Raw genomic sequence first — 56,388 nt, 5'->3', positions numbered from 1 at the left:
CGACGCCGACGTGGCACGGCTGCGGGAGCGGGGCGTGGTCTTCGCCGACGACGGCATCCAGACCGCCCCCTGGGGCCGGTACGTCACCTTCGACGACCCGGACGGCAACGGCATCGTGCTCCAGGCCACCCGTGTCTGAGGGGGACGTCTTCGCGGCGCTGGCCAACCCCACCCGGCGGGAGGTGCTCCGGCTGCTGCTCGAACGGGGCGAACAGCCGGTGCAGCGGCTCGCCGACCATTTCGAGATGCGCCGGCCAAGCCTCTCCGAGCACCTGCGGGTGCTCAAGGACGCCGGGCTGGTGACCGAACAGCCGGTCGGCCGGCAGCGGTTTTATTCACTGCGCCCCGAGCCGTTGCGCCAGGTGGCCGACTGGCTCGGCCCGTACGAGCAGTTCTGGCGGGCCCGCCTGGCCGACCTGCGCGAGGTGCTGGACGGGCTGCCCGATGACTGAGTCGACGGCGATCGCCCTCGACCAGTTCCTGCCCCACCCGCCGGCCAAGGTCTGGCGGGCGCTGACCGATTCTGATCTGCTGGCCCGCTGGCTCATGCCGAACAACTTCCGGCCCGTGCTCGGGCACCGGTTCAGCTTCCGCACCACCCCGCGACCCGGTCAGGGCTTCGACGGACTGGTCCACTGCGAGGTGCTGGAGTTGGACGAGCCGCGCCGGTTGCGGTGGGCCTGGCGGGGCGGCCGGCTGGACACCGTGGTCAGCTGGACGCTGGTGCCCGAGGGACGGGGCACCCGGCTGTTCCTGGAGCACTCCGGCTTCGACCCGGACGACCCGGTGCAGCGGGGCACCTTCACGCTCCTCGACGGCGGCTGGCGCAGTCACGTCTGGCGCCGCCTCGAGCAGACCCTCACCGCCCTGCCCTGACCCCGCGCCTTCCCGCCCGTCGAGGCTTATCGTCCATTGAGCCTTCCGGGCCTTCCCGCGCTCCAGGCCTCCACGCGCCGAGGGCGGTGATGGCAGGTCCAGAACTGACTGCGGTTATGGTCCGCCGTCGGCGCGGGGCGCGGAGGTCAGGCGGTCGTCGAAACCAGGAGGGCGTGCAGGGCTGCCGGGTCGGTGACCTCGGGCAGGTCGCGGGCGGCGAGCCAGGCGGCCGCCGCGGCCCCGTCGCCGGCCGTGTGCAGCGGCGCGTCCGGCCACCGGCGGGCCAGCTCGGCGTGGACCGCGGCGCCGAGCGGGGTGTCCCCGGTGAGCAGCCCGCCGCCGAGCACCACCGGGTCGGCCGCGCCGGGCCGCCGGATCCGGGTCACGTTCTCCGCGAGCAGCACGGCGGCCTCGCCGATCAGCGCCCGGGCGGTCGGCTCGCCCGCCCGGGCCGCGGTCACCACCAGCGGCGCGAGCCGGGCCAGCTCCACCGGCGGTCGCCGGGTCACCGCCTGCACGACCGCCTCGGCGGTCGCCCGCGGCCGGGCCGCCACCTCGGCCGAGCCGGTCAGCTCGGCGAGCACCCGGCCGGCCAGCACGCCCGGCGGGTCGGCGCGGTCCAGGTCGGACAGCAGCCGGCGGACCGCCTCCCTGCCGAGCCAGAACCCCGAGCCGGTGTCGCCGAGCAGCCAGCCGTGCCCGTCCGCGGTACGGTCCAGACGCAGGTCGCGTACCTGGGCGGCGATCGCGCCGGTGCCCGCGATGAGCACGGTGCCGTCCGGGGCCGCGGTGCCCGCGGCGTACGCCACCAGGGCGTCGCCGTGCACCGCGTACGGGCAGCGCAGACCCGCGTCGGACCAGGCCCGGTCGAAGGCGGCCCGCCCCTGCGGGTCGGCGAGGAGCCGGCCGGCCCCGGCCAGCCCGATCACGCCGGCGCGTACCCGGGTCGGGTCGACGTCGGCGAGCGCGGCGCGCAGCGCGGCGAGCAGCTCGACGGCGGCCCGCTCGGCGCCGTGGCTGGTCGGGTTGCCGCCGCCGGCCCGGCCCGTGCCGAGCCGTACGCCGTCGAGGCTGACGGCGGCGGCGCGGGTGGACGTACCCCCGATGTCGAGGCCGACCACGATCATGTCGGACATCCGCTGGGCCTGCTTCCTACTGGTTGCTCGTTGTTGAGCTGTTGGGATGGTTCGCTCTCCGTTCGGCTGGCGCCGGGCTGGAGTCCTGGACCGGCAGTCTGGTCCGGTGGCGATCGGTCCGGTCCTGCAGGATCTGCTTCACCCGCTGGTGTGGGGTGTGTAGGGCGATGTCGGGGGCGCCGGCTCTTTGCAGGATGTTGATCGCGGCGTTCACGTCTGCTTGCCACACCACTGGGCAGCGGGTGCAGTGAAACCAGTCTCCGCTGCGGCGGCCGAAGTCGCCGCAGTGGTGGCAGGTTTGTGAGGTGTGGGCGGCGTTGACGGGAACGTGCGCAGAACCTCTGCGCTCCGACACGCTTTTCAGGGCCTCGGTGGTGACTCCTTTGGTCCCCGCGGCGAGATGCCGGTTGATGTTCTTAGGTAGCTTCTTGCGGCTGGTGAAGCGTTTGGTGAGGTCTTCGGCGATCACGGTGGGGGCCTTGTCGACGACCTCGTGCACGGCGGTGAAGTTCTCCGTGCGCACCCGCGCCCGGTGGTGGGCGGCCTGCCGGTCCCGCTTTACCGTCCCGAGGTTGTTGGTCTTGATCCGTTGCGCTTTCGCGTGGTCGCCGCGCAGGGCGGCTGTGTTGGCGATCGAAGGGAGCTTCGCCCAGCGCCGGTTGCGTTCCTTCAGGCGGTCCGCCTCGGCCGTCAGCAGTGCGCCGAGGCGCCTACCGTGCCGGCCGCTGTCGGAGTCGGTGAGGGCTTCGGTGTAGCACTTGTCCACATTGACCGTTGCATCGCCGCACGGCCGCTGTGACGACCACATCTGCGACGCGTCGATCTGGTAGTGGACCTCGACTCGGCCGCGGCGCAGGATCAGGTTCAGCGTGCTCGTCGGCGCGACAGTCGTGGACAGCGGGATCTTGACCATCTTGCGGCGTTGCAGACCGGGTACGACCAGCCACAACCGGCCCCGCCCGTCGACGATGATGTTGTGCTTGTCGGCGCGGACGACGATCTGATCGTGTGTGTGGTTGCGGCCTCGCTTCCAGTGCTTGCGCAGTTGGCGAGCCAGGAACGGGTCACTGGCCCACAGGTCGGCCTTCAACGTGGTGAACGTCCGCTTGAGTTCGGCCGTAGATAGACGTGCTGACAATATCGACAACCAGGTCACAGTTCCCCCGCGGGCGTTGTGGCCCTTCATGCTGGTCTGCCCGGGTCGCCGAGGCAAGATCCACGGTCCGGTCGGTGGCTTTGCGCGAGGTAACAGTTTGAAAACTTCGCCCATGCCCTTGACACGGAGGGGGCGTCAGTAAGAACTTTTACCACTAACAGTTAACACTCTTTTCCGAAAGGCGTCCCATGGTTGATCACGAGGTGGACACCCCCGCGGGGACCGCGGTGGTCGACGCCGACGCGGTCGACCGGCGGGGTGCGGTGGCGGTTTCCTCCGACGGAGTGCTGGCCAGGGTCCGGGCCGGGGCTGGAGAGCTGACGGGGGCGTTGCGCCGGGTCGCTGAGCACGTGCTCAGCGACCCGGAGGCGGCGGCCCGGGCCACCATCGTGGAGCTGGCCGAGCGCAGCGGCACGTCACCGGCGACCATCACCCGGTTCTGCCGGGCGATGGGCTTCGAGGGCTACGCCGACCTGCGGCTCGGCATCGCCGCGGAGACGGGCCGGGCGCGCTCGGCGGGCTGGACCGTCGACATCGGCCGGGAGATCCAGCCCAGTGACCCGCTGTCCCGGGTCCTCGACCAGATCATGGCCGCCGACACCCGCGCCATGCACGACACCGCCGCGCTGCTCGACCTCGCCGAGGTGGAAAAGGCAGCGGTGGCCATCGCCGGCGCGAGCCGGGTGAACATCTTCGGCGCCAGCGGCAGCGCGCTGGTGGGCGAGGAGATGCAGTTCAGCCTGCACCGCATCGGGGTGGCCGCCTGGGCCTGGAGCGACGTGCACGAGGGGCTGGCCAGCGCGGCCCTGCTCGGTGTCGGCGACGTGGCGTTGGGCATCTCGCACACCGGGCAGACCCGGGAGACCATCGAGTTGCTCGCGGAGGCGGGCAGCCGGGGGGCCACCACGGTCGCGCTGACTGGCTTCCCCCGCTCGCCGCTGGCCGAGCTTGCCGACATCGTGCTGGTCACCGCCAGCCAGGCCACCACCTTCCGGCCCGACGCGCTCTCCGCCCGGCACCCTCAGCTTGTCGTGCTCGACCTGCTCTACATCGCCGTGGCGCAGCGCACCCACGACCGCGCCCACGCGGCCTTCCGGCGTACCGCCCAGGCCGTCGACGGACACAAGGCCGCGAAGGGGGCCACCTCATGATCAGCGCCCAGCGGTACGCGGACGCCGTCCGGCCGGTGCTCGACCGGCTGGTCGATACGCAGGCGGCGGCGGTGGACCGGGCCGCCGACCTGATCGCCGCCGGGCTGCGTGCCGGTGGGGTGCTCCAGGCCTTCGGCGCCGGCCACTCCGAGGCGTTCGCCGCCGAGCTGGTGGCCCGGGCCGGCGGGCTGGTGCCCACCAACCGACTCTCCCTGCACGACCTCGTGCTGCACGGTGACGCGCCCCGCGACGTGCTCGCCGACCCCAAGCTGGAACGCGACCCGGCCGTGGCGCACCAGCTCTACGCCCTCGCGGCGCCGCAGCCCGAGGACGTGTTCGTGGTCGCCTCCCAGTCTGGCATCAACGGCTCGGTGGTCGAGCTGGCGGCGCTGGTCCGGACGCACGGCCACCCGTTGATCGCGGTCACCTCGGTCGAGCACACGGCACGGGTCGCCCCGCGGCACCCGTCCGGGCACCGGCTCGCCGACCTCGCCGACGTCGTGCTGGACAACGGCGCGCCATACGGCGACGCACTGCTGCCGCTCGAGGGCGGCGGCGCGGTCTGTGCGGTCTCGTCGGTCACCGCGGCGCTGCTGGCGCAGCTGCTGACCGCCGAGGTCGTACGACGGTTCCACCAGGCCGGAGAGGTACCCCCTATCTACCTCTCCGCCAACGTCCCCGGTGGGGACGAGCACAACCTCGCCCTCGAGTCGCGGTACGCCGGGCGCCTCCGGCGCACCGCCTGACCCGACACCACAAGGAGAGACGAACATGTCGGTTACTCCCGAGAACCTCGGCGACCTCAGCCGGCGGACGCTGCTGCGGCGGGCCGCCGCGGCCGGCCTGCTCGCGACCCCGGCGATGGGCCTGCTCAGCGCCTGCGCCGGCAGCGAGCCGAAGAAGTCCGACGACACCGGCGGCGCGAAGAGCAAGGACAACCCGTTCGGCGTCAAGGACGGCAGCGCGGTCAAGGTGGTCATCTTCAACGGTGGCCTCGGTGACCAGTGGGCGAAGGAAGACAAGGTCATCTTCAACGCCAAGCACGCCAACGTCACGGTCAACATGAGCTCGACTCAGAAGATCAAGACCGAAGAGCAGCCGAAGATGGCGACGCAGCCGAGTGACCTGGTGATGAACTCGGGTGCGGACATGATGGACCGCAGCACGCTGATCAACGAGGGTGCCATCGAGCCGCTCGACGACCTGCTCGCCGCCCCCGCGTGGGACGGCGAGGGCACGGTCGCCGACACCCTGTTGCCCGGCACGGTGTCCGACGGCACGCAGAACGGCAAGTTCTACGTCGTCAACGTCGCGTTCACGGTTTGGGGCAACTGGTACAACGCGGCCTTGTTCAAGAAGGAGGGTTGGCAGCCGCCCACGACCTGGGACGAGTTCTTCGCGCTCGCTCCGAAGATCAAGGCCAAGGGCATGGCGCCGTACGTCCACGACGCGGTCCACGGTTACTACCCCCGATGGGCGCTGATGGCGAGCATCTGGAAGTCCGCGGGCAAGCAGGTTGTCGTCGACATCGACAACCTCAAGGACAACGCGTGGAAGGCCGACGGCGTCCTCAAGGCGCTGGAGCCGTGGGAGAAGCTCGTCAAGGACAAGCTGCTGCTGCCGGGCAAGCTCGACCACACCCAGTCGCAGCAGGCCTGGCTCGACGGCAAGGCGGCGTTCATCCAGGTCGGCACCTGGCTGAAGAACGAGATGTCGGCCACCATCCCGCCGGGCTTCGAGCTCACGATCTCCGACTACTGGTCCAACGCGGGCGACAAGGCGCCGAAGGACGTGTTCGCCGCCTCCGGCGAGGGCTTCGTCGTGCCGAGCAAGGCCCCCAACAAGGCCGCCGCCAAGGAGTTCCTGCGGGCGATCCTGTCGAAGGAGGGCTCGGCCAAGTTCGCCGAGCTGACCAAGTCGCTGGCCTCCACCAAGGGCTCCGGCGACAACGTGCAGGACTCGGCACTGTCCAGCGCGAACGCCCTGATGAAGAACGGCGGCAGCGAGCTCATCTCGGTCAAGTTCCAGGACTTCTACGCCGACCTGGACAAGGAGAGCCAGAACCTCTCCGAGGAACTGATGGCCGGCCGGCTCACCGCGCAGCAGTTCATCGACAAGATGCAGACGGCCGCCGACAAGGTCGCCAAGGACTCGTCGATCAAGAAGCAGACCCGCACCGCCTGATCCGTTCGAGAGAGGCAGTCCAATGCGGCACGGAGTCGCGCGTTTCGTCACGGGCTTCCTGGCCCTGCCTGTCGCGCTGTACCTGCTCTACGTGGTGTGGCCGTTCGTGCAGGCGGCGGGATACTCGCTGACCGACTGGGGTGGGTTCTCGGGCTCCCAGAACTTCGTCGGGCTGGACAACTACGTCCGGCTGCTCTCCGACGAGCTGATCCGGAAGGCGTTCTGGCACAACGTCTTCTTCCTGGTCACCGTGCCGCTGTTCACCATCGCGCTGGCCCTGTTCCTCGCGTTCCTGCTCAATGTGGGCGGACGCGAGGACAGGGCCGGCATCCGCGGGGTGTTCGGCTCCGGCCTCTACAAAATCATCTTCTTCTTCCCGCAGGTGCTGTCGCTGGTGGTCATCGCCGTCATGTGGCAGCAGATCTACCGGACCGACGGTCAGGGCCTGATCAACGGGATGCTCATCAAGATCGGGCTGGTCGACGCGGACAACCCGATCGCGTTCACCGCCGATCCGGAGCCCTTCCTCGGCGTACCGGCGGTGCTGTGGTGGCTGCTGCTCATCGCGGTGTGGAGCGGGGCCGGTTTCTACATGGTGCTCTTCTCCGCGGCGATGCAGTCGATCCCGAAGGACATCTTTGAGGCGGCGATCCTGGACGGGGCGAACCGGTTCCACACCTTCTTCCGGGTCACCCTGCCGCTGCTGCGGGACACCATCTCGGTCGCCTGGGTCTACCTGGGCTTCATCGCGCTGGACATGTACGCCCTGGTCTTCGTCATGACCCCGAGCCAGGGCGGCCCTAACCACGCCAGCGAGATCTTCGCGTCGGTGCTCAACTTCACCGCGTTCCAGAAGGGCCAGTACGGCTACGCCTGCGCGATGGGTGTCGCGCTGGCCATCTTCACGATCCTGCTCGCCGCGCTGCAGCTGAGGATCACCCGTCGTGACCGCATCGAGTACTGAAGGAGGCGCGACGATGAGCACGGCGACGCATGGTCTCGGCCGGGCCGACCAGGCCAGCCCGTCCCGCCCGGCGCCCGTACGGCGGGCCGACGCCCGCCGGGCCGGAGTGGGTGCCCGGATCTTCAACGGCTTCTCCCACCTGTTCCTGGTGGTCTGGGCCCTGATGGTGGTCTACCCGCTGGTGTGGGTGGTGATGTCGGCACTCAAGAACGACTCGGAGGTCATCCGCGAGCCGCTCTCGCTGATCCCGAGCAAGCTGCACTGGGACAACTTCGCCCGCGCCTGGACCGAGGGGCACCTCGGGTCGTTCTTCCTCAACACGGTGCTGGTGCTGGCCGGCAGCGTCACGCTGACCATGCTGCTCGGCTCGATGGCCGCCTACGCCCTGGCGCGCTACGAGTTCCGCGGCAACCGGCTGATCTACTACATGTTCCTCTCCGGCCTGACCCTGCCGATCTATCTGGCCGCGGTGCCGCTGTTCAAGGGCGTCTACAACATGGGCATCACCTTCCCGCTGCTCGGCCCGAACAAGCACCTCATGCTGATCGTCGTCTACGTCGCCTGGTCGCTGTCGTTCACGATCTTCTTCATGCACTCGTTCTTCCGGACGCTGCCCGACTCGATCGCCGAGGCGGCCATGGTCGACGGGGCCTCGCACACCCGGACCTTCTTCAGCGTGATGCTGCCGATGGCCAAGCCGGGCCTGATCAGCATCGGCATCTTCAACGTGCTCGGTCAGTGGAACCAGTGGTACCTGCCGACCCTGCTCATGCAGTCGGTGGCCGGCGAACCGAAGCATCAGGTGCTCTCCCAGGGACTGATCGAACTCTCCGTCAACCAGGGCTACAAGTCCGACTGGTCCGGCCTCTTCGCCGGGGTCACCATGGCCATGCTGCCGGTCCTGATCGTGTACATCGTCTTCCAGCGCCAGGTCCAGTCCGGCCTCACCGCCGGCGTCGGCAAGTAGGCCCCCCGCCCCCTCGCCGGGCGTCCCGCCGGGCGAGGGGCAGCTGCACGGAAAGAGTGGCCATTCCGCGTCGGATGGCCACCCTTTCCATGACGGAGCCCCCTCGGGCTGGCGGCGCTCTCCGGCGGCGACCCGCGGCGGTGGGACGCGTCCGGCGGCCATTCATGCGGCGCGCCGCGCCCGGGGCCGAGCGGGATGCGGCGAGTGTCGGAGGGGCGAGGCAGAATCGCGTCCGTGCTGGTGGCGGTGGTGTCGGACGAGCGGGGCGGGGGAGTGCTGCAACCCCTCGACCCCGCCGGCCGACCCGCCGGCCCGGCCGAGCCGGTCGCCGACCTCGCCGCCGCGGTGGCCGCCCGGGAGGCCGCCGACCGCCCCCGCTGGGTCTGGGCCACCGGCGCCCCGCTCTACCCGGCGCTGCTGCGCGCCGGCGTACGGCTGGACCGCTGCCACGACGTCGAGCTCACCGAGGCGCTGCTGCTCGGTTACGCGGGCCGCTGGGGCGAGCCCCGGTCGCTCGCCGCCGCCTGGGCCCGGCTCACCGGCGCGCCGGTGCCGCCCGACCCGGCGCCCCGCCCGGCGGAACCCCCCGGTCACGGCCAGGGCGCACTCTTCGACCCGCCGTCCGGCCCGCCCGGCCCGGGCATCGAGGCGTTGACCCGGGTGTACGCGGACCAGCTCGACCGCATCGCCGCGACCGCGCAGCCCGGCCGGTTCCGGCTGCTGGTCGCCGCCGAGTCGGCCGGTGCGCTGATCGCCGCCGAGATGGGGGCGGCCGGCCTGCCGTGGCGCGCCGACGTGCACGACGCGATCCTCGCCGACCTGCTCGGCGAGGCGTCGCCGGTCGGCGGGCCGCCCCGCCGGCTGGCCGAGCTGGCCGCCCGGATCGCCGACGCGTTCGGCGTCCGCCAGTTGCACGCCGACTCCCCGGCCGAGCTGCTGAAGGCGTTCGCCCGGGCCGGCGTGGAGCTGCCGAACACCCGGGCCTGGGTGCTGCGCGGGGTGGAGCACCCGGCGGTGCCGCTGGTGCTCGAATACAAGGAGCTCTACCGGATCTGGACGGCGCACGGCTGGGCGTGGCGGGACGCCTGGGTCTCCGGCGGCCGGTTTCATCCCGAGTACGTGCCCGGCGGGGTGGTCTCCGGCCGCTGGGCCACCCGGGGCGGCGGCGCGCTGCAGATCCCGAAGGTGATCCGGCGTGCGGTGGTGGCCAACCCGGGCTGGGCGTTCGTGGTGGCCGACGCCGGGCAGCTCGAACCCCGGGTGCTCGCCGCGGTCTCCGGGGACGACCGGCTGGCCGCCGCCGGTGGCGCCGGGGACCTCTACGCCGCCCTGGCCCGGGACGCGTTTGCCGGTGACCGGGCCCGCGCCAAGGTGGCCCTGCTCGGCGCCATGTACGGGCAGACCGGTGGCGCGGCGCTGCCCGCGCTCGCGGTACTCAAGCGCAACTATCCGACGGCGTTCGGGTACGTCGAGGCGGCCGCCCGCACCGGTGAGGCGGGCGGGCTGGTGCGGTCGTGGTTGGGGCGTACCTGCCCGCCTGGGTCGGTGGGCTTCGGCGACGGGGAGGAGGCGGACCCGGACGCCGGGGCGGACCCGCAGGGTCCTCGGGCCCGGGCGGCCCGGTCCCGGGGCCGGTTCACCCGCAACTTCGTCATCCAGGCCACCGCCGCCGAGTGGGCCGCCACGTTGCTGGCCACCCTGCGCACCGCGCTGGCCGGCACCGGGGCCGAGCTGGTGTTCTTCCAGCACGACGAGGTGATGGTGCACTGCCCGGCCGAGCAGGCCGAGACGGTGGCGGCGGCGGTCACCGCCTCGGGCGCCCGGGCCGCCGGGCTGCTCTTCGGAGACACTCCGGTCCGGTTTCCGCTCGACCTGTCCATCGTCGACTGCTACGCCGACGCGGCATAGTCGCACAAATTTCCGTTTTGCCCCGCTACCCGCTCCCGGTGGCGCTCGTTGGTCCGGTGTGCGTACGACGGGACGGACCGGGCGCGGCTGCCCCCGGTCCGTCCCCCTGGTCGAGGGGGCACCGCTGAACCGGATCGCAGGAATGATCATCGCCGCTGGTGGGGGCCGTCGAATCGGCGGACCTGAGGCGTTGCTGCACCAGGGGGAGAAACCCCTGCTGAGCCAGCTGGTCGACACGATGCGCGAGGCGGGCTGCGAGCAGGTCGTGGTCGTGCTGGGCGCGGCGGCCGACCAGGTCCGCGAGACGGCGGACCTGACCGCGGCCACCGTGGTGGTCAACCGGGCCTGGGGGACCGGAGTCGGCTCCTCGATCCGGGCCGGGCTGGCCGCGCTCACCGACGAGGGGATCGAGGCGGTCGTGGTGGTGCCGGTGGACATGCCCGGGCTCACCACCGGCGCGGTCCGCCGGGTGGCCGCCCTGCCGTACCCGGACGTGCTGGTCTGCGCCACCTACGACGGACTGCGCGGCTACCCGATGGTGTTCGGTCGCCGGCACTGGTCCGGGATCGCGACCCTGGCCAGCGCCGACGTCGGGGCCCGGCCGTACCTACTGGCGCACAAGGACCAGATCGTCGACATCTCCTGCGACTCGGTGGCCGACGGCAGCCGGATCGACAGCCCCGAACTGATGGCCCTCTACGGCCTCAGCATCCCGGAACAGCGGGTCGGCGTCTGAGTCGGAGACCGGCCGGTGGAAAGCCGCCCGGCACCCGTTCCGGCAAGCTGCCCGTCCCGGTGGCCGCCAATCCGCCGGTTCTGTCCGACCGGACAGTCAGTGCTCCCCTACCTGCTGTGACCGGGGCCGTTCCGAAGTCGTCGCTCCTGATATACAGGGCCAGCCGACAGGCGCGGCGTCACCACGGGAAGGGGAAAACATGGCGCACGAGCCCACCGATCTCTTCCGCCGGTCGCCGGCCTGGTCCCGCCGTACGGTCCTCGGCGCGGGTCTGGCCGCGGGCACCCTGCCACTGCTGGGTGGCCCGGTCGAGGCGGCAGACCCGGGTCCACAGTGGGTGACACCGGCCGGGGCGACCCCGGACCTGATCGACCCCGCCGCCGAGCTGAGCCCACCCCTGCCGGGCGACATGATCGGCAGGTCGCCCCGCGCGAAGGCCGCCGACCTACGCAAGCTGGCCCCGACCCGCCGGTCGTCCGAGCCAGGCGATGGGCGGACGCTCGCCGCGACCGCGGCCCTCCCGTTCCAGTTCCGGTACGACGACTTCGAGATCCGGGAGCTGCCGGTCGAGCTGCGGCCGTACTACCGCAGCACCACGATGCCGCTGGTCGACACCGGGACGCACGACGCGCAGGGCGTGCGGATGATCCTCACCGGAGGCAAGCTGCACGATTTCCCGGTCGGCCAGGCGCAGTACGGCCTGGCACTGTTGGAGAGCCACCGGCTCACCGGCACGGTGGAGTATCTGAACCGGGCGATCAAGCAGGCGCAGCGGCTCGCGGACCGGCGGGTGCTGCGCGAGGGGGCCTGGTTCTTCCCGCATGACTTCGACTACATGCTGCACGCCACCTACGACCTGTTCCGGCCGCCGTGGTACTCGATGATGGCGCAGGGGCAGGCGCTCAGCCTCTTCACCCGACTGTACGAGGTGACCGGCAACTCCTCCTGGCGCACCGCCGCCGACGCCACCTTCGCCTCGTTCCTGCTGCCGCCGGTCGCCGGGAAGCCCTGGGGGATCCACGTCCAGGACGGGCTGCTCTGGCTCGACGAGTACCCGCACCCGCTCCAGGTGCGGGGCGACCGCACCTACAACGGGCACATGTTCTCCGCGTACGGGCTGTGGGACTACTGGATCCTGACCCGGAATTCAAACGCCAAGCTGCTGCTCCAGGGTGCCCTGACCACCGCCCGTGACGCATACGCGGCCATTCGCACCCGGGGCTGGCGCAGCAAGTACTGCCTGCTCCACGGCAAGGACTCGAACCTGTACCACACGACGCACAGCATCCAGCACGCGCAGCTCTTCGCCATCACCGGCGACGAGTACTTCGCCCGCATCGCCGACCTGTTCTACTCGGACTTCCCGCCACACTCGGTACGCGCCAAAGTGCGCCTGATGGCCGGTACGCACACCGGCTACCGGTTCTCCAGCACCGGCACCGTCCTGGCCAGCCGGACCCTCAAGCTCAGCCGCGCCAGCAACGCGCCCTGCGTGCAGCGGCAGAAGATCCGGAACCGAACCGGCATCTGGTATCTGATCAACGCGGGCAGCTTCTCCGGCTACCACGTGCTGGAGACCCGGGGAGCGCGGTACGCGGTCGGATCCAACGCCGCCATGTCGTACCTCGTGCCCCGGGCGGCCACGGTCGTCCCCGCGTCGCTCACGGCCTACACCATCGACCCGAACGGAATGATGGCATCAGTCGTCACCGACCACCATGCCGGTGAGCCGGTCAGCTACGACATGCGGGCGGTGCTCAACGGCGTGGAGCACCTCCGGTTGGCCTCGGGCCCGTACGCGGGACGTTGGGTCGCCTTCTCCGCCCTCAAGCAGGGCTAACTCCGAGGCCAGCGCAGCGCAAACAGGGCGGCGGCGTTGCCCCAGCAGACAGCCCGCAGCCAGTCGTCCCCGAGGTCGAGCCGTTCCAGCCCGGCGAGCTGCTCCGCGTACGGGTAGGGGATGTTCGGGAAGTCGGTGCCCAGCAGCACCTTCCCGGCCAGCCCCAGCTCACGCAGCCGGGGCAGGTCCGCCGCCGGGAACGGCTCGAAGCGGTCGAAGAACGAGGTGAACGCCATGGTGGTGTCCAGGCACACCCGCTCATACCGCTCCGCGAGATCCAGGAAGGCGGCGTAGTCCGGCGCACCCAGGTGCGCCACGATCGCGGCCAGCCGGGGATGCCGGGCGAGCACCGCCGCGAACGGTTCCGGTCCGGTGTGGGCGGTGCCGACCGGCGCGTGCCCGGCGTGCACCACCACCGGCACCCCGGCCTCGGCCAGCAACCCCCATACGGGATCGAGCGCCGGGTCCGTGGGCCGGAACGCACCCACCTGGATGTGCACCTTGAACACCCGCGCTCCGGCATGCAGCGCCTCCGCGACGTAGCGGACCGCGCCGGGTTCCGGGAAGACGGTGGCCGAGGGGAGGCAGCCGGGGGTGCGGGCGGCGAAGGCGAGCGTCCACCGGTTCAGCGACTCCGCCATCCCGGGCCGGTGCGGGTACGCCAGCGCGGTGAACGCCCGGACGCCGAGCCGGCGCAGGTGGGCCACCCGCTCGGTGTCGCTCCACCGGTACCGGATCGGCCACTCGGTGCCGACCAGCGGGCCGGCCGCGTCGAAGTACGCCCACACCTTCCGCAGCAGCCGGGGCGGCAGGAAGTGGGTGTGCACGTCGGCGAGCCCGGGCAGGCCCAGCCGCCGCCAGAACGCCGGCACCGCGGCGTCCTCGGCCGGCGGGCGGGCGTGGTCCGCCGGCCCGGCCGCCGCCGGCGACGCGGCGGCCGGCCCGTCGAATGAGGTCACACCTGGATGTTGAACCGTTGCAGCACCGACGGGGCGACCAGCCCCACCGCGGCGAGCACCGCGAGGATGGTCATCGCCGCCCGCAGCACGATGGTCTCGGCCTTGCTCCCGGTCCGCAGCGCGATGCTGTTGGGCAGGCCGATCATCGTCCACATCCGCCGCTTGATCGGGATCGGCCAGAGGATCGGCACCCCGGCCCGGGTGATCATGTCGCCGAGGATATGCACGAAGCAGCCCACGCCGACCGCCGTGCCGATGAGCGGATAGCCCCGGTCGCCGGGGAGGTTGGCGAAGGTGAACCAGGCGGCCCCGGCCGACACGAGGGTGACGATCACCCAGCCGGCCCGCTCGGCCCACCCGTCGAAGAGGCCGCGCAGCGCCAGCCCGATCATGAAGAAGAGGATGCTGACCACCGCCCACTTGCCGTAGTGGGCGCAGAGTGCGGTGGTGCCCCAGCCGACCAGCACAGTGAACGGGATGGTGTGGGTCAACGTCCGGTGCCCGTTGTTGCGCTTCGGATCCTTGCTGAGCTTCGTGGCGTAGTAGACGCCCAGCGAGAGCTTCTCCACCACCTCGGCGATGAACAGGCTGACCACGCCGAAGGTGCGGGCCACGGTGGCGCCGCCCTGGTTGCGGGTCACCTTGCCGGAGAGGTCGAGGTCGGGGAAGAGCGCTCCGCCCGCGCAGACCGCCGTGCCCACCGCGAGCGCCAGCGGTGTCTGGTGGTAGTCGGCGAACTGGTCCAGCGCCCAGGAGCCGGTCAGCCACACCGCCGCGCCGGACAGCGCGTGGGACGGTCCCATCATCTCGGTTCGCCCTTCCCCAGAGGTCTTGATCGACAAAACTACGTCACTGTAGTTAAGGCGCCGGGTGGAGGGGCATCACCCGGACGGTCCACTGAGGAGAGGGGCGGGACCGGCCCGGCGGACCAGTCGGATCACCAGGCAGTATGCCGCCGCGTGCCGGGCGGATCTGTCGGCGATGCGACGCGCGTCAGCTCGCGGCCTCGGCCAGCAGATTTCCGTCCGGGATGGTGATGGCGGCTCGACCGCCGGTCAGCAGCGCGGCCGCCCGGCTGGCCCGGAACGTGTCGTGCTCGCGGCGGGCTGCGGCGTAGCTGCCGGCGGTCCGGGCGGCGACGGTGGCCCAGCCGTACCGCTCGGCGACCATGGTGCGGGCGCGGCGGGCCACCCGGCGGGCGAAGACCTCGTCGCCGAGGAGCCGGTCGACGGCGCCGGCCAGGGCGTCCGGGTCGCTGTGCGGGAAGGTGAGCCCGGTGATGCCGGGCTCGACGATCTCGGCGAGTCCGCCGGTGTGCGCCACCGCGAGCGGTGCTCCGGCGGCGGCCGCCTCCAGGGCGACCATGCCGAACGGCTCGTAGAGGCTCGGGACGACGGTGGCGTCGGTGGCGGCGAGCACCGCGGGCAGTTGGGTGGTGTCCATGAAGCCGGCGAACCGGACGGTCTCCCCGAGGTGCAGTTGTCGCGCCTGGTCGACCAGCTCCTCCCGGTACGGCCCGTCGCCGGCGATCACCACGCGCAGCCCCGGGTGCCGGTCCCGCAGGTACGGCACCGCGTGCATCAGGTGCTGCACGCCCTTCTCGTAGACCAGTCGGCCCGCGTACCCGACCAGGGGACCGGTGTCGGCGAAGCGGGCGCGGGCGGAGGCGACCGCCCGGGGGCGGGCCCGCCAGGCGCGGTCGTCGACCCCGTTGGGCACCACGTCGATCGACCCGATCGGCACGTCGAACAGCCGCGTCACCTGGTCGCGCATGTAGCCGGAGCAGGCGATCACTCGGGCCGAGGCGTTGCTCAGCCAGTGCTCGACGCCGTGGATGGTGCGGTTCATCTCCTCGGGCAGCCAGCCCTGGTGCCGGCCGGCCTCGGTGGCGTGGATCGTGGTGACCAGGGGTAGGTCGAGGTGCTCGGCCAGGGTGACCGCGGTGTGCGCGACCAGCCAGTCGTGGGCGTGGATGACGTCGTACCCGCCGGACTCGGCGGCGCGCAGCGCGGCCCGGGTGAGGGTGTGGTTGAACGCCATGGTCCAGGCCAGCAGCGAGTCGGTGGCGAGTGGGAACCGGACCGGGTCCTCGGCCGCTCGCAGGATCCGCACCCCGTCGGCGTACTCCTCCAGGGGTGCGCCCTCGGCGTGCCGGGTGACGACGGTGACGTCGTGTCCGGCGGCGGCCAGCGCGACGGAGAGGGCGTGCACGTGGCGGCCGAGTCCACCGACCAGCACGGGCGGGTATTCCCAGGAGAGCATCAGCACCCGCAGGTGCCGGGCGGGCTGGAGGTCGATCACTTCGGCGTCAGCGGACATGCGGCCCCCTTGAGTTGTGTCTCCCGCGCCACGCCACGGCCGCCCACCGCACCGGGGGCCCGCCGTCCGCGCCCGGGGTCGCAGCCCATCCTGCCGAGCGGTCGATAACCGGCGGAGACGCGCTGATTGCCGGGATGTAACGCGTGGTCAGCGCCGGCGGACGCGGAGCAACTCGGCGACCGACCAGGCCTGGAACGGGCAGCCGGTGGCGGTGTGCGGCGGGTCGCCGTCGGCGGTCTCGCTCACCGAGCCCAGGCCGAACTCCGTCAGATGCCCGTCAAGCCCCACGAACAGGTCGTCGGTGGGCAGGCCCGCCCGGCGGTACGCGTCGGCGAACGGCCCGATCAGCCACGGCCAGACGGTCCCCTGGTGGTAGGCGGCGTCCCGCTCCGCCGGCCCGCCCCGGTGCCGGCCCATGTAGCCGGGGGAGTCGGGGGCGAGGCTGCGCGGGCCGAGCGGGGTGAGCAGCGCCTCGGCGATGCGGCGCAGCGCCGCCGGGTCCGGTTCGAGGGGGGCGTACGGCAGCGACCAGGCGAGCAGTTGGTTGGGGCGGAGCAGGTCGTCGTCGTGGTGCGCCGCCCCACCGAGGGGGTACGCCGGGGCGGGCGCGTCCACCGCGTCGTGCAGCCAGCCCACCGGCGCGGGGAACCGCGCCCGGAACGCGGCCGACGCCCGGGTGTGCAGTCCCCACAGCGCGCTGGCGTCCCGCCCGACCAGCTCGGTCAGCTCGGCGACCCCGGCCAGTCCGTTGACCCAGAGCGCGTTGACCTCCACCGGCTTGCCGGTACGCGGCGTCACCGGCACTCCGTGCACCCGGGCATCCATCCAGGTCAGCGCGGTGCCGGGAGTGCCGCCCTGGGTGATCAGTCCGTCCGTCGGGTCGGCGCGGATGCCGTAGCGGGTGCCGGCCAGGTGTGCCTGCACCACCTCGTGCAGCGCGGGCAGCAGCTCGTCGCCGAGGTCGGTGTCGCCGGTGACGGTGACGTGCCGGGTCACCGCGTGCAGGAACCACAGCGTCGCGTCGACCGTGTTGTACTCCACCCGCCCCGTGTCGGCGGTGTTGGACAGCATCCCCTCCGACAGCGTCGCCGCGTACGCGCGCAGCAGCGCCCGCCCCTCGTCCGCCCGGTTGGTGGCCAGGAACAGGCCCTCGTAGGAGGTCATGGTGTCCCGTGACCAGGCGCCGAACCACGGGTAGCCGGCCACCACGTCGGGCCCGGTGCTGGTGCTGACCACGAACGCGTCGGCCGCCAGGGCCAGGGTCGCCGCCACCGGGTCGTCCGGTTTCGCCGTGGCCACCACCGCCCGGTTGCGCCGTCGCGCCGCCTCGACCAGCGTGGTCGCCGGCGGCGGCTCCTCGGCTAGGTCGTCCGCCCAGGCCAGCACTGGGACGGTGTCGCCGGGGGCGTCCAGGGTGCCGGAGAAGCGGCCCGCGTACCAGAGGTCCTCGTCCGGGTTGAGGCCGCGGGCCGCCTCCTCCCGGTGGCGTATGCCGAGCCACCACTGCCCCTCGGGCGCCCAGTCCGGCCCGGCCAGCCGGAAGGCGCGCTCGACCACCGCCCCGCCGGCCGCCGGCTCCAGCCGTGGGGTCGGCCCGTCCGCCCGGCGCTCCCCGTGCGCGTCCCGCCAGGTGCAGGCCGCCGCCAGGTCCAGCCGCACCGGGCCGCCGGAGACCAGCCGGTGCACCACCGCCACGCAGGGCCGGCCGTAGGCCATGGCGATCTCCCGCTCGATCACCACGTCGCCGATCCGCCACCGCCAGCGCGGCACCCCGTCGACCAGGTCGAACCGCTCGAGCAGTTCGTAGCCGCGCGGGTCGACCACCCCGGAGGACCACTCGTGGGCGCCCAGCCGGACCCGCTGCCCGGAGGGGAGGGTCACCACCGGGTCCAGGCTGACCAGGCCCACCTTCCGGGAGGCGGGGGTTTCCCCGGCCACCACGAGCAGTCCGTGGTAGCGGCGGGTGCGCAGGCCGCTGACCGTACCCATGGCGTAGCCGCCCCGGCCGTCGGTGACCAGCCACTCCCGGGCCGACCCGGCGGCGAGGTCGCCGCAGACCTGCGGGCCGAAGCGAATCTCGATCAACTTTCCTCCACCGGCGGCGAGGTGCTACACGCCACGACGACAATGGCCGCTGTGGTGAAGTACCCAGGCGGCGTCGAAGATGTGCAAATGCTCACCGACGGCCCGACCTCCGCGACCCCCGACCCCGAGCGGCACCGGCTCGCCCAGGCCGACGCCGGGGCGCAGGATTGGCGCGCATGGGGTCCCTATCTGTCCGAGCGGGCGTGGGGGACGGTTCGGGAGGACTACAGCGAACACGGCACGGCGTGGGACTACTTCCCCCACGATCATGCGCGCTCCCGAGCCTACCGGTGGAACGAGGACGGGATGGCGGGCGTCTGCGACGACCGGCAGACCTTCTGCTTCGCGTTGGCGCTGTGGAACGGCCGCGACCCGATCCTCAAGGAGCGGATGTTTGGCCTGGGCGGCGACGGCGGCAACCACGGGGAGGACGTCAAGGAGTACTGGTGGTACGAGGACTCCACCCCCACCCACTCCTGGATGCGCTGGCGCTATCACTACCCGCAGGCCGCCTTCCCGTATGACGAGCTGGTCGCGGTGAACGCGCTGCGCGGCCGGGACGACACCGAGTACGAGCTGGTCGACACGGGGATCTTCGACGAGGACCGGTACTGGGCGGTGACCGTCGACTACGCCAAGGCATCTCCGACCGACATGTGCGTCCTGGTGACGATCGCCAACCGGGGGGATCGGGACGACACCCTGCACGTGCTGCCCACCCTGTGGTTCCGCAACACCTGGGGGTGGGGACTTCCCGGTGGCGACCGGGTGCCGCGGATGGTCGGCTTCGAAGCCGGGGCGGGGCCGGGCCCGGCGGCCGGGGCCCGGCTGGTCGGTGAGCACTGGGTGCTCGGGCAGATCCTGCTGGAGGGCGACGGCGCGCCCGTCCCGCTGCTCTGCGACAACGACACCAACGCCGAGCGGCTCTGGGGGCTGCCCGGGCGGTCGCCGTACCCGAAGGACGGGATCAACGACCACGTGGTGGCCGGCGCGGCCACCGTCAACCCGGACCGGGAGGGCACCAAGGGCGCCCTGCACTACGTGCTCGACGTGCCGGCCGGTGGGCAGCGGCAGATCCGGTTGCGGCTGACCCGGACCGCCCCGCCGCCGGCGAGCCCGCCGCCGCCCCCGGCGGATCTCGGGAACGACTTCGATAGCGTGGTGTGGGCGCGGCGCGCCGAGGCCAACCGCTTCTTCGCCGGGGTCATTCCCGTCGCGGCGACCGCTGACGAGGCGCTGGTGGCGCGGCAGGCCATCGCGGGGCTGATGTGGGGTAAGCAGTTCTACCACTTCGACGTGAAACGGTGGCTGGAGGGCGATCCGGGCTCCGCGCCACCCCCGGCCGGGCGTCGGCACGGGCGCAACAGCGCCTGGTGGCACATGAACAGCTTCGACGTGATCTCCATGCCCGATCCGTGGGAGTACCCCTGGTACGCGGCCTGGGACCTGGCCTTTCACTGCGTCACCATCGCCCGGGTCGACCCCGGCTTCGCCAAGGAGCAACTGCTGCTCCTGCTCCGCGAGTGGTACCTGCACCCCAACGGGCAGATCCCGGCGTACGAGTGGGCGTTCGGGGACGTGAACCCGCCGGTGCACGCCTGGGCGGCGCTGAAGGTCTTCGAGATCGACGGCTCCCGGGACCACGAGTTCCTCGCCCGGGTGATGCACAAGCTGCTGCTCAACTTCACGTGGTGGGTCAACCGCAAGGACACCGGCGGCAACAACGTGTTCGAGGGCGGCTTCCTCGGGTTGGACAACGTCGGCCCGTTCGACCGGTCGGCCGCGCTGCCGGTGGCCGGGGTCCTCGAACAGTCCGACGGCACCGGCTGGATGGCCATGTACGCGCTCAACCTGCTCGACATGGCCATCGTGCTGGCCGAGCACGACCGGGCGTACGTGGACACCGCGACCAAGTTCTTCGAGCACTTCGCGTACATCGCGGCGGCGGCGTACCAGCAGGGGCTCTGGGACGACGAGGACGCCTTCTTCTACGACGTGCTGCGGCTGGCCGACGGCAGTCAGGTGCCGCTGAAGGTCCGCTCGGTGGTGGGGTTGCTGCCGCTCGCGGCGGTCACCCGGCTCACCGCGCGTACCCTGCGCCGGCTGCCCGAGCTGGGTGCCCGGCTGCGCTGGTTCCTCACCAACCGTCCCGAGTTCGCCGACGTGGTCGGCGCCCGCCGGCTCGGCCCCGATGGGCGGCAGCAGCGGCTGCTGTCCATGGTCGGTCCCGACCAGATGGTCCGGCTGCTCGCCCGGATGCTGGACACCGACGAGTTCCTCTCCGACTACGGCCTGCGGACGCTGTCGCGCGCCCACCTGGACAAGCCGTTCACCGTCACCCTCGGCGGGCAGGAGTTCAGCGTCGGTTACGAGCCGGCCGAGTCGACCAGCGGCCTGTTCGGCGGCAACTCCAACTGGCGTGGCCCGATCTGGATGCCGACCAATTTCCTGCTGGTCAGCGCGCTGCGCGACTACGCCGCCTTCTTCGGCGACGACCTGCAGGTGGAGTACCCGACCCGCTCCGGGCAGAAGCGGACCCTGGACGAAATCGCCGATGATCTCTCCGCCCGGCTGATCGCGCTGTTCACCCGGGACGGCTGGGGTCGGCGGCCGATCTACGGCGCCTGCCAGCTCTTCCAGACCCACCCCGACTGGCGGGACCTGATCGCCTTCCCGGAGTACTTCCACGGCGACAACGGCGCCGGGCTCGGGGCGTGGCACCAGACCGGATGGACCGCGCTGGTCGCCGACCTGATCCTCACCCTGCGCCGCTGACGCGCCGCCGCGGTCGGAAACCCGGATGTCGCGGCTGTCCTCGCGCAGTAGCGTGTCCCGGTCCGGTCAGGGGAAGGGGTACGCGATGCGACAGCGCCGGGAGGCCAAGGTGCTCGTCTTCGACGCCGACGACACGCTCTGGGAGAACAACGTCCTCTTCGAGCGGGTGATCGACGACTTCCTCGCCTGGCTGGACCACCCGACGCTGGACCGGGCGGAGATCCGGGCCGTCCTCGACGACATCGAGCGGGCGAACGCCGTCGCGCACGGCTACGGCAGCAAGGTCTTCCTGCACAGCCTGGGCGAGTGCCTGGAGAAGCTGCGCGAGCGCCCGGCGACGGAGCGGGAGCGCGCCGAGATCGAGGGGCTCGCGGCGGCGCTGGTGGGTCACCAGGTGGAGCTGATGCCCGGCGTGGCGGAGACCCTGGACGACCTGGCCACCCGGCACGAGCTGCTGCTGCTCACCAAGGGGGAGCGGGAGGAGCAGCAGCGCAAGCTCGACGCCTCCGGGCTGCTGCACCACTTCCGGGCCGCGCACATCGTGCGGGAGAAGGACGCGGACACCTATCGCTGGTTGGCCCGCGAGCACGGCTTCGACCCGGCCGGCGCGTGGATGATCGGCAACTCCCCGCGCTCGGACATCCTGCCCGCTCGGGCCGCCGGCATGAACGCGGTCTTCATCCCGAACGAGAACACCTGGGTGCTGGAGCACGACGAGCTCGACCCGGGCGACCATGGGGTGATCCGGTTGGCCGCTTTCCCCGACCTGCGCCAGCACTTCTGATCGGCGGGTAACGTCCCGCCTGTGCCGTTGACCTTTCCCTCGCATCTGGCGCCCGTGCTGCCGCTGAAGCTGTGGCGACCGCGCTGGTTCGACGGGGTCGCCCTGGCCACCGGCGCCGTCGCGCCGGACGTCGGCTACCTGTTCACCGGCACCCGGTTCGAGCTCGGTCAGCGTACGCACACCCTCGGCGGGCTGCTGTGGTGGTGCCTGCCGGTCGCGCTCGCGTACGCCTGGATCGTCCGCCGGGTGATCGCCGGCATCGCGGTGCACCTGCCCGGCGAGCGTCTCTTCGCCTGGCGGGATTACGCCGCGCTGGGCGGGGTCCGGCATCCCTGGCAGGTCACCGTCTGCTCGGCGCTGATCGGTGCGTTCAGCCACGTCGGCTGGGACCGGGTGACCCACAGTGACCGCTGGCCGCGGCTGCTGGGCATCGCGGACTTCCACGCCCTGACCGGGCTCTACTGGTGGCAGTTCTCCGATGTGCTCGGCACGGTGGCGGGCGCCGTCGTCGTGGTCGCTCTGGCGGTGCGGGTCGCCCGCCGGCAGGAGATCTTCGACGGCGTACGACCACCCGCGCCGCCGGCCCGGCCCGGCCGGTTCTGGGCGGTCGCGCTGCCGGTGGCCGCGCTCGGGGCGTTGCTGCTGCCCGGCCTGCCCGCGGCCGCCGTACCGGCGCCGGCCGGGGTGCGGCTGCTGCACCTGGGGGCGCTCGCGTTGATCGCCGGAGCCGCCGCGGCCGGCGGCCTACGTCCGGTCCCGCCGCCCGCGACGCACGACGGACACCTCGTGGACAAACAGCGCCAGCCCAGCTGACCCTGTTACACGAACATGCCGTATTTCGACATTGGCATCAATCACATTCTGCCGGCGCTGGGGAAGCTTGTTCGCCCTGCGAGAAGGTGCCTAACCTGAGCCCGCGTTCACGACTCTTCGGGGTGAGCCGGGGACGCACCGAAGTCCGGTAGTTGGGCACCGTGGAGCTGAGTGCAGGCGGGCCGGCTCGCCGTGTTGAGCCCGGCGTGGGCGCGTGCCACGCCCGCCGCGCTCGCAACGGCGAATTCCGCTACCACGCCGGACGGCTGGAGGTCAGGACCGGGGAGTTGCGGACCCGGTCCTGACCCACCCCGGCGTCTCCCGCTCGTCTCCCGTCTCCGGCGCCCCACTGGCAGATTGTGCGAAAAGTCGCGCTTCGCGGGACTGTGCGGATAAGCGCGAAGTGCGATGATCCCCCGAATGAAGCGGAGATCTCTGTTCATCGGTGCGGCAGCGGCCGGCCTGGCGGCGCCCGTCCTCGCCTCCGGCCCGACCCCCGCAGCGGCCCGACCCAGGGGCGCCACGGCCACCAGTGACACCGTCCTGCCCGGTCCCAAGCGCAAGTGGCCGGTCGCCCCGGACAACAAGGCCGCCCGCCTGACCACCCTGCCGCCGACAACACAGCAGGTCATCATCGTCACGGGGAACAGCTACACCACCACCTATGCCACGTTGGAGACGTTCCAGCGGATCCGCGGCGTCTGGACCCCGATCTCCGCGCCGCTGGCCGCCCGGATCGGCAGCAACGGCTTCAGCGACAACCACCTCGAGGGCGTCCCCAACACGCCGACCGGCGTCTACTCCATCGGCCCGACGATGTACGGCATCGCGGCCAACCCGGGCGTCAGCTACCCCTACCACCGGCTGGTGACCAACGACTGGTGGAACGAGAACCCGGATTCGCCGGCCTACAACAGCTTCCAGCACACGGCCACCAACCCCGGCGGCTACAGCGAGGCCCTCTGGCGGGAAACGCCGGCCTACACGCACTTCGCCGTGATCACGTACAACATGGCCCCGAACGTCGCCACACCGGTGCCCGGCGCCGGCAGCGGGATCTTCCTGCACGAGTTCAGCCGGACACCGTCCGGCCCCACCGCCGGCTGCGTCAGCCTCTCACACGGCGACCTGGTGAGTGTGCTCACCTGGTTGAAGCCCGAACTCATGCCCCGCATCGTGCTCTGCCCCGCGCAGAACCTCAGCCGCTACTGAACCAGGCCCCACGGACGGCTACGCTGACCGTCCGCCGCAGAGCCGTCGGCCGCACCCCGGCCGGGGGCTCTGCGGCACCGGCCGGCGGCGCTGCGGCACCTCGGCCCACCAACGACCCTGGGACCAGCCACCTCATGGACACGATCAGCACCGGCCAGCCCTCCGGCGGCGAGGCGACCACCACCTGCTACCGGCACCCCAAGCGGGAGACGCTGCTGAGCTGCACCCGCTGCGACCGCCCCATCTGCCCCGGCTGCCTGCGCGAGGCGCCGGTGGGGCACCGCTGCCCGGAGTGCGTACGCGACGAGAACCGCACCGTCCGCCAGGCCCGCACGGTCTTCGGTGGCCGGGTGGCCGCCCGACCCGTGGTGACGTACGTGCTCATCGGCCTCAACGTGCTGGCCTACCTGGCCGAGCTGGTCCGCCCGGCGATCCTTGACCAGTTCGACAGCCTGGGCACCGGGCTGGTCGACGACGCCGGCCAGCGGTACGTCGACGACGGCGGCGCCTACGACGGATACCAGCTGATCGGCATCGCACACGGTGAGTGGTACCGCCTGATCACCTCCGCCTTCCTGCACCAGCTGCCCACCCAGGGCATCCTCGGCATCCTGCACATCCTGTTCAACATGTACTGGCTCTGGGTGCTCGGCCGGGTCATCGAGGAGCGGCTGGGCGCCGTGCGCTTCCTCGCCGTCTACCTGCTCGCCGCGCTCGGCGGATCGGTCCTGGGCTTCCTGGTCTCCCCGCACCAGGCCGCCATCGGCGCCTCCGGCGCGGTGTACGGGCTGGCCGGCTGCTACTTCGTCCTGACCCGGCGGCTGCACCACCACCCGATCGACCCCAACCGGGTGATCATCCCGTTCCTGATCTGGATGGTGGTCTCCGCCGGCTGGACCTCCTGGGAGGGGCACCTTGGTGGCCTCCTGGCCGGCGGGGTCGCCGCCGTCGGGCTGGCGTACGCGCCGGCGAAGCGGCGAACCATCGTGCAGGTGTCGGTGATTGTCGGGCTCGCCGTGCTGCTCGTCGCGCTGGTCGTCATCAAGTCGCTCGCCCTCACCACCTGACCGCAGCTCGGGCTGAGGTCAGGGCGATCGGCTCTGGTGGGACACCGCCGGACGGAGTGACACTGAGCCATGAGACTTCAGCGCGTACCACTGCTTGCCAGTGTGGTCGTGCTGCTCGCGGCGGCCTGCTCGACGACCGACCACGACGGCGCGGCCCCGCCGACCTCGACGGCCCCCGCGCCCAGCGCGACCGCCGGCACCACGCCGGCCACGACGGCCCCCGCCACCGCCGCGCCATCCGCAGCCGGGGATTGGCGGGTGACGTACGGGTGGGCGGTGCCCTCCGCGCCGGCCCGGGTGGCACACACCGTCAAGGTGCCGATCACCCCCGCGCCGGGAGAGCCGCTGCCCGTGCTGGTGCAGATCCAGGTCGGTGACCACCCGGCCGAAGGGTTCAGCCGGATCAGCTTCGCCTTCCGCGGCCCCACGCCGTCCTACCAGGTCGGATACGTCGCACAGGTGGAGTCCGACGGCAGCGGCACACCGGTGAGTCTGCCCGGCGACGCCTTCCTCACCGTGCGCTTCGACCCGGCCCAGGCACATGACCGTAGTGGCCGGAGCACGGTGCACGCGCCGCCGCCGGCCATCGGCTACCCGACGCTGCGCGGCTGGGCGGCCGCCGGAGACTTCGAGGGGCACCTGAGCTTCGGCCTCGGAGTCCGGACCTCGGGCGAGCCGCTGCCGGTGCGACTGGGCGAGTCGACCCGGCCCGACGGCACCCACGTCGTCTCCGTGGACGTGCGGCGCGGCTGACCGCGGTGGCCGGCACCGCCCGCGCGGGCCGGCGGGCGGCCCGGTCGGATGACGGGTGCCTCAGGCCGCGCCGCGGACGATGGCCACGGCCACCCGGCAGAACTCGTCCATGTCGGGCTGGAAGCCGGCGGCGATGTCCGGGTGCAGGCCGGCGCGGGTCTCGTCGAGCAGCCGGCGGCACACCTCCTCGACGGGTTCGCCCGCGTAGCCGGCGCGGACCCGCTCGGTGGCCGCCTGCAGGGCCGAGGTCAGCTGATCCTCCAGCGGGCCACGCAGCTTCTGCTGCACCGGGTCGAGCCCGCTCGGGTCGAGCGTGACGTGTGGCTCCGACATGCTGCTCCCTTCGTCGGCGTCCGCGGTACCCGGCCGCGGCCGTCGGTCAAACCACCGCAGGTACGGCGGCCACCCGGACCTGGTACGAGAAGTCCTCGGCCGGCTCCTCCGCGTACGACAGCCGGCGGATCTGCCGGTCGTCGGCGTAGAGGGCCACGTCGACCAGCACCCCGAGGTGGGCCAGGCCGATGTTCGCCACCCGCTTCTTGTCCTGCAGCACCGCGCAGACCCCACCCAACAGCGTGCTGGCGTCAGAGGTGCGGTGCCCGGGCGGGCAGCGCAGGGTCAGGTCCACCTCGATCGGGCCGGCGAGCGGGGTCCAACCGGTGTGCTGGGCCGCCTCGCAGGCGGCCTGGAGCAGGGCGCGGACTCTCGCCGCCTGCCGGTGCCCGGCGGCGAAGATGGACAGGGCCTCGGTCTTGACCGGGGGCAGGCCGCTCACCTCGAACGTCAAGGCGAGAGCGCGGGTGGTGTCCTGCACGACGGACCTCCTCGGTTGGGACGATCCTGCCCAACCGGTGGTGCCGCAGAGGCGAGTTCGCGCGAGAACCAACCGAAAGGGCGGGCTGGGGTCGGCCGGAGGCGTATCGACGTCGACGGCGAACGCGCTGGCTGCGGAGCTACGAGAACGCTAGCCGACCGGGCGGACCCTGGGTAGCCTCGCCGTTCACTGGTTGGGACGCGAGGGGAAGGCGCAGAACTCGTTTCCCTCCGGGTCCGCCAGGACCCACCAGCGGGTGGTGTCGGTGGGTTCGCGCAGCAGGGTGGCGCCGGCCGCGATCAGCGCAGTGGGGACCGGGCCGGTCAGGTCGACGTCCCAGTGCATTCGGTTCTTCACCGTCTTGCGCTCGGGCACCGGGTCGAAGACCCAGTGGTCCCAGGGGAAGCCGGCCGCACCCACCACCGAGGCGGCGCCCTCCTCGGTGGTGGCCACCCGGCCGCCGACCACCCCGGCCCACCAACCGGCCTGGGCCGCCGGGTCGGCGCTGTCGACCACCAGTTCGAAGACGCCGGGCCGGGTGCCCTCGCGCGGCGGGAAGGCACAGAACTGGTTGCCCTCCGGGTCGGCCAGCACCCACCAGTTGATCTCGGCGTCCGGCTCGCGGACCAGCCGCGCGCTGGCGGCCAGCAGCGCCGCCGGCTCCGGCTCGGCGAGCCGCAGGTCCAGGTGGACCCGGGTCTTGCCGGTACGCGGCTCGGGCACCGTGTTGACCCAGATCGACTCGGCCTTGGTGGCGGTTGCCCGGGGATCGATCCGGGTGTCGCCGTCGCCGGTGTCGACCAGGTCCGCGTCGAGGTTGGCGGCCCAGAAGGCACCGAGCCGGTGGGCGTCCGCGGCGTCGATGCAGAGGTCCTTGAAGCGCGCGATCATGCTCCCACTATGCCGCCCGGCCCGGACAGCGGCTGGCCCGCGGTGCGCGTCTCGCGACTGTCAGGTTTCGTAACGGGGCAGGTCGGGGCAATGTTGGGGGGCACGAAACGTCCGGGGCCCGGGTGGCTCCGCCGCTCGCCCGCCCCGACCGTCTCGCGTGCGCCGGGGCACGGGTGACTTCCCCGCCCTTCGTCGAAGAGAGGGGGAGGGCGATAACGACAGACCCCGGCGACGTCGCGGATGGGCGGCGGCGCTGGCGTTGGTGGCCCCCGTTGGCGGCCTGCGGGTCCGGCGGTGACGGGCGGTACGCCGTTGATCAACATGTGATCGCCAGGAATCCCGGCTGTCCAAGGCCGGGGAGGAATAGCGATTCAGTGGGGATGTTTCTGCCGGTCGATGTACTCCTCGACCACAGCCAAGGGCGCGCCGCCGCAGGACGCGGCGAAATACGACGGTGACCACAGATGGCCGTGCATGAGGTGTCGGTTGATTCGTTCGGTGAAGTCCTTGCGCAGGTAGTGAGCGGACACGCCTTTGAGGGAGTTGACCAGCGTGGAGATCGCCAGCTTCGGCGGGTAGCGCACGAGCAGGTGCACGTGCTCGTCCTCGCCGTTGAACTCGGCCAGCTCGGCTCCCAACCCAGCACACACGTCGGTAATGATCTGCTCGCACCGCGTGAGCATCGCGCCGTTAAGTGCATTCCGGCGGTATCTGCGCAGCTCCTCGACCACACCGAGCGCGGTCCGGGTGACGAAGACCAGATGCGCGTGCAGGTCATGAACGACGCTACGTCCGCGTCGGACGTCGGGGTCTAGGGTCCATCGTGGTGACATAGACCAGACCGTATACTGTGGACGTGAAAATCGTCGTACAGGTGCGGTTGTTCCCTGACGCCAGCCAGGAGGCGGCGTTGCGGGACACGCTGATCCTGTGCAACGAGGCCGCAAGCGTCGTCGCCGGCGAGGCATATCGGGCGCGGGTGTTCCGCAAGCAGGCGTTGCAGCGGCTCACCTACGGACGGCTGAAAGGCATGGGATTGTCGGCTCAGCCGGCGATCCACGTCGCCCGCAAGGTCGCCGGCGCGTACGCCACCCTGGCGGCCAACATCCGTGCCGGTAACCTCGGCAAAGCGGGGTCGAAGCGCCGCCGCAAGGCCGAGGGGAAGCCGATCGTGTTCCGGCGGGACGCCGCGCAGCCGTTCGACGACCGTTGCCTGTCCTGGCAGATGCGCTCCCGCACGGTCTCGATCTGGACGACGGCGGGTCGACAGAGCGGCATCCGATTCGGCTGTTCCGAGCAGCAGTTCGCGGTGCTGTCCGCCCACCGCAGGGGCGAGTCTGACCTGGTGTGCCGTGACGGCAAGTGGTTTCTGTACGCCACCTGCGACATCCCTGATGTGGAGGTGAAGGAGCCTGACGGGTTCCTTGGCGTCGATCTGGGAATCGCAAATATTGCCGCCACCAACGACGGCACCCGGCACAGCGGCAAGGGTTTGAATCGGGTGCGTCACCGTAATCAGCGGTTGCGGGCCAAGCTTCAGCGTATCGGCACCAAGTCGGCCAAGCGGTTGTTGAAGGCCCGCCGGCGTAAGGAGGCCCGGTTCGCGGCTGACACCAACCATCGCATTGCCAAGCAGATCGTGACCGAGGCCGAACGCACCGGCCGCGGGATTGCCCTGGAGAACCTCACGGGCATCCGCGACCGGGTACGGCTCCGACGGCCCCAGCGGGTCACTCTGCACTCGTGGGCGTTCCACCAACTCGGCCAGTTCATCTCCTACAAAGCCGCCCGGGCCGGTCTGGCCCTCGTCCACGTGGACCCGGCGTACACCTCGCAGGGCTGCTCTATCTGCGGGTACATCGCCAAAGCCAACCGGCCCAACCAATCCACCTTCCGATGCACGTCGTGCGGCTTCGCTGAGCACGCCGACGTGAACGCAGCCCGCAACATCGCCATACGCGGTGCTGCGGACTGGGCAGCCGTCAGCCTGCCGAACGCGGCGTGACCGATGCAGCCAGCATCGAGCACGATCTGCAACCTCAGCCCTGCAAGGCCGAGAAGCTGACGCAGATCCCTTGGGAAGGCGAAGCTGGATGGCGCCACCCAGGGGCAGACGGCTGTCGTTCTTCACTGGCACCTCGCAGTTCGGGGACCCCACCGAGGTGATCTGCGCCGCCGTCGTGGTGATCGGGGCCAACGCGCCGCGGGAACCGATCCTCGGCATCCGGCCCGAGCACTTCGAGGACGCCGAACTGGTTGACGAGCAGACCCGCTGCCGGGGCATGGAGTTCGAGGTGCCGGTGGAGATCGTCGAGTCGATGGGTTCGGACAAGTACGTTTAACTGACCGTCGAGGGGGAGCGGGCCAGCGCCGCCTAGATGGAGGAGTTGGCCGCCGACGCGGGCTCGTCCGACTTCACCGGAACCGGGTCGAGCCTGGTCACCCGGTTGTCGGCCGAGTCGCCGCCGGTGCGCAAGGGCGAGAACCGGCGGGTCTGGTTCAACCTGGAGAAGATCCACCTCTTCGACCCCGTCGACGGGCCGGAACCTGACGTTGCACGAGGGTTGGTCGGGCGGGGCGCTTGCCGACTGATCGACCGGGACGGCAGGGCTGGTGGTGTACTGCCGGCCCCTCAGCCTGCGGGCAGCCGGTCCAGCAGCTTGTCCAGCCGGATGGGCAGGTCCCGGATCCGTACGCCGGTGGCGTGGTGCACCGCGTTGGCGACGGCGGCGGCGCTGCCCACGATGCCGATCTCGCCGATCCCCTTCACCCTGGCCGGGTTCAGGTCGGGGTCCTCCTCCGGCAGCCAGTACGCCTCGATCCGCTCGACGTCCGCACAGCCGCTGATGTGGTAGGTGGCGAGGTCGTGGTTGACCCAGTCGCCGTACCGCTCGTCGAGCAGGCCCTCCTCGTGCAGCGCCATCGACAGGCCCATGGTCATGCCGCCGATGAGCTGGCTGCGGGCGGTGGTCGGGTTCACCACCCGGCCGACGGCGAACACGCCGAGCATCCGGTCCACCCGGACCTCGCCGGTGTCCGCGTCCACCCGCACCTGCACGAAGTGGGCGCCGTACGCGTACCGGGCCAGCGGACGTTGGGCGCGGACCTCGTCGGCGGTGCTCACCTCGACGGTCAGCCCCTCGGCGGGCACCGCGGTGTCGCGGAGCCGCTGCCGCAGCTGCTCGCAGGCCCGGATCACCGCCCAGCCCCACGAGGCGGTGCCCATCGAACCGCCGGCCACCGGGGCCGGCGGCAGGTCGCTGTCGCCCACCCGGATGGCGACCCGGTCGGCGGGTACCGCCAGGGCGTCGGCGGCCAGCTGCCACAGCGCCGTCCGGGCGCCGGTGCCGATGTCGGTCGCGTTGACCCGTACCTCGAAGGTGCCGTCGGGTGCTGCGGCGGCCGTCGCGGTGGCGGCCCGGGAGCGGGCGGGGTAGCTGGCGCCGGCCACCCCGGTGCCGATCAGCCACCGCCCGAGTCGCCGGGCACCTGGCGTCGGGTCGCGGTCGGCCCAGTCGAACCGGCGGGCTCCCTCGCGGAGGCAGGCGACCAGGTTGCGGCTGCTGAAGGGCTGCCCGCTGTCCGGGTCGACGGTCGCGTCGTTGCGGACCCGCAGCTCGACCGGGTCGACGCCGCACGCGGTGGCCAGCTCGTCCAGCGCCGACTCCAGCGCGTACGCGCCTGGGCACTCGCCGGGGGCGCGCATCCAGAACGGGGTCGGCACGTCCAGCCGGACCAGCCGGTGCGTGGTGCGCCGGTGGCGCCCGGCGTACATGCTGCGGGTGTAGACGGCGGTCTGCTCGGCGAATTCCTGCACCTTCGAGGTCTGGCTGATCGCGTCGTGGCAGACCGCGGCGATCCGCCCGTCGGCGTCCGCGCCGAGCCGGACCCGCTGGATGGTGGGGGTGCGGTATCCGATCGGGCCGAAGAGCTGCTGCCGGGTCAGCGCCAGCCGCACGGGCCGGTCGACCTGCCGGGCGGCGAGCGCGGCGAGCACCACGGGCGCCTTCGGGGCCCCCTTGCTGCCGAAGCCGCCGCCGACGTGCTCGGCGATCACCCGGACCGTCTCCGGGGGCAGCCCGAACAGCTGTGCCAGGGTGGCCTGCACCGGCGTCGAGCCCTGGGTGGAGTCGTGCACCAGCAGCCGCCCGTCCCGCCAGCGGGCGGTGGTGGCGTGCGGCTCCATCGGGTTGTTGTGGTAGGCCGGGGTGCGGTAGGTGGTGTCCAGTTGGACCTCCGCGGCGGCGAAGGCGGCGTCGAAGTCCCCCTCCGCGGTGTCCGTGGGGTAGCCCGGGTTGACCGTGTCCGGGCGGTACAGGCTCGGATGGTGTGGGGAGAGGACGGTGCTGTGCGCCTCGGTGTCGTAGTCGATCCGGACCAGCCGTGCGCCCTCCCGCGCCGCCTCGAGGGTCTCCGCCACCACCACGGCGACGAACTCCCCTCGGTAGTGCACGGTCGGCTCTTGGAGCAGGAACAGCGTGTCGTCCACGCCGGGCGCCAGCCGGGGCGCGTTGCCGTGGTGCAGCACGTCCAGCACGCCCGGCACGGCCAGCGTCTGGGCCGTGTCGATCCGGCTGATCCGCCCGCGGGTGGCCGCCGCCGGCACTGCCCAGCCGTACGTGACGTCGTCCACCGGGTACTCCACCGCGTACCGGGCCGTCCCGGTGACCTTGTCCCGGCCTTCCAGGCGGGGGTGTTCCCGGCCCACCGCACCGACGGGTGGCGCGCTCATCGGGGTGCCGCCCCGGCCAGCGCGGTCAACGCCCGGACGGTGAGGTTGCGGATCAGCGGCACCTTGAACCCGTTGTGTGGCAGGGGACGGGCGGCGGCGAGCTCGGCGTCCGCGGCCTGGGCGGCCAGCTCGGCGGTGAACGGGCGGCCGCGCAACGCCTCCTCCGCCCGGTAGGCCCGCCACGGCCTGTGCGCGACCGCCCCGTACGCCAGCCGGACGTCGCGGACCGTGTCCTCGGCCAGGTCCAGCGCCGCGGCCACCGAGCCGACCGCGAACGCGAAGCTGGCCCGGTCGCGCACCTTGAGGTAGGTGCAGTGGCGGGCGAATGGCAGCGGCGGGATCCGTACCCCGGTGATCAGTGCGCCGTGGGGGAGGCTGGTCTCCCGCTCGGGATGCTCGCCGGGCGTCCGGTGCAGGTCGACCAGGGGGATCTCCCGCGCGCCGCCCGGGTCGTGCACCTCCACCACCGCGTCGAGGGCGACCAGGGCGACCGCCAGGTCCGACGGGTGGGTGGCCACGCACAGTTCGGACCAGCCGAGGATGGCCAGGTCCCGGTTCTGCCCGTGGCGCGCCGCGCAGCCGGTGCCGGGCTCCCGCTTGTTGCACGCCTTCCCGGTGTCCTGGAAGTAGACGCAGCGGGTGCGTTGCAGCAGGTTCCCGGCGGTGGTGGCCATGTTGCGCAGCTGCCCGGAGGCGCCGGCGAGCAGCGCCCGGGAGAGCAACGGGTGGTCCCGCCGGACCATCGGGTCCGCGGCGAGGTCGCTGTTGCGCACGGTCGCCCCGATTCGCAGCCCGCCGTGCGGTAGGGCCTCCACCGTGTCCAGGGGCAGGCCGGTGACGTCGACCAGCAGGTCGGGTCGCTGCACCCCGAGTTTCATCAGGTCCACCAGGTTGGTCCCGCCGCCGAGGTACGCCGCCTCCGGCTCGGCGTCGAGCAGCGCGACCGCCTCCGTGACGTCGGCCGGCCGGTGGTAGCGGAAGGCCCTCACCGCGCCGCCGCCACGTCCCGGATCGCGGCCACGATGTGCGGGTACGCGGCGCAGCGGCACAGGTTGCCGCTCATCCGTTCCCGTACCTCCGCGTCGGTCAGCTCCACCGGTGCGGTCAGGTCCTCGGTCACCGCGCTGGGCCAGTCCCGGGCCACCTCGTCGAGCATCCCGCGGGCGGAACAGAGCTGCCCGGGTGTGCAGTAGCCACACTGGAAGGCGTCGTGCGCGACGAACGCGGCCTGGAGCGGGGACAGGTCCGCCGGGCCGGCGAGTCCCTCCACGGTGACCACCGTCCGGCCGTCCAGGGTGACCGCCAGGATCAGGCAGCTCTTCACCCGCCGGCCGTCGAGCCGGACCGTGCACGAGCCGCACTGCCCGTGGTCGCAGCCCTTCTTGCTGCCGATCAGGGTGAGCCGCTCGCGCAGGGCGTCCAGCAGGGTGGTCCGGTTGTCCAGCGTCAGGTCGTGGTCGACGCCGTTGACGGTGAGCGTGATGCGGGACGACCGGTCGTCGTCCGCCGGTTTCCCGCTCTCCCGCCCGCTGCGCACCGCGCCAGACTACCGTTGACTACGACATCTAATGACAAATACGGGCAGAAGCCCGAAACTGGCGATCGGTGGAGCGGCATGCGCGAGGTCCTGGCCGCGGCCCACGACTGGCGGCGGCGACGGATACCTTTCGGCCTGGCGACCGTGGTGGCCAGCAGCGCGGGCACCGTTACCGGCCCGGGCGACCTGCTCGCCGTCGACCCCACCGGCGACGTGCGCGGCGGCATCCCGGCCGGCTGCGTCGAGTCTGCGGTGCTCGACGCGACGGCGGAGACCCTCCGCACCGGCCGGACCCGGCTCGCCCGCTACCCGGTGGGCGGGGACGGCCCATGGCCGGCCCGGCCCGGCTGCGCCGGCACCGTCGAGGTGCTGCTGCGCCGGGTGACCGCGGACTGCCCCACGGCACGCTCCCTCGCCGCGCTCGCCGGGCCCGACCCGGTCGCCGTGGCAACCGTGGTGGGCGGCCGGGCACCCTTCGCCGCCGAGCTGGTGGTCCGACCGGACCGGACCGAGGGCACGCTCGGCACCGCGGACCTGGACGACTGGGCCGTCGACCGCGCCGCCGGGCTGCCGGCCGACGCCGTGGTGCTGGGCTACGGCGCGCGCCCCGGCGTGCGGGTGCTGTTCCAGGCAATGCCGGCCGCACCGCGGATGCTGCTGTTCGGTGCCACCGCCGTCGCCGCGGCGCTCGCCCGGATCGGCGCGGACCTCGGCTACCGGGTCGTCGCCTGCGACCCGCGACCCGCGTTCGCCACCGTCGCCCGGCTGCCCGCCGCACACGAGGTGCACCGGGCCTGGCCGCACCGCCTGCTGGCCGCCACCCCGGTCACCCCGGACACGGTGCTCTGCCTGCTCGGTCACGACCCCCGCTACGAGCTCCCGCTGCTGCGCGCGGCGCTGGCCACCCCGGCCGGCTACCTCGGCGTGCTCGGCAGCCGCGCCGCGCACGAGGCCCGCCTCATCCGCCTACGCGCCGACGGGGTAGCCGAGGCACAGCTGGCCCGGCTGCGCGCGCCGGCCGGGCTGGACCTCGGCGGACGCGGCCCGGCCGAGACGGCGCTGGCGATCGCCGCGGAGGTGGTGGCCTGGCGCCACGGCGGCAGCGGCCGGCCGCTGTCCGGCCTGACCGGCCCGATTCACGCCGCCCACCCGACCGGCCTGACCTCGGCGGCGGCGCGGTGACCGTGGCCGGGCTGGTGCTCGCCGCCGGGGCCGGACGCCGGCTCGGCCGGCCGAAGGCACTCCTCGACTGGGACGGTGAGCCGCTGCTCCGGCGCGCGGTCCGGCTGTTGCACCTCGGCGGTTGCGACCCGGTGCACGCGGTGGTCGGCGCGGGTGCCGGCCGGCTTCCCGCACTGCCCGGCGCGGTCCCGGTGGTCAACCCGTGGTGGCGCGACGGCCTCGGCGGCTCGCTGCTGCGCGGCCTGGACTCACTGCCGGACGTCGCCGACGCGGTTGTGGTGGTGCTCGTCGACCAGCCCTGGCTGACCCCGGCCGCGGTCCGCCGGGTACGCGCGGCGTACGCGGCCGGTGCCGTCGTCGCCGTCGCCGGCTACGCCGGCCGGCCCGGCCATCCGGTCCTGCTCAGCCGCGCCACCTGGCCGCTGGTCGCGCCGTACGCGACGGGGGACCGGGGTGCCCGCGACTTCCTGCGGGCTCGGGCCGACCTGGTGACCGTGGTGCCGTGCGACGGGTCACCGGCCGACGTGGACACGCCGGTTGACCTGGCCCGAGTGCATCCGCGGCCGTCGCTTCCCTGACCGCCGGATGCTCTCCAGCAACTCCGCAAACCTCTGCCGATCCACGCTCGTGCCTCAGGTACGCAGGGACAGGTTGAGGTAGCGGGCGTAGTCGGCCAGGGCGGACTCGACGCGGGAGCGCAGCGCGGCGTCGAACGGCGCCAGCGGCTGCACGGTCACCGAGACCGAGGCCTTCCCGACCGTCCGCTTCCAGGTGCCGATCACCCGGCCGCCGTGGACCACCGTCGGCAGAAACACCCCGTTGTTGCCGGGGACCACGGCGGCGGCGTGCGCCGGGTCGAGCATCAGCGTGCGGTCCTTGAAGCCGAGCAGGTATTCGTCGAAGCCGAGCAGCGTGTGCACGTCGTCGACCGGCTCGCGGGGCGCGTCGAGGAGGGCGGCGTCGACCATCGCCTCGACCCCGTCCACCACTACCGGGGCCAGGGCGTCGCCGGCCACCGCGAGGCCCCGCCGTGCGTCAGTGACCGTCAGGCCGGTCCACCGGGCCAGCTCGTGCCCGGTGACCGGGCCGTGGCTACGCACGTACCGTAGGGCGAGGATGCCGAGCGCCTCGTCCCGCTCCGGCCGGTGCGGGTCGGGCACCCACTCGTCCAGCAGGGCGAACGTCTGCTCGGTGCCGACGTGCGGGGCGATGCAGGTGACGCCGCGCTGGGCGGCGTACCAGAGCAGGTGGTAGCCCCGCTGCCCGGTGGTGTCGATGCCGGCGGCGCCGAGGGCGGCCAGGCACTCCGCACGGGTGAGGCGGCGGCCGCCGGCCAGGGCCGCGCCCAGCACGTCCACGGCCCGGTCCGCCTCGGCCTCGGTGAGCCCGAGCTGTGCCCGGCGGGTGGCGGCGCCGGCCAGGGTGCGGACGCCGGTCACCGCCAGCATCCACTGGGCGTCACGGGACGGCACCAGGTGGACCGTGCCGCGCATCGGCCAGGTCCGCAGCGCCTCCCGCCGCTCCAGCGCCGCCCGCACGTCGGCCAGGGTGCGCCCCGGCAGCCGTACGCCGAGCGACCACAGGCCGCTCGCGTTGTCCTGGGCCTGCATCGCGCCGAACCACTCGACCACTCCGGCGACCCCGTCGGGGCGCGCCACCGGGTGCGGGCGCAGCAGCAGGCTGGTCATCCGCAGCGCCAGCGCCTCGGCGCCGGTGAGCCGTGCTGGCACGCGTGCCTCCCGTCAGTGGTGGACGGTCAGCATAGGCGGCGGGTCCGACGTTTCCGCCGGACGCGACCGGGCGGGTGGGAGAGGCCCACCCGCCCGGGTTGCTCTCGCCTCACTCCGCCGGCCGGGCCTCCTCGGGCACGTCCGCCTCGACCACTTCCCTGCGGACCTGGGCATGGGCGGGCCGCTGCTCGACGACCTGGTGGGTGGCCAGCCGGACCCGTTCGACCGGGACCCGCTCCTTGACCACCACCGGGCGTTCGGCGTGCAGCACCATCTCGCGCTGCTCCATGTCGGTGCCCGCGGGCACGGTACCCCGGTCCGCCTCCGCGATCGGTTCCCGGACGAGGGTCGCCTCCTCGTGGGCGACCGGCACGGTGGTGTGCACGTTCTCGGTCACCACGCGCTTGCGGAGCCGGGCCGTGCCGGCCGGTACGGTCTCGGTGTCGAACCGGGCTTGTTCCTCGAACCGGGTCAGCTCCGGTGGCCCGGGCCGCTCCGGCCGTCGGGCCGCGCCCTCGGGCGGCAGCTGGTAGTGCCGGTGGAGCAGGGCCAGCTGGTCCGCGCCGAGCGGCTGGTCGGGTGCCGGGCTCCACGGCGGGGGCGGTGCGGACGGTCGTCCGGTCGTACGGCACCCGCAGTCGGCCCGCCTGCCACTGGGCCGCGTGCAGCGGAGTCATCGACTCGCGGTGACCCGTGCCGGCGGTGCGCACGCTGGCCCAGGTGGGCTCGCCTGCGGGGTTTGCCCAGACCTGGCCCACGGTGCCGATCGTCGCGCCCGAGCGGTCCTGGACGTCCTGCCCGTACAGCGAGCGGATCTGCGGTTCGGTGAGCCGCATGGTTCGTCCTCCCTCTCGTGGGTCACCGAGAGGATCCCCGTCGGCGGGGACGGCATGCCGGGGAATCGGGACGAATAGGAGGAGCAGGAGGAGAACACCTGATCGCGCTGCGCCAGCCGGCGTGCCGGCGGAGCGCGATCCCCCGTTCAGGTGCCTCCGGGCGGTGGGGCGCGGATCGGCACCGGTGCGAACAGGATCCCCGGAGTCCGGATTCCAGGCAGCCGTTCCGGTCCGAACTTGCGCAAATATTGAGGTTTGCTGACCGATCGATAGGGGTGGATCAAGCCGCGGAGTATGCCACGGCAGTCGTTTGATGCCGCAACCAACGGGTAGTCCTCCGAGCTCGCCCCGGAACCGAGGAGGGAAACGTCTGATGGACGGCCAGGTCAACGTCGCGGTGATCTATTACAGCGCGACCGGCATCACCTACCAGATGGCGCAGTCAGCGGTCGAGGCCGCGGGCGAGGCCGGTGCCGAGGTCCGCCTGCGCAAGGTGCGTGAGCTGGCGCCCGACGAGGCGATCCGCTCCAACTCGGGGTGGCAGGCGCACCACCTGGAGACGCAGGACGTGATGGAGGCGCAGCTCGACGACCTTTCCTGGGCCGATGTGGTGATCTTCGGCTCGCCTACCCGCTATGGGATGGTGGCCGCCCAGCTCAAGCAGTTCATCGACACCACCGGCCCGCTCTGGGCCCAGGGCATCCTGGCCAACAAGGTCTACTCGGCGTTCTGCTCCACGGCCACCTCGCACGGCGGTCAGGAGTCCACGCTGCTGGCGCTCTTCAACGTGTTCTACCACTGGGGTGGGGTGGTGGTGACCCCCGGCTACACCGACCCCAGCCAGTTCGTCGCGGGCAACCCGTACGGCGCCTCGCACACCAGCAACAACGGCGAGATCGCGCCGGACCACCTCGCGTTGGGGGCCACAGCGCTGACCGCCAAGCGGGCGATCCAGATCAGCGCCGCGCTGAAGCGGGGGATGGCCGGCTGAGCACGGGAGACCGGTGGCCGGGCGAGGGTTCGGACCCGTCCGGCCACCGGTTGTTGTAGTCCTACCCCCGGTCGGCCGGCGCATGCCCGGCGAGCGCGCGATGGTCGAGCAGATGCGCGAGCAGTTCGGCGAGGATGACCATGCCGTCGCGGCTCAGTACCGACTCCGGGTGGAACTGCACGCCGGCGAAGCCGGGCCCGCGCAGCGCGTGTACCGCTCCGTCGGCCGGGTCCCGGGACAGCTCGACGGGGCCGTACGGCGTGGCGACCCGGTCCGCGCCGGCCCGGGCGGTGAAGCTGGAGTAGAAGCCGACCCGGCGGGTGGCGCCGAACACCGGCACGTCCCGCGGCACCCCCTGGTACGGCGCGTCCCGCCGGTGCAGCGGCAGCCCGAGCAGCCCGGCCAGGAGCTGGTGTCCGAGGCAGACGGCGAGGGTCGGCCGGCCCGCGGCCAGGAGCTCTGCCAGCAGCGCCCGCATCGTCGCCATTTTCGGCTCGGCGAGGTCGGTCGGGTCGCCCGGGCCCGGGCCCATCACCACCAGGTCGTACTCCCCGACCGGACCGGGTTGCTGCCAGCCGCGGCGCGCCACGGCCAGGCCGAGGGCGCCGAGCTGGTGGGCGAGCATGCCGGTGAAGGTGTCCTCGCCGTCCACGATCAGCGCCCGCCGGCCGGCCAGCCCGGGCAGGACCGTTGCCCCGGGGGTCCGCTGGTCCAGCCAGAACCGGGCCAGCGGCGCGTTGCGGGCGGCGAGGGCGGCGCGCACCTCGGGGTCGTCGGCGAGCGCGCGGCCCGGCGCGTCCGGGCCGGACTGAGCCGGGCGGGCCGCCGGCGCGTCGGGGCCGAGGCCGAGCGCGGCGAGCACCCCAGCTGCCTTGGCGTGGGTCTCGGCCACCTCACCGGCGGCGGTGGAGTGCCGGACCAGCGTCGCGCCGACCGGCACCCGCAGCTCGCCGGTGGGGGAGAGCTCCGCGGTGCGGATCAGGATGGGCGCGTCGAGGGTCTGCCGGCCCGCGGCGTCCCGGCCGAGCAGGGCGAGCACCCCGGCGTAGTAGCGGCGGCCGGTCCGCTCGTGCCGGGCGATCACCCGGCACGCGTTCTCCATCGGGCTGCCGGTGACCGTGGGCGCAAACATGGTCTCCCGCAGCACCTCCCGGACGTCGCGGGAACCCCGTCCGGCCAGCAGGTACTCGGTGTGTGCCAGGTGAGCCATCTCCTTGAGGTACGGCCCGACCACCTGCCCGCCGTGCTCGGCGACGGTGGCCATCATCTTCAGCTCCTCGTCGAGCACCATGTACAGCTCCTCGACCTCCTTCGGGTCGTGGAGGAAACGCAGCAGGGCCTCCCGGTCCGCCGCCGCGCCGGTGTGCCGGAACGTGCCGCTGATCGGGTTCATCATGACCAGACCGTCGTCCACGCTGACGTGCCGTTCCGGGCTCGCCCCGACCAGGGTCCGGGTGCCGGTGTGCACGACGAACGTCCAGTACGCGCCGCGTTCGCGCAGCAACAGCCGGCGCAGCGCGGCCAGGGCCGCCGCCCGGGCGTCGCCCTGCACGGTGGCCCGCAGGGTGCGGTGGATGACGAAGTTCGCGCCCTCGCCGCGGCCGATCTCCTCGGCGAGCACCCGGCCGACCGTGGCCGCGTACTCGGCATCGGAGCTGTCGAAGCCGGCGTCGGTGGTGACCACCGGGGCGTCCGGCAGCGCGGCCAGCGCGTCGGCCAGGGAGATCTGCCGGTGCTCCCCGATGACCAGGCACTCCAGCGGCATCCCGTCGTCGACGCAGGCGAACCCCCGTTCGGTGATCTGCCGGTAGGGGACCAGGGCCAGCGTGCGCGGTCCGGGACCGCCGTCGGGCAGCGGGATGTCGGCGAGCCGCTCGGCGGTGCGTACCATGCCGGTGAACAGGTCGAGATGGTCGGCGCCCGCGCGGCGGACGAGCGCGAACGGGCCGGGGTCGAGGCCGGCGGCGACGGCGGCGAGCGGGTCGTGCGGGCGGATCATCGGGTCTCCTCGTGGGCCGGTGGCCGCCTGCGGGGCGACCCGGGATGCCGGGGAGAGACCGGCGGCCGCCTCGTCGGGCGGCCGCGTGGGAAAGCTACGCGCGGGGGTGGGCCGCCGGGTCGGCGGGCCACCAGCAGGACAGGAGCGCGGGCATGGCGATCACTCTACGCGCCCGGGCGGCCCCCGGGAAGCCGATCGCCGCCGCGGACCGGCCGCGCGGATCTTGGCTTCGCGGCCGTCCCCGGCGGGTAGGTTGTCCCGCGATGACCATTCTCGCTCTCGACCTGGGCACCTCCTCCGTACGCGGGCTGGTGCTGGACGCCGACGCCGTCCCGCGCCCCGGCGCGCTGGCCCGGCGACGGGTGCGGCTGACCACCGGCGAGGACGGCACCGGCACGCTGGACGGTGCCGGCTACCTCGCCCGCCTGCTCGAGTGCCTGGACGAACTGGCCGAGGGCGGCCACCTGCGGGACGTCGAGCTGGTCGCCGCCTCAGCGCAGTGGCACTCGGTGCTGCCGCTGGGCGCCGACGGGGAGCCGCTCGGCCCGGTGCTGACCTGGCTGGACACCCGGCCGGAGCCGGTCGCCGGCAGCGCCGGCCCGACCGACCCCGCGGCATTCCACCAGCGCACCGGCGGATGGTGGCACCGCTGCTACTGGACGGTACGGCTGCCCTGGCTGCGGCAGCGGGCCGGCAGCCGGGTGACCCGGTTCGTCGGGCTGGTCGAGTACGTCCTCGACGCGTTGCTGACCGAGGCGCCGATGTCGGTGTCGATGGCTTCCGGCACCGGGATGCTCGACCTGGGCCTGCTGGCGTGGGACGCCGAGGCGTGCGCGCTGGCCGGCGTACGCCCCGCGGAGCTGCCGGCGCTGGCCCCGCAGCGGTGGCGCGGGCGGCTCCGCCCCGAGTGCGCCCGCCGCTGGCCGGACCTGGCCGAGGCCCGGTGGACCGCCCCGGTCGGCGACGGTGCGGCGTCCAACGTCGGCTCCGGCTGCGTCGACGAGTCCCGGGCCGCGGTGACCGTCGGCACCTCCGCCGCGGTACGCGTCGTCCGGGCCGTCCCCGCCGACACGGCGCTGCCGCCGCTGCCCAACCGGCTCTGGCGCTACCGGGTGGACCACGAGCACGTGGTGACCGGCGCCGCCTACTCCAGTGGCGGAAACCTGTACGCGTGGGCCAACCGGGAGCTGCGGCTGCCCGAGGGCGCGGAACTGGAGGCGGCGCTGGCCCGCTCCACCCGGGACCTGCGGGTGCGGGCCAATCCCCGCTTCGGTGGGGACCGCCCGCCCGGCCTCGCCGCGGCCGGCTCCGGCGAGCTGCACGGGCTCAGCTTCGGCACCACCGCCGTCGATGTCCTCGCCGGGCTGATGACCGGCCTGTGCCGGCTGGTCGCCGACGACCTCGCCGTGCTCGAGTCCGATGTGGATCATCCGGTCGAGGTGGTGCTGGGCGGTGGTGCGATGGCCGCGTCCGCCTGGTGGCGCGGGGCGTTCGCCGATGCCCTAGCCCCGCGTACGGTGCGCTTCCAGCACAATCCGGAGGTCGGGGCGACCGGCGCCGCGCTGGTGGCGCTCGGCCGGGTCGCGGAGGCGGCGCGCGTCGGCGGTATCGGCCGGACGGACGAGGGGGCCGCGCCGAACACCGTAGGTGGTGCCCGGCCGCACTGACCATCCTGATCGTGCGGCCGGCCATCCCGTTGACAGGGCCCACCGGCCTGGTTGGATGGACTCCGCTCCCCGTGCGACGGGAGTCGAGGGACCGAGGAGGCAAGCGTGGGCGCAGGTCCCGACCCGGCTCGCGGAACGGCCGCCCGCCCGGGCCGGAGCCGGCGCGACCGCGTGGTGCCCCACCGACGGCGCTCGGCGTTCCGGTTGCGGGACTGGCGGATCGGCACCAAGCTCGCGACGGTGCTGGTCATCCCCTCGTTGGCGTTCCTGGTGCTGGCCGGCGTGCAGACCCGAGGGCTTGCGGGACAGACCAGCGCGCTGACCGCCTTCGCCGAGCAGGTCGGCATCGGCCAGCAGATCACCGCCGTGGTGGACCGGCTCCAGCAGGAGCGGGACCGCGCGGCCGGGGAACTGGCCGCGCTGCGCCGCGCCGGTGCCGGCGCAGACCGGGACGCGGCCATCGCCGCCCTGAAGCCGTTGCAGGAGGCCGCCAACCAGGCGCTGTCCGAGCTACGCCGGGCGGCTGAGCCGCTCGCCGGCGCCGACGCCGCCTGGCGGGTCGCGTTCTCCGAGGTCCTGGAGGCGTACGACCAGGTGGTCTACATCAGGGCCGCGATCCCGCCGGCGGTGCTCAACAGCGACACCATCCTGAGCAACTACCACCGGGCCATCGGGGCCCTGCTCAACCTGCTGGCCGAACCGTCGCCCGGGGAGGGCCAGCAGGCGCTCACCGACGCGGTGCTGCGGTACGTGCAGCTGTCCCGGGTCAAGGAGTTCACCTCCCGGATCCGGGCCGAGCTCTACGCGGCCGCCCGGGCCGGCCGGTACGACGTCGACGACCAGGCCACCCTGACCGACCTGCGGGCCCAGCAGCTCACCGCCCTGGGCGCGTTCCGCCTGGCGGCGAGCACCGAGCAGGTCCGCCGCTATGACCTGGTGTCGGTGAATCCGGCGTTCGTGGCGGCCGCCCGGCTGGAAGAGCAGACCCTGCCCACCGGCACCGCCGAGCCGGCGGTGCTCTCCGCACCAGAGTGGTGGGCGGCCAGCGAACAGCGGCTGGAACTGCTCCGCCAGCTCGAGGGCGAGGTCCTCAACGACGCGGTACGCCACGCCGACGGCGCCCGCGCGCAGCAACTGCGGGACACCCTGCTGGTGGCGGGCGGCATCGTCGCGGTGCTGCTGGTCGCCGTGCTGATCTCCCTGCTCATCGGACGGTCCATCGCCCGGTCGATGCGCCTGCTACGCGGCGAGGCGCTGCGGATCGCACACGTGGAGCTGCCACACACCCTGCACCGGCTGCGCGCGGTGGACCGCCCGGTGGCGACGATCGAGGTGCCACCCACGGCGGTCCACTCCCGGGACGAGATCGGCGAGCTGGCGGAGGCATTCGTGGCGGTGCACCGCAGCGCCGTCGACGTCGCGCTCGAGCAGGCGATGATGCGACGCAACGTCAACGCCATGTTCGTCAACCTGGCCCGGCGCAGCCAGGTGCTGGTGGAGCGGCAGCTGGAACTCCTCGACGAGCTGGAACGCGAGGAAAGCGACCCGGAGCAGCTGGAGAACCTGTTCAAGCTCGACCACCTCGCCGCCCGCATGCGGCGCAACGACGAGAGCCTGCTGGTGCTCGCCGGCATGGAGTCCACCCGGCGGTGGAACCGGCCGGTCGGCCTAGGCGCGGTGCTGCTCGCGGCGAGCGCCGAGATCGAGCAGTACCAGCGGGTCCGCCACCGGTCCAGCGCCGCCCTGCACCTCGTCGGCCACGCGGTCGGAGACCTGGTGCACCTCTTCGCCGAGCTGCTGGAGAACGCCACCGCCTTCTCCCGGCCGGACACCGTCGTCCACGTCGTCGCCTGGAGCGACGGGACCGGCGCGGTGGTGCAGATCGTCGACCAGGGGCTCGGGATGAGCCCGACCGCGTTGGTCGAGGCGAACACGCTGCTGGCCGAACCACCGGCCGCGGACGTGGCGGCCTCCGAGCGGATGGGCCTGTTCGTGGTCAGCCACCTCAGCGCCCGGCACGGCGTCGAGGTGAAGTTGCGCAGCGACCACGAGGGACTGGTGGCCCGGATCCGGATCCCCGCCGACCTGCTGGCCCCGGCACCCGAGCCCGAGCTGGACCAGCCCGCCGCGCCGCGGATGCTGACCCACCAGCTCGCCGCCCGGTCCCGGCTTTACGCCGCCGCCCCGCCGGCCGACCTGCCGCTGGCGGGCCGCCGGCCGGAGATGCCCGCGCCCGAGCTGCCGGTGGCGGGCCGGTTCCCCGACTTCGCGGCCGAGCTGCCGGTGGCCGGCCGCCCGGCGATGCCGTCGGCGGGGATCCGCCCCGATCCGCCGGCCCCGGCCGCGCCGGCGGTGCCGCGGCAGGCCCGCCCCGTGCCGGTCCGGGCCGAGGACGTGCTGACCCCGGCGGCCGGCTCGCCCGGCGGCGGCTGGTTCACCCGCCAGGGTCCGGCCTCCTCGGTGCTCGGCGTGACAGCGCCGCCGGCCGCGACCCCGGTCACGGCCGGGATCAACGCGCAGGGCCTCCCGGTACGCGTGCCAATGGCCCAGCTCGGCGCGATCAGCCAGCCCGCCCGCCCGCAGCAACCGGTGCCCCGCCACGAGCCGGACCCGGACGCGGTCGGCGGCATGCTGTCCCGCTTCTACGGCGGGGTGCGGCGGGCGGAGGCCGAGGAAACCATCCAGATGTTCATGCCGCCCGCCGGCGTACGCAGCGAAGGGGGACAACGACCGTGACCACGTTGAGCCAGGAGGCACGTGACCTGAGCTGGTTGGTGAACGCGTTCGCCGAGCGGGTCCCGGGGGTGGCGCACGCGGTGGTGGTGTCCTCCGACGGGCTGCTGGTGGCGATCTCCGCCCACCTGCCCCGCGACCACGCGGACAAGCTCGCCGCAGTCACCTCAGGGCTGATGAGCATCACCGCCGGCGCGGCACAGATGTTCGACGGAGACGTCGTCAAGCAGACCGTAGTCGAGATGGGACGGGGCTACTTCCTGGTCATGCAGATCCGGGACGGCTCCATCCTGGCCACCCTGGCCGGCGCGGACGCGGACATCGGTGTGGTCGGCTACGAGATGGCGCGGCTGGCCAAGCAGGCCGGTGAGATGCTCACCCCGGCGCTGCGGGCGGAGCTGCAGCAGGCACTGCCCCGCTGAGCGGGGCGGGCCCGGCCGGCGGAGCGCCCGGCCGGGCCGCGAACCGGTTAGAGGCCGTTGTTGCGGATCACCGTGCGATACCAGTGGGCGCTGCGCTTGAGCACCCGGCGCTGCGTCGGGTAGTCCACGTAGACCAGTCCCCAGCGCTGGTCGTATCCCTCGGCCCACTCGAAGTTGTCCAGCAGCGACCAGACGTGGTAGCTCTCCAGCGGCACGCCGTCGAGGATGGCCCGGTGAGCGGCGGCGAAGTGGTCGCGGAGGAAGTCGATCCGGGCGGTGTCGTCGACCGTGCCGTCCGGGGCGAGCGTGTCCGGGCAGGGCAGCCCGTTCTCGGTAATAGTGAGCGGGATCGGGCCGTAGTCACGGGTGACCCGGGTGAGGATGTCGTACATCCCCTCCGGGTAGATCTGCTGCCACTCCGCCCCAGAGGTCGGCCACTTCCGCACCGTCGTGCCCTGGCCGGTGACGTAGATGGGCGTGTAGTACTGCACGGCGAGCAGGTCCACCGGGCTGGCGATCACCGCGAGGTCGCCGTCGCGGATCCCGCGCACCATCCGGCTGTCCGCACCCAGGTCGGCCAGCACGTCCTGCGGGTAGGCGCCCGTGAACACCGAGTCCAGGTAGAGCCGATTCTCGTAGCCGTCGTAGAGCCGGGTCGCGGCCGCCGCCTCGGCGGTGTCGTCGGCCGGGTAGCAGGGGTGCAGGTTGAGCGCCGGGCCGATCCTCCCTTCGACGCCAGCGGCGCGCAGCGCGCGTACGGCGAGGCCGTGGGCGAGCTGGAGGTGGTGGGCGACCAGATAGGCGGCCGCCGGGTCCTGCCGGCCGGGCGCGTGGTGCCCCGACAGGTAGCCGTTCTGCACCACGGTCTTCGGCTCGTTGATGGTCAGCCAGGCCGGTACCCGGTCGCCGAGGGCGCGGAAGACGATGTCCGCGTACGCGCCGAAGCGTTCGGCGGTGTCCCGGTTCTCCCAGCCGCCGGCGTCCTGCAGGGCCTGCGGCAGGTCCCAGTGGAACAGGGTGGCCATCGGGGCGATGCCGCGCTCGTGCAGCCCGTCCACCAGCCGCCGGTAGAAGTCGAGGCCGCGCTGGTTGGGTCGGCCGGAACCGTCGGCCTGGATGCGTGACCAGGAGATGGAGAACCGGTAGCTGCGCAGCCCGAGGTCGCGCATGAGGTCCAGGTCCTCGGCGTAGCGGTGGTAGTGGTCGGCGGCGACGTCACCGGTGTCGCCGTTGCGGGTCCGTCCCGGGGTGCGGCTGAAGGTGTCCCAGACCGACTCACCCCGGCCGTCCTCCTTGGCCGCCCCCTCGATCTGGTAGGCCGAGGTGGCCGCGCCCCAGCCGAAGTCGGGCGGGAAGCGCAGCGCCCCGGACGAGGCGCCCCCCTCCGGGGCGGGACCGGGTGTGTCGTCGCAGCCGGCGACGGCGGCGGATGCCACGGTCCCGGCCGCGGCGGCGCCGGCCAGCCCGGTCCGGACCGCGCGGGCGGCGGTCGCGGAGAGGGCGGCGCGCCGGAGCAGGCGCCGTCGGGTGAGTAGCGACATGGGCGTTCTCCTCGGGATGACTGGCCGCCCTACGGGCCGGGAGCGCTCCCAGCATAGGCCAGGCGCGACCGGCCGCGTGCCGAGGGCGGACCGCGCGGGTCTTTTCCCGTCGACAAGGGAGGTTTAGTGTGGGGACGGGGAAGGGCAACCCCCGTCCCCACCTGTGATGCACACGCGCATGAGTGGAATTGGCGTCCGGTCGTGCGTGTCGCGCGGGAGCCGGGCCACGCGAGTGGCTCTGGTTCCACCTCCCGCCGGTGTCGGTGGGTGAGAGCCTCCTGGGTCGGGGTGCCGGGCAGGAACGGTCCCGGCTATCGATCCCTGACACGGCCGGGTCGACCACCTTCCCGGGCGCCTCCGTCCCCCCGCGCACGCCCGACGGCGCGTGGAGGCGCCTCGCCGGGCCGTACGGTTCCGGCCTGGTCCGAGGAGACACCGCGCACATGGTGGCCAGGCCCACCCCGTGGCTGAGGTCGACCGGGCCCAAGAGGAACCACATCGCCCGGTCGACGAACGGCCTGACACCCTACGGTCAGGCCGGGTGGGCCGGCCGTCCGGCCGACGCAGCGGACGGGCCGGCCCACCACCACGCCCAAAGACGAACTTGCCGCGAAAACGCCCGAGAAAATCCAGCCGTCACGGGATCACGCGACGGCCGCGGACGGAGTAACGTACATCACCGGAGAGGCCGCTCCCCCCGTGGCGGCCTCTCTCTTATTGCTCCCGCCCGCCGTCCCCATCGGACGGCATGACCGGGTGCCGCAGCCCCGGATGACCGGGCGGCAGCGAACGTCGGATCACCAGCCAGCTCACCGCCAATGCCGCCGCGACCAGCGGCCAGGTCAACGCCACCCGGGCCGCCACCAGCGCGACCACCTGGCCGCCGAGCCACAACGGCACGAAGACCACCAGCCGCAGCAGATAGGTGGCCGCCCACACCCAGCTGGCCCGGCCGTACGCCCGCAGCAGCGCCGGATCGCGACGCCAGCGGGCGCGCTGCCCGAGCGCCGCGCCCACCACCACCCCGAGCAGCGGCCAGCGCACCACGACGCTGACCATCCAGGCCAGCGCGCTGGCCGCGTTGGACACCAACTGCACCAGGAAGAAGTCGCTGGCCCGCCCGGTGCGCAGGGCGATCAGCGCGGCCACGCAGACGGCGAGCAGCCCGATCAACACCGACCGCGGACGGTCCCCGCGGCGCAGCCGCCAGCCGGCCACCGCCGCCCCGCCCACCAGCGCCGCCAGCACGCCGCCCCACAGGCCAGCCGCCAGCCAGCCCACCGCGAACGCCGCCGGCGGCAGGGTCGCGTCGAGCGCTCCCCGCCGGCCTCCGAGCAGGTCCGCCAGGGACTCCGGCCGCTCCCGGGTCGGCCGCTCCCGCTCCGGTGTGCTGGTCACTCGCCACCTCCTCCGATCGATCCTCAACATAGCCAGAGGCGCGACGGGCGCCCAACGAGCGCCGGAGGCGGCCGGCCGTTAAGTTGTGCGGGTGCGCACGACGGCGAGGGGCGGGACGGCGGTCTGGTTGGTCGTACTGGCCCTGGCACAGGCCGCCGCGTTCCTGCTGGTGTGGCGTGTCGCCGTGCATACCACGCCCGGCCAGTGGATCGACACGGTCGCGTTGACCGGCAACCGGATCGGCCAGAGCCGTATCGACGGGCCGGTGGACCGGATCCTCAACGCCATGTCGGTGGTGTCCCTGCTGGCCGCGACCGCGGTGATCGGCTTCATCGCGCTGATCCGCGGCCGCAAGGCCCTCGCCGTCACCGCCACCCTGCTGATCGCCGGCGCCAACGTCAGCACCCAACTGCTCAAGCACAGCCTGACCCGCCCCGACTTCGGCATCGACCCGGCGCGGGCAGCCGTCGGCAACAGCCTGCCCAGCGGCCATACCGCGGTGGCCGCCTCGGTGGCTGTCGCGCTGATCCTAGTGCTGCCGCCGAGGGTGCGGGCGGTGGGCGCGTTCCTCGGCGCCGGCTACGCCGCCGCCGCCGGGGTGGCTACCCTTTCCGCCGGCTGGCACCGACCCAGCGACGCCGTCGCCGCGTACCTCCTGGTCGGGATCTGGGCGGCGGTCGCCGGCCTGGTGCTCCTCGTCTTCCAGCGGGAACGGGCGAAGATCTCCCCGGCCGACGCACACCCGAAGGCCGCCGCCGTGCTCGGCCTGGGCGGCGCGCTCGCGCTCGTCGCGTCCGCGCTGGCCCTACTCTGGCTGGCCCGACTCTCCGACACCCCCGCCGACGAACTCACCCGCCGGCCCCTCTTCATCGGGTACGCGGGCAGCGCGGCTGGCATCGCCGGGACGATCGCGGTGGTGGCCGCGCTGGTCCTCGCGCTGGTGCACCGCCTGGTGCCCCGTCACAAGGGTTGATCAGCGGTAGTAGGTGCCGACCATGGTGCCGCTGGCGATCTCCTTGTCGGTCAGCGCCCGCTGCACGTCGGTGACCTGGGGTGTCTCCGGCAGTTCCAGCGGCCGCTCGAGGGCGTAGAGCCGGAAGAAGTACCGGTGCGGGTCCTCGTGCGCCGGCGGGTGCGGGCCGCCCCACCCGGTGCTGCCGAAGTCGTTGGGCCACTCCTGGCCGCCCAGCGGCACGCCGCCCTCGGCGACCCCGCCGGACCGGGGCGAGATCCCGGTCACCAGCCAGTGCAGGAAAGGAGTCTTTCCGGCGTCCGGGTCCTCGACGTACAGCACGAGCTCGCAGGCCGCGTCGGGGACCTGGGACCACTCCAGGGGCGGCGAGACGTTTCCGCCCTCGCGGGAGAAGCGTCCCGGTAGCAGGTCGTGGTCGTTGAAGGCGGTGCTCCGCAGCATGATGCCGGCCATCTTTCCGCGCCTCCTCCTCGTCGTCCCGCCGCGCGTACCCGGCGGGTGGGCGACGAAACGGCGGGTGGCAGGCTGGCAGGCCAGGCAGCCGACCGGGAGGGGCCCATGGAGACCGTACGAGTGGCGTTCCGGGACGAGTGCGGGCGGCTGGAGGAGGTGCTGCGGGGCCTGGCCGAGGCGGACCTGGACCGGCCCACGCCCTGCCCACCCTGGGCGGTCCGCGACCTGCTGGCACACGTGTCGACCGGCGCGGGACGCCTCGTTGACATGCTCGCCGCCCCGGCGCCCGAGCGGGCGGAGGTGGATGCCGCCGGCTACTTCGGGGCCGCCAAGTTCACCCCGGAGGTGGACAGCGCCCGGATCGACAGTGCCCGACGGGAGGCGCGCCAGCTGGCCGGCGTAGCCGAGGTGGCGGACGGCTTCGCGCGGGCCTGGCGGGCGGCCGACGCGGCGGTCGCCGCGCAGCCGCCGGGGCGGCTGGTCCGCACCCGGCACGGCGATGCGATGACGCTCACCGAGTTCCTGCGTACCCGGGTGGTGGAGGTCGGGGTGCACGGCCTGGACCTGGCCGACGCGCTGGACCGGCGGCCCTGGCTGACCCCGACGGCGGCGCAGGTGGTGGCGGACCTCCTGACCAACGGCCGGCCGGTGCCGGACGGGCTCGGCTGGGACCCGCTGACCCTGGTCCGCAAGGCCACCGGCCGGGCGCCGCTCACCGACCGGGAGCGGACCCTGGTCGACCGGTCCGGGTTCCGCTGGCTCTCCTTCGGCGGCTGACCGCTCCGGCGGGGCCGCCGCGCCGGGCGCCGACAGGCGGGAGCGCTCGCCTGGCGGCCGGCGTCGCCGGCCGGCGGGTCAGCGGTCGGCCGGGGTGGTGCGCCGCAGGTGGTCCAGGACGATCGGGTCGATCCGGCCGGGAACGAGGCGCTCCTCAAGGTTCTCCACCCCGGCCCAGGAGGCGAGCGCGTCGTCCAGGCCGGCCGGGCCGACCGGGTGGCCGGCGGCGGCCAGGCGCGCGGCCACCTCGTCGGCGAGCGGGCCGGCGAGGTCCCGCAGGGTGGCCGGATTGGGCTTGCCGAAGAGCATGGTGTGCGTGTCGAGCAGGCGGCCCAGCTCGGTGACCGGGTCGGGGTGGTCGTCCACCCGCAGGTCGACCAGCTCGTCGCCGGTGCCGGCGTAGCCGCCACGGTGCTGCACCACCAGCAGGCCGGCGCTCTGCCGGCCGCGCCGGTCACCGCCCGCCCGGTCACCGGCCTGCAGCGCGGCCAGCAGCCGCCGGGGGAAGGGCAGCTCGGCCCCGCCCAGCCAGGCGTCCCGGATCGCGTCGATGACCTGCGGCCCGGCCAGGATGTTGCCCTGTGCCGCCCAGCCGTCACCGGCCTGGCCGCCGGACCACGGGTGGCAGCGCGGCCCGGTCCAGGTGGCCCCGTCGCCGGTTGTCCCGACGACGCCGAGCTGCCGGTCGTCCCGGCCCGGGTCGGCGGCGACCAGGCCGGCCACCACGTCCGCCGGGGCCACGCCGGTCCGCAGCAGCGCCAGCCCCTGCGACCGGTAGGCCAGGTTGACGTGCGCCTGGGTGGCCACGGCGCCCACCTCGGCCTCGGCGGCCGAGACCAGCGCACCGGCGGCGAGGAACTTGCTGGCCACGGCGACGCCGTGCAGGCGCCTGTCGGCGGAGCGCGCCACGATCGAGAAGGTCACGCGCGGATGGTAGCGCCGGCAGCAGGTTCGGACGATCCCGCGCAGGCCGCGGGGCGATGGTTCAGAAGGGCGGCTTGGCCGCCTCCGGCGGCTTGCCCCGCGCCCGGCGGGCGTCGGCCAACGCCACCGCAGCCAGCACGACGGCGGACACGGCCGAGGCGATCAGCGGCGGGTAACGCAGGAGCAGCGGCACCGAGGCGAGCAGGACCAGCATCGCGATCCACCGGGACGGCGACACCCGGCCGAAGACCTCGTACTCGAACCGGGCCCGACCGGCCAGAAAGACTGCCGGGCCGAGGATGATCAACACGACCCAGGCCGCCTCGGTCCGATGCAGCGGATGCTCGATGGTCAGCTGATAACCGATGGCGATAGCGGCAATACCGACCAGCATGACGCCGTGGGTGTCGGCGGCGGACCGGCCGATCGTCGCGGGGTATCGCGCCTTGAGGACCGCCTCGCCGAGGATCTGTCCGGCCCGCTGGAAGTAGATCCGCCAGAGCAGGATCGAGGTGAGCAGCGCGATGGCGAAGGCGATGGTGGGGTTGGCGCTGAACGGACGCGCGCTGTAGGAGAACCCGGCCACGATGATCGTCTCACCGAGCGCGACCAGGAAGAACTGCCGGTAGCGCTCGGCCAGGTGCTCCCCGGCGATGTCCCAGCGGGAGATGGCGGACCGCCCCAGTCCAGGCACCGGCCAGCCCGTGCGCCCCGCCAGGTACTCGATGCCCAACGCCACCGCCCACAGCACGATCCGAGGGTTGGTCGGCACGAACGCCCCGACCAGCCAGAGCACCCCGGTCGCGCTGGACGTGATCAGCATCCGCACCTTGAGCCGCCGGTTCTGATGGTGACCCAGGGTGATCATCAGGATCAGCGGTCGGGAGACCTGCGTGACCACATACGCGACCGCGAACGCCAGGCCGGTCACCCTGAACGCGCGGGGGATGGCCACCCCCATCACCATGCTGCCCACCAACGCGATGATCACGATCGCCTGGATCGAGGTGTGGTACGGGTCGTACCGGCTGGTGGTCCAGGCGGTGCCCTGCCACACCGTGTACAGCGCCAACAGCAGCAGCAGGGTCTTGCCGCCGCCGGTGATCGGCGAGAACCCCGTGGTCCCGCCCGGCTCCAGGGCCAGGTCCTGGAAGGAACGAGCGGTGATGCGGGTGAGCGCGAAGACGAACACCAGGTCGAAGAAGAGCTCCAGGAACGTGGCGCGGGTCGACACCGCCGCGGCGCTTGTGCGCTTTTCGCGATCGACCTGCCCACCGGTCTCGTCACCGGTCGTCATGGTCGGCAGTTCCCGCCGTAGCTCCAGGCCACCTGGCAGTCGTAACACGCGCCTCCGGTGCTCCGGCCCGTATCGCCTGGATTGCCGTCACCAGGGCGGTGCCGGCTCGCCGGCACGCCGCAGTCCACTCGCCCGGCGTGGTCGGGGCGTCGGTCGGGGGCGGCATCTTCCTCAGAACGGTGGGGCGGCCTCCTCGGGTGGGCGACCCCGGGCCCGGCGGGCGTCGGCCACCGCCACCCCGAACAGCACCACGGCGGCAGCCACCCCGGACGCCAAGGTCGCCACGTGCAGCAGCAGCGGCGCCGACGCCAGGAGAACCAGGATGGCCACCCAGCGCGACGGCGACACGCGGCCGAAGACCTCGTACTCGAAGCGGGCCCGACCGGCCAGGAAGAGCGCCGGGCCCCCGAGGGTCATCGCGACCCACACGCTGTGGCTGTGCCCTGCCGGATGGTCGGCGACCAGCTCGAAGCCGATCGCGGTGGCGACCACGCCGATCACCATCACCAGGTGGGTGTCGGCGGCAGACCGGCCGATGGTGGCGGGATGGGCGGCCTTCGTCACCGCCTCGGCCAGGATCTGCCCGGCCCGCTGCACGTAGATCCGCCACAGCAGCACCGAGGTGACGAGCGCTGTGGCGAAGGCGGCGGCCCTGTACAGGCCGGGGGGCCGCTCGCTGAATTCCAGGCCGGCGACGAGGATCGACTCGGCGAGCGCGACCAGGAACAACTGCTGGTACCGCTCGGCCAGGTGCTCCCCGGCGATGTCCCAGCGGGAGATGGCAGAGCGGCCCATCATGGGCACCGGCCAGCCGGTCCGCATCGCCAGACCCTCCAGGGCGAGGGCGGTCGCCCAGAGCGCCACCCGCGGCACGGTGGGCAGGAACGCCCCGGTCAACCAGAGCACGCCGGTCACCCCGAACGTGATCAGCATGCGTTGTTTCACCCGGCGGTACGGGTGCCCGCCCAGCGCCGCCAGCAGGATCACCGGCCGGCTCACCTGCGTCACCACGTACGCGACGGCGAAGGCGAGCCCGGCCTGGGCGAACGCCCGGGGGATCGCCACCCCCATCACCATGCTGCCCACCAGGGCGATGATCACGATGGCCTGGATCGAGGTGTGGTACGCGTCGTACTGGCTGGTCGTCCATGCGGTGCCCTGCCAGATCGCCCAGAGCGCGAGGCCCAGCAGCAGGGTCTTGCCGCTGTCGGTGACCGCCCGCCACACGATTCCGTGTCCCGGTGCCACCGCCAGGTCCTCGAAGGCGCGGGTCCCGATTCGGGCGAGCACGAAGACGAACACCAGGTCGAAGAAGAGTTCGAGGAAGGTCGCCCGTTTCGCGGCGTCCTCGCTTTGCAGCCGACCCGGCGGTTCGGCGGCCGTCATGGTCGCCTCCCCCCGTCGGTCCAGCCCATCTGGCAGTCGTAACACTCTTTCCGGTTCTGTTGGCGTCTATCGTGCTTTTCGATCGGGTCGGGACCGGTCCGGATCTTGCTCAGGGGGACGGCGAGCGGGCACGATCGACCAGTGACGATCAGATGGGGCATGACGGTTCCGCTGAGCGGCATCCCGCTCGCCGACCACGCCCCGGTCTACGCGGCCCTCGACCGGGCCGGCTTCACCGACGTCTGGTCGTCGGAGGTGGCCGGGGCCGACGCGTTCACGCCGCTGGCGCTCGCCGCCGCGTGGCAACCCCGGCTGCGCCTCGGCACGGCGATCGCCCCGGTCTTCACCCGAGGGCCCGGGCTGCTCGCGATGAGCGCCGCCGCGCTCGCCGAGGCCGCCCCCGGCCGGTTCGCCCTCGGCATCGGCGCGTCCTCGCCGGTGCTCGTCCGTGACTGGAACGCCGGCCGGTTTGAGGAGCCGTACCAGCGGACCAGGGACATGCTGCGCTTCCTGCGCGCCGCGCTGTGTGGTACGCGTCGTACTGGCTGGTCGTCCACGCGGTGCCCTGCCAGACCGCCCAGAGCGCGAGCCCCAGCAGCAGGGTCTTGCCGCCCTCGGTGACCGCCCGCCACACGATTCCGTGTCCCGGCGCCACCGCCAGGTCCTCGAAGGCGCGGGTCCCGATCCGGGCGAGCGCGAAGACGAACACCAGGTCGAAGAAGAGTTCAACCTGGCCTAGCGAGGAATCCCGGTCCCTTCGAATCGCGTCACGAGCCTGGACGTTTCTGGTTTTCGATGTACTCACGGATGACGGCGAGGGGTGCTCCACCGCACGATCCGGCGAAGTACGACGGCGACCACAGGTGGCCGTGCATGATGTGCCGGTTGATCCGGCCGGTGAACTCCTGCCGCAGGTAGTGCGCGGAGACGCCCTTGAGCCGGTTGACCAGGGTTGAGATCGGTAGTTTCGGTGGGTAGTGGACGAGCAGGTGGACGTGGTCGTGGTCGCCGTTGAACTCCCGCAGTTCCGCGCCGAGCTTCGCGCACACGTCAGCCATGATCTGCCCGCACCGAGTGAGCATGGCGTCGTTGAGCACGTCCCGCCGGGACTTGGTGACGAAGACAAGATGGACGTGCAGGTTGTAGACGACGCTGCGGCCTCGCCGGACGTCGGGGTCTGGGGTCCATCGGGGTGACATAGGCCAGACGGTATACTGTGGACGTGAAGCTGGTCGTGCAGGTGCGGCTGTTCCCCGACGCCGGCCAGGAGGCGGCGTTGCGGGACACGCTGAGCTTGTGCAACGAGGCCGCGAACCTGGTGTCCGGCGAGGCGTACCGGGCGCGGGTGTTCGGCAAGCAGTCGTTGCAGCGGCTCACCTACGGTCGGCTGAAGGCGATGGGGTTGTCGGCTCAGCCTGCGATCCATGTCGCCCGCAAGGTCGCTGGCGCGTACGCCACCCTGAAGGCCAACATCGGTGCCGGTAACCTCGGCAAGCCCGGGTCGAAACGCCGCCGCAACGCCGAGGCGAAGCCGGTCGGGTTCCGTCGGGACGCCGGGCAGCCGTTCGACGACCGCTGCTTGTCCTGGCAGATGCAGACCCGCACGGTCTCCATCTGGACCATCGCGGGGCGGCAGGCCGGCATCCGCTTCGGCTGCTCCGAGCAGCAGTACGCCACGCTGGCCGCCCACCGCAAGGGCGAGTCCGACCTGGTGCACCGCGACGGCAAGTGGTACCTGTACGCCACCTGCGACATCCCTGACATGGAGGTGAAAGAGCCTGACGGGTTCCTCGGCGTGGACCTGGGCCTCGCAAACATTGCCACCACCAACGACGGGACCCGGCACAGCGGCAAGGGGTTGAACCGGGTCAGGCACCGCAACCAGCGGCTGAGGGCCAAGCTCCAGCGCATCGGCACCAAATCGGCCAAGCGGCTGTTGAAGGCCCGCCGCCGTAAGGAAGCCCGGTTCGCGGCCGACACCAACCATCGCATCGCCAAGCAGATCGTGACCGAGGCCGAACGCACCGGCCGCGGCATCGCCCTGGAAAACCTCACGGGCATCCGCGACCGGGTACGGCTCCGACGGCCCCAGCGGGTCACCCTGCACTCGTGGGCATTCCACCAACTCGGCCAGTACATCGCCTACAAAGCCGCCCGGGCCGGGCTGGCCCTCGTCCACGTGGACCCGGCGTACACCTCGCAGGGCTGCTCCGCCTGCGGGCACATCGCCAAGGCCAACCGGCCCAACCAATCCACCTTCCGATGCACGTCGTGCGGCTTCGCTGAGCACGCCGACGTGAACGCAGCCCGCAACATCGCCACCCGCGGTGCTACGGACTGGGCAGCCGCCAGCCTGCCAAACGCGGCGTGACCGATGCAGCCAGCACCGAGCACGATCTGCAAGCTCGGCCCTTCAGGAC

Annotated in this window: 52 protein-coding genes and 2 pseudogenes (1 of these 54 only partly in view); 29 read left to right on the top strand and 25 right to left on the bottom strand. The window is 72.7% G+C overall.

The window, feature by feature from the left end:
* The 3 genes in view from A6A27_RS23045 to A6A27_RS23035 are tightly spaced (each overlapping or abutting the next) and all read left to right on the top strand, a layout consistent with a single transcriptional unit that may run on beyond the window.
* Nucleotides 1-139, top strand: the 3' portion of a protein-coding gene (locus tag A6A27_RS23045) for a glyoxalase superfamily protein (protein ID WP_073836731.1). Its footprint begins 236 nt before the window's first position; 139 of the gene's 375 nt are visible here — the last part of the coding sequence; its start codon lies off the left edge, out of view; the stop codon is at nt 137-139.
* A complete protein-coding gene (locus A6A27_RS23040) occupies nt 132-452 on the top strand; it encodes an ArsR/SmtB family transcription factor (protein WP_073836730.1) in 321 nt (106 codons plus the stop codon). The genes A6A27_RS23045 and A6A27_RS23040 overlap by 8 nt, the downstream gene beginning before the upstream one ends.
* Nucleotides 445-876 (top strand): SRPBCC family protein, encoded by a 432-nt coding sequence (locus tag A6A27_RS23035; protein WP_073836729.1) that lies wholly within the window; start codon nt 445-447, stop codon nt 874-876. Before A6A27_RS23040 ends, A6A27_RS23035 begins: the two co-directional genes overlap by 8 nt.
* 146 nt (nt 877-1,022) lie before the next feature.
* Here the strand turns inward: A6A27_RS23035 and A6A27_RS23030 are convergent, their stop codons facing one another.
* Nucleotides 1,023-2,012: an N-acetylglucosamine kinase gene (locus tag A6A27_RS23030; protein ID WP_073836728.1), complete on the bottom strand. Its 990-nt coding sequence runs from the start codon at nt 2,010-2,012 to the stop codon at nt 1,023-1,025.
* A 16-nt stretch (nt 2,013-2,028) separates the two neighbouring features.
* Entirely contained in the window at nt 2,029-3,198 is a 1,170-nt protein-coding gene (locus A6A27_RS23025; RefSeq protein ID WP_198940413.1) for a zinc ribbon domain-containing protein, read from the bottom strand.
* Between the two features lie 158 nt (nt 3,199-3,356).
* On the opposite strand from A6A27_RS23025, the gene A6A27_RS23020 reads away from it, so the two are divergent.
* From A6A27_RS23020 to A6A27_RS22985, 8 genes are all read left to right on the top strand, one after another.
* Nucleotides 3,357-4,319 carry a MurR/RpiR family transcriptional regulator gene (locus A6A27_RS23020; protein WP_073836726.1) on the top strand — a complete coding sequence of 321 codons (963 nt, stop codon included), beginning with the start codon at nt 3,357-3,359 and terminating at the stop codon, nt 4,317-4,319.
* Nucleotides 4,316-5,065: a sugar isomerase domain-containing protein gene (locus A6A27_RS23015; RefSeq protein ID WP_073836725.1), complete on the top strand. Its 750-nt coding sequence runs from the start codon at nt 4,316-4,318 to the stop codon at nt 5,063-5,065. The genes A6A27_RS23020 and A6A27_RS23015 overlap by 4 nt, the downstream gene beginning before the upstream one ends.
* A 25-nt stretch (nt 5,066-5,090) precedes the next feature.
* Nucleotides 5,091-6,503 (top strand): N-acetylglucosamine/diacetylchitobiose ABC transporter substrate-binding protein, encoded by a 1,413-nt coding sequence (gene ngcE / locus A6A27_RS23010; protein WP_073836724.1) that lies wholly within the window; start codon nt 5,091-5,093, stop codon nt 6,501-6,503.
* Nucleotides 6,504-6,525: 22 nt separating this feature from the next.
* Nucleotides 6,526-7,467, top strand: coding sequence for a carbohydrate ABC transporter permease (locus tag A6A27_RS23005; RefSeq protein WP_073836723.1), 942 nt, complete (start codon nt 6,526-6,528; stop codon nt 7,465-7,467).
* Between the two features lie 13 nt (nt 7,468-7,480).
* Nucleotides 7,481-8,434, top strand: coding sequence for a carbohydrate ABC transporter permease (locus A6A27_RS23000; protein WP_073836722.1), 954 nt, complete (start codon nt 7,481-7,483; stop codon nt 8,432-8,434).
* Nucleotides 8,435-8,629: 195 nt separating this feature from the next.
* Entirely contained in the window at nt 8,630-10,342 is a 1,713-nt protein-coding gene (locus tag A6A27_RS22995; RefSeq protein WP_083672784.1) for a bifunctional 3'-5' exonuclease/DNA polymerase, read from the top strand.
* 142 nt (nt 10,343-10,484) lie between these two features.
* Nucleotides 10,485-11,078, top strand: coding sequence for a nucleotidyltransferase family protein (locus tag A6A27_RS22990; RefSeq protein WP_073836720.1), 594 nt, complete (start codon nt 10,485-10,487; stop codon nt 11,076-11,078).
* Between the two features lie 199 nt (nt 11,079-11,277).
* The gene (locus A6A27_RS22985; RefSeq protein ID WP_073836719.1) at nt 11,278-12,918 is read left to right on the top strand and encodes a D-glucuronyl C5-epimerase family protein; all 1,641 of its coding nucleotides are present in this window, start codon (nt 11,278-11,280) and stop codon (nt 12,916-12,918) included.
* Here the strand turns inward: A6A27_RS22985 and A6A27_RS22980 are convergent.
* From A6A27_RS22980 to A6A27_RS22965, 4 genes are all read right to left on the bottom strand, one after another.
* On the bottom strand, nt 12,915-13,790 hold the full coding sequence (locus A6A27_RS22980) for an amidohydrolase family protein (RefSeq protein ID WP_073836742.1): 876 nt from the start codon (nt 13,788-13,790) through the stop codon (nt 12,915-12,917). The genes A6A27_RS22985 and A6A27_RS22980 overlap by 4 nt on opposite strands.
* Before the next feature lie 83 nt (nt 13,791-13,873).
* Nucleotides 13,874-14,683, bottom strand: coding sequence for a metal-dependent hydrolase (locus A6A27_RS22975; RefSeq protein ID WP_073836718.1), 810 nt, complete (start codon nt 14,681-14,683; stop codon nt 13,874-13,876).
* 187 nt (nt 14,684-14,870) lie between these two features.
* Nucleotides 14,871-16,196 (bottom strand): glycosyltransferase family 4 protein, encoded by a 1,326-nt coding sequence (locus A6A27_RS22970; protein ID WP_073836717.1) that lies wholly within the window; start codon nt 16,194-16,196, stop codon nt 14,871-14,873.
* A gap of 147 nt (nt 16,197-16,343) precedes the next feature.
* The gene (locus A6A27_RS22965) at nt 16,344-18,281 is read right to left on the bottom strand and encodes an amylo-alpha-1,6-glucosidase (protein WP_073836716.1); all 1,938 of its coding nucleotides are present in this window, start codon (nt 18,279-18,281) and stop codon (nt 16,344-16,346) included.
* A gap of 42 nt (nt 18,282-18,323) precedes the next feature.
* On the opposite strand from A6A27_RS22965, the gene A6A27_RS22960 reads away from it, so the two are divergent.
* From A6A27_RS22960 to A6A27_RS22935, 6 genes are all read left to right on the top strand, one after another.
* Nucleotides 18,324-21,056, top strand: a complete 2,733-nt coding sequence (locus tag A6A27_RS22960; RefSeq protein WP_073836715.1) for an MGH1-like glycoside hydrolase domain-containing protein — start codon at nt 18,324-18,326, stop codon at nt 21,054-21,056.
* A gap of 85 nt (nt 21,057-21,141) precedes the next feature.
* Nucleotides 21,142-21,840 carry an HAD family hydrolase gene (locus A6A27_RS22955; protein WP_073836714.1) on the top strand — a complete coding sequence of 233 codons (699 nt, stop codon included), beginning with the start codon at nt 21,142-21,144 and terminating at the stop codon, nt 21,838-21,840.
* A gap of 21 nt (nt 21,841-21,861) precedes the next feature.
* Nucleotides 21,862-22,653 carry a DUF4184 family protein gene (locus A6A27_RS22950; RefSeq protein WP_073836713.1) on the top strand — a complete coding sequence of 264 codons (792 nt, stop codon included), beginning with the start codon at nt 21,862-21,864 and terminating at the stop codon, nt 22,651-22,653.
* 420 nt (nt 22,654-23,073) lie between these two features.
* Complete coding sequence (locus A6A27_RS22945; protein ID WP_073836712.1) at nt 23,074-23,865, top strand: L,D-transpeptidase family protein; 792 nt, start codon at nt 23,074-23,076, stop codon at nt 23,863-23,865.
* A gap of 134 nt (nt 23,866-23,999) precedes the next feature.
* A complete protein-coding gene (locus A6A27_RS22940) occupies nt 24,000-24,932 on the top strand; it encodes a rhomboid family intramembrane serine protease (RefSeq protein WP_073836711.1) in 933 nt (310 codons plus the stop codon).
* 69 nt (nt 24,933-25,001) lie between these two features.
* The gene (locus tag A6A27_RS22935; protein WP_073836710.1) at nt 25,002-25,685 is read left to right on the top strand and encodes an AMIN-like domain-containing (lipo)protein; all 684 of its coding nucleotides are present in this window, start codon (nt 25,002-25,004) and stop codon (nt 25,683-25,685) included.
* 60 nt (nt 25,686-25,745) lie between these two features.
* Here the strand turns inward: A6A27_RS22935 and A6A27_RS22930 are convergent, their stop codons facing one another.
* The 4 genes from A6A27_RS22930 to tnpA (A6A27_RS22915) all read right to left on the bottom strand — a co-directional run bounded on the left by A6A27_RS22930 (nt 25,746) and on the right by tnpA (A6A27_RS22915) (nt 28,223).
* Nucleotides 25,746-26,018 carry a hypothetical protein gene (locus A6A27_RS22930; protein WP_073836709.1) on the bottom strand — a complete coding sequence of 91 codons (273 nt, stop codon included), beginning with the start codon at nt 26,016-26,018 and terminating at the stop codon, nt 25,746-25,748.
* A 46-nt stretch (nt 26,019-26,064) separates the two neighbouring features.
* Nucleotides 26,065-26,499 (bottom strand): hypothetical protein, encoded by a 435-nt coding sequence (locus A6A27_RS22925; RefSeq protein WP_073836708.1) that lies wholly within the window; start codon nt 26,497-26,499, stop codon nt 26,065-26,067.
* A gap of 186 nt (nt 26,500-26,685) precedes the next feature.
* Nucleotides 26,686-27,390: a VOC family protein gene (locus A6A27_RS22920; protein ID WP_073836707.1), complete on the bottom strand. Its 705-nt coding sequence runs from the start codon at nt 27,388-27,390 to the stop codon at nt 26,686-26,688.
* A 371-nt stretch (nt 27,391-27,761) separates the two neighbouring features.
* Nucleotides 27,762-28,223, bottom strand: coding sequence for an IS200/IS605 family transposase (gene tnpA, locus A6A27_RS22915; protein ID WP_073836706.1), 462 nt, complete (start codon nt 28,221-28,223; stop codon nt 27,762-27,764).
* Nucleotides 28,224-28,240: 17 nt separating this feature from the next.
* On the opposite strand from tnpA (A6A27_RS22915), the gene A6A27_RS22910 reads away from it, so the two are divergent.
* Nucleotides 28,241-29,395 (top strand): RNA-guided endonuclease InsQ/TnpB family protein, encoded by a 1,155-nt coding sequence (locus A6A27_RS22910; RefSeq protein WP_198940412.1) that lies wholly within the window; start codon nt 28,241-28,243, stop codon nt 29,393-29,395.
* An 88-nt stretch (nt 29,396-29,483) separates the two neighbouring features.
* Nucleotides 29,484-29,732, top strand: a complete 249-nt coding sequence (locus A6A27_RS46145; protein WP_241825406.1) for a hypothetical protein — start codon at nt 29,484-29,486, stop codon at nt 29,730-29,732.
* 32 nt (nt 29,733-29,764) lie between these two features.
* On the opposite strand, the gene A6A27_RS46860 is transcribed toward A6A27_RS46145, so the two are convergent.
* The 4 genes from A6A27_RS46860 to A6A27_RS22890 form a co-directional block, all read right to left on the bottom strand.
* Nucleotides 29,765-29,893, bottom strand: coding sequence for a hypothetical protein (locus A6A27_RS46860; protein ID WP_274534577.1), 129 nt, complete (start codon nt 29,891-29,893; stop codon nt 29,765-29,767).
* Nucleotides 29,894-30,022: 129 nt separating this feature from the next.
* The gene (locus A6A27_RS22900; RefSeq protein WP_073836705.1) at nt 30,023-32,122 is read right to left on the bottom strand and encodes a xanthine dehydrogenase family protein molybdopterin-binding subunit; all 2,100 of its coding nucleotides are present in this window, start codon (nt 32,120-32,122) and stop codon (nt 30,023-30,025) included.
* Nucleotides 32,119-33,111 carry an FAD binding domain-containing protein gene (locus A6A27_RS22895; RefSeq protein ID WP_073836704.1) on the bottom strand — a complete coding sequence of 331 codons (993 nt, stop codon included), beginning with the start codon at nt 33,109-33,111 and terminating at the stop codon, nt 32,119-32,121. The genes A6A27_RS22900 and A6A27_RS22895 overlap by 4 nt, the downstream gene beginning before the upstream one ends.
* Nucleotides 33,108-33,659, bottom strand: coding sequence for a 2Fe-2S iron-sulfur cluster-binding protein (locus A6A27_RS22890; protein WP_073836703.1), 552 nt, complete (start codon nt 33,657-33,659; stop codon nt 33,108-33,110). Before A6A27_RS22890 ends, A6A27_RS22895 begins: the two co-directional genes overlap by 4 nt.
* A gap of 78 nt (nt 33,660-33,737) precedes the next feature.
* On the opposite strand from A6A27_RS22890, the gene A6A27_RS22885 reads away from it, so the two are divergent.
* Both A6A27_RS22885 and A6A27_RS22880 read left to right on the top strand, forming a co-directional pair.
* On the top strand, nt 33,738-34,841 hold the full coding sequence (locus A6A27_RS22885) for an XdhC family protein (protein ID WP_073836702.1): 1,104 nt from the start codon (nt 33,738-33,740) through the stop codon (nt 34,839-34,841).
* Nucleotides 34,838-35,419 carry a nucleotidyltransferase family protein gene (locus tag A6A27_RS22880; RefSeq protein ID WP_073836701.1) on the top strand — a complete coding sequence of 194 codons (582 nt, stop codon included), beginning with the start codon at nt 34,838-34,840 and terminating at the stop codon, nt 35,417-35,419. The genes A6A27_RS22885 and A6A27_RS22880 overlap by 4 nt, the downstream gene beginning before the upstream one ends.
* 54 nt (nt 35,420-35,473) lie before the next feature.
* Here the strand turns inward: A6A27_RS22880 and A6A27_RS22875 are convergent, their stop codons facing one another.
* Both A6A27_RS22875 and A6A27_RS22870 read right to left on the bottom strand, forming a co-directional pair.
* Nucleotides 35,474-36,529: a winged helix DNA-binding domain-containing protein gene (locus A6A27_RS22875; protein ID WP_073836740.1), complete on the bottom strand. Its 1,056-nt coding sequence runs from the start codon at nt 36,527-36,529 to the stop codon at nt 35,474-35,476.
* A 151-nt stretch (nt 36,530-36,680) separates the two neighbouring features.
* Complete coding sequence (locus A6A27_RS22870) at nt 36,681-37,046, bottom strand: YsnF/AvaK domain-containing protein (RefSeq protein ID WP_241825408.1); 366 nt, start codon at nt 37,044-37,046, stop codon at nt 36,681-36,683.
* A gap of 734 nt (nt 37,047-37,780) precedes the next feature.
* On the opposite strand from A6A27_RS22870, the gene wrbA reads away from it, so the two are divergent.
* Nucleotides 37,781-38,398: an NAD(P)H:quinone oxidoreductase gene (gene wrbA / locus A6A27_RS22865; protein WP_073836699.1), complete on the top strand. Its 618-nt coding sequence runs from the start codon at nt 37,781-37,783 to the stop codon at nt 38,396-38,398.
* Nucleotides 38,399-38,459: 61 nt separating this feature from the next.
* Here wrbA and A6A27_RS22860 read toward each other — a convergent pair whose 3' ends face one another.
* A complete protein-coding gene (locus A6A27_RS22860; protein WP_073836698.1) occupies nt 38,460-40,397 on the bottom strand; it encodes a chorismate-binding protein in 1,938 nt (645 codons plus the stop codon).
* Nucleotides 40,398-40,660: 263 nt separating this feature from the next.
* Between A6A27_RS22860 and A6A27_RS22855 the strand changes: the two genes are divergently transcribed.
* The 3 genes from A6A27_RS22855 (at nt 40,661) to A6A27_RS22845 (ending at nt 45,219) form a co-directional block, all read left to right on the top strand.
* Nucleotides 40,661-42,064: an FGGY family carbohydrate kinase gene (locus A6A27_RS22855; RefSeq protein ID WP_073836697.1), complete on the top strand. Its 1,404-nt coding sequence runs from the start codon at nt 40,661-40,663 to the stop codon at nt 42,062-42,064.
* Nucleotides 42,065-42,169: 105 nt separating this feature from the next.
* Nucleotides 42,170-44,800 (top strand): sensor histidine kinase, encoded by a 2,631-nt coding sequence (locus A6A27_RS22850; RefSeq protein ID WP_073836696.1) that lies wholly within the window; start codon nt 42,170-42,172, stop codon nt 44,798-44,800.
* Nucleotides 44,797-45,219, top strand: coding sequence for a roadblock/LC7 domain-containing protein (locus A6A27_RS22845; RefSeq protein ID WP_013287300.1), 423 nt, complete (start codon nt 44,797-44,799; stop codon nt 45,217-45,219). The genes A6A27_RS22850 and A6A27_RS22845 overlap by 4 nt, the downstream gene beginning before the upstream one ends.
* 47 nt (nt 45,220-45,266) lie before the next feature.
* Here the strand turns inward: A6A27_RS22845 and A6A27_RS22840 are convergent, their stop codons facing one another.
* Together A6A27_RS22840 and A6A27_RS22835 are read right to left on the bottom strand one after the other, a co-directional pair.
* A complete protein-coding gene (locus A6A27_RS22840) occupies nt 45,267-46,760 on the bottom strand; it encodes a GH1 family beta-glucosidase (protein ID WP_073836695.1) in 1,494 nt (497 codons plus the stop codon).
* Nucleotides 46,761-47,474: 714 nt separating this feature from the next.
* A complete protein-coding gene (locus A6A27_RS22835) occupies nt 47,475-48,158 on the bottom strand; it encodes a DUF3159 domain-containing protein (protein WP_073836694.1) in 684 nt (227 codons plus the stop codon).
* Nucleotides 48,159-48,243: 85 nt separating this feature from the next.
* On the opposite strand from A6A27_RS22835, the gene A6A27_RS22830 reads away from it, so the two are divergent.
* Entirely contained in the window at nt 48,244-49,131 is an 888-nt protein-coding gene (locus A6A27_RS22830; RefSeq protein ID WP_073836693.1) for a phosphatase PAP2 family protein, read from the top strand.
* On the opposite strand, the gene A6A27_RS22825 is transcribed toward A6A27_RS22830, so the two are convergent.
* Complete coding sequence (locus A6A27_RS22825) at nt 49,132-49,584, bottom strand: YbhB/YbcL family Raf kinase inhibitor-like protein (protein ID WP_073836692.1); 453 nt, start codon at nt 49,582-49,584, stop codon at nt 49,132-49,134.
* Between the two features lie 105 nt (nt 49,585-49,689).
* On the opposite strand from A6A27_RS22825, the gene A6A27_RS22820 reads away from it, so the two are divergent.
* Nucleotides 49,690-50,361, top strand: a complete 672-nt coding sequence (locus tag A6A27_RS22820) for a maleylpyruvate isomerase family mycothiol-dependent enzyme (RefSeq protein ID WP_073836691.1) — start codon at nt 49,690-49,692, stop codon at nt 50,359-50,361.
* 78 nt (nt 50,362-50,439) lie between these two features.
* On the opposite strand, the gene A6A27_RS22815 is transcribed toward A6A27_RS22820, so the two are convergent.
* The 3 genes from A6A27_RS22815 to A6A27_RS22805 all read right to left on the bottom strand — a co-directional run bounded on the left by A6A27_RS22815 (nt 50,440) and on the right by A6A27_RS22805 (nt 53,968).
* A complete protein-coding gene (locus tag A6A27_RS22815) occupies nt 50,440-51,285 on the bottom strand; it encodes a DUF1028 domain-containing protein (protein ID WP_073836690.1) in 846 nt (281 codons plus the stop codon).
* Nucleotides 51,286-51,346: 61 nt separating this feature from the next.
* Nucleotides 51,347-52,630 (bottom strand): low temperature requirement protein A, encoded by a 1,284-nt coding sequence (locus tag A6A27_RS22810; protein ID WP_241825404.1) that lies wholly within the window; start codon nt 52,628-52,630, stop codon nt 51,347-51,349.
* 123 nt (nt 52,631-52,753) lie between these two features.
* Nucleotides 52,754-53,968: a low temperature requirement protein A gene (locus A6A27_RS22805; RefSeq protein WP_073836688.1), complete on the bottom strand. Its 1,215-nt coding sequence runs from the start codon at nt 53,966-53,968 to the stop codon at nt 52,754-52,756.
* A gap of 159 nt (nt 53,969-54,127) precedes the next feature.
* On the opposite strand from A6A27_RS22805, the pseudogene A6A27_RS22800 reads away from it, so the two are divergent.
* Nucleotides 54,128-54,500: pseudogene (locus tag A6A27_RS22800) on the top strand (LLM class flavin-dependent oxidoreductase); the annotation flags it as partial.
* A 39-nt stretch (nt 54,501-54,539) separates the two neighbouring features.
* On the opposite strand, the pseudogene A6A27_RS46140 reads toward A6A27_RS22800, so the two are convergent.
* Nucleotides 54,540-54,677: pseudogene (locus A6A27_RS46140) on the bottom strand (low temperature requirement protein A); the annotation flags it as partial.
* A gap of 58 nt (nt 54,678-54,735) precedes the next feature.
* Nucleotides 54,736-55,167 carry an IS200/IS605 family transposase gene (gene tnpA / locus A6A27_RS22790; protein WP_073836687.1) on the bottom strand — a complete coding sequence of 144 codons (432 nt, stop codon included), beginning with the start codon at nt 55,165-55,167 and terminating at the stop codon, nt 54,736-54,738.
* A 23-nt stretch (nt 55,168-55,190) separates the two neighbouring features.
* Between tnpA (A6A27_RS22790) and A6A27_RS22785 the strand changes: the two genes are divergently transcribed.
* Nucleotides 55,191-56,339: an RNA-guided endonuclease InsQ/TnpB family protein gene (locus A6A27_RS22785; RefSeq protein ID WP_073836739.1), complete on the top strand. Its 1,149-nt coding sequence runs from the start codon at nt 55,191-55,193 to the stop codon at nt 56,337-56,339.
* The last annotated feature ends 49 nt before the right edge of the window (nt 56,340-56,388 follow it).

It is taken from the genome of Micromonospora sp. CB01531, from assembly GCF_001905095.1.
Classification (GTDB): domain Bacteria; phylum Actinomycetota; class Actinomycetes; order Mycobacteriales; family Micromonosporaceae; genus Micromonospora.
Note: the sequence above shows the minus strand (reverse complement) of the source record. Positions and strands in the feature narration are given on the sequence as shown.

Coding starts and splice junctions, on each gene's coding strand:
- A6A27_RS23035 (WP_073836729.1), top strand. CDS start 445: ATGACTGAGTCGACGGCGATCGCCCTCGACCAGTTCCTGCCCCACCCG.
- A6A27_RS23030 (WP_073836728.1), bottom strand. CDS start 2,012: ATGTCCGACATGATCGTGGTCGGCCTCGACATCGGGGGTACGTCCACC.
- A6A27_RS23025 (WP_198940413.1), bottom strand. CDS start 3,198: ATGAAGGGCCACAACGCCCGCGGGGGAACTGTGACCTGGTTGTCGATA.
- A6A27_RS23020 (WP_073836726.1), top strand. CDS start 3,357: ATGGTTGATCACGAGGTGGACACCCCCGCGGGGACCGCGGTGGTCGAC.
- A6A27_RS23015 (WP_073836725.1), top strand. CDS start 4,316: ATGATCAGCGCCCAGCGGTACGCGGACGCCGTCCGGCCGGTGCTCGAC.
- ngcE (WP_073836724.1), top strand. CDS start 5,091: ATGTCGGTTACTCCCGAGAACCTCGGCGACCTCAGCCGGCGGACGCTG.
- A6A27_RS23005 (WP_073836723.1), top strand. CDS start 6,526: ATGCGGCACGGAGTCGCGCGTTTCGTCACGGGCTTCCTGGCCCTGCCT.
- A6A27_RS23000 (WP_073836722.1), top strand. CDS start 7,481: ATGAGCACGGCGACGCATGGTCTCGGCCGGGCCGACCAGGCCAGCCCG.
- A6A27_RS22995 (WP_083672784.1), top strand. CDS start 8,630: ATGCGGCGAGTGTCGGAGGGGCGAGGCAGAATCGCGTCCGTGCTGGTG.
- A6A27_RS22990 (WP_073836720.1), top strand. CDS start 10,485: ATGATCATCGCCGCTGGTGGGGGCCGTCGAATCGGCGGACCTGAGGCG.
- A6A27_RS22985 (WP_073836719.1), top strand. CDS start 11,278: ATGGCGCACGAGCCCACCGATCTCTTCCGCCGGTCGCCGGCCTGGTCC.
- A6A27_RS22975 (WP_073836718.1), bottom strand. CDS start 14,683: ATGATGGGACCGTCCCACGCGCTGTCCGGCGCGGCGGTGTGGCTGACC.
- A6A27_RS22970 (WP_073836717.1), bottom strand. CDS start 16,196: ATGTCCGCTGACGCCGAAGTGATCGACCTCCAGCCCGCCCGGCACCTG.
- A6A27_RS22960 (WP_073836715.1), top strand. CDS start 18,324: ATGGCCGCTGTGGTGAAGTACCCAGGCGGCGTCGAAGATGTGCAAATG.
- A6A27_RS22955 (WP_073836714.1), top strand. CDS start 21,142: ATGCGACAGCGCCGGGAGGCCAAGGTGCTCGTCTTCGACGCCGACGAC.
- A6A27_RS22945 (WP_073836712.1), top strand. CDS start 23,074: ATGAAGCGGAGATCTCTGTTCATCGGTGCGGCAGCGGCCGGCCTGGCG.
- A6A27_RS22940 (WP_073836711.1), top strand. CDS start 24,000: ATGGACACGATCAGCACCGGCCAGCCCTCCGGCGGCGAGGCGACCACC.
- A6A27_RS22935 (WP_073836710.1), top strand. CDS start 25,002: ATGAGACTTCAGCGCGTACCACTGCTTGCCAGTGTGGTCGTGCTGCTC.
- A6A27_RS22930 (WP_073836709.1), bottom strand. CDS start 26,018: ATGTCGGAGCCACACGTCACGCTCGACCCGAGCGGGCTCGACCCGGTG.
- A6A27_RS22920 (WP_073836707.1), bottom strand. CDS start 27,390: ATGATCGCGCGCTTCAAGGACCTCTGCATCGACGCCGCGGACGCCCAC.
- tnpA (WP_073836706.1), bottom strand. CDS start 28,223: ATGTCACCACGATGGACCCTAGACCCCGACGTCCGACGCGGACGTAGC.
- A6A27_RS46145 (WP_241825406.1), top strand. CDS start 29,484: ATGGCGCCACCCAGGGGCAGACGGCTGTCGTTCTTCACTGGCACCTCG.
- A6A27_RS22900 (WP_073836705.1), bottom strand. CDS start 32,122: ATGAGCGCGCCACCCGTCGGTGCGGTGGGCCGGGAACACCCCCGCCTG.
- A6A27_RS22885 (WP_073836702.1), top strand. CDS start 33,738: ATGCGCGAGGTCCTGGCCGCGGCCCACGACTGGCGGCGGCGACGGATA.
- A6A27_RS22875 (WP_073836740.1), bottom strand. CDS start 36,529: ATGACCAGCCTGCTGCTGCGCCCGCACCCGGTGGCGCGCCCCGACGGG.
- wrbA (WP_073836699.1), top strand. CDS start 37,781: ATGGACGGCCAGGTCAACGTCGCGGTGATCTATTACAGCGCGACCGGC.
- A6A27_RS22860 (WP_073836698.1), bottom strand. CDS start 40,397: ATGATCCGCCCGCACGACCCGCTCGCCGCCGTCGCCGCCGGCCTCGAC.
- A6A27_RS22855 (WP_073836697.1), top strand. CDS start 40,661: ATGACCATTCTCGCTCTCGACCTGGGCACCTCCTCCGTACGCGGGCTG.
- A6A27_RS22840 (WP_073836695.1), bottom strand. CDS start 46,760: ATGTCGCTACTCACCCGACGGCGCCTGCTCCGGCGCGCCGCCCTCTCC.
- A6A27_RS22825 (WP_073836692.1), bottom strand. CDS start 49,584: ATGGCCGGCATCATGCTGCGGAGCACCGCCTTCAACGACCACGACCTG.
- A6A27_RS22820 (WP_073836691.1), top strand. CDS start 49,690: ATGGAGACCGTACGAGTGGCGTTCCGGGACGAGTGCGGGCGGCTGGAG.
- A6A27_RS22805 (WP_073836688.1), bottom strand. CDS start 53,968: ATGACGGCCGCCGAACCGCCGGGTCGGCTGCAAAGCGAGGACGCCGCG.
- tnpA (WP_073836687.1), bottom strand. CDS start 55,167: ATGTCACCCCGATGGACCCCAGACCCCGACGTCCGGCGAGGCCGCAGC.